This window comes from Aequorivita capsosiphonis DSM 23843, from assembly GCF_000429125.1.
Classification (GTDB): domain Bacteria; phylum Bacteroidota; class Bacteroidia; order Flavobacteriales; family Flavobacteriaceae; genus Aequorivita; species Aequorivita capsosiphonis.
The window spans coordinates 1-57,671 of the sequence record NZ_AUBG01000001.1 but is presented as its reverse complement, the minus strand read 5'-3'; the positions used below and the strand labels follow the sequence as shown (position 1 = coordinate 57,671).

The 57,671-nt window shown below is 34.8% G+C and carries 48 protein-coding genes (1 of these 48 running past the window's edge); 31 read left to right on the top strand and 17 right to left on the bottom strand.

All coding sequences use genetic code 11. The features are described 5' to 3' along the window. Both glf and G440_RS0100330 read right to left on the bottom strand, forming a co-directional pair. Positions 1-824, bottom strand: partial view of a UDP-galactopyranose mutase gene (gene glf, locus G440_RS0100335; protein ID WP_026449480.1) — the 5' portion only. 307 nt of this gene lie to the left of the window's left edge; 824 of the gene's 1,131 nt are visible here — the first part of the coding sequence; its start codon is at positions 822-824; its stop codon lies off the left edge, out of view. A gap of 1 nt (position 825) precedes the next feature. Beyond that, positions 826-1,962 (bottom strand): glycosyltransferase, encoded by a 1,137-nt coding sequence (locus G440_RS0100330; protein WP_084426514.1) that lies wholly within the window; start codon positions 1,960-1,962, stop codon positions 826-828. A 310-nt stretch (positions 1,963-2,272) separates the two neighbouring features. Between G440_RS0100330 and G440_RS0100325 the strand changes: the two genes are divergently transcribed. The 3 genes from G440_RS0100325 to G440_RS0100310 all read left to right on the top strand — a co-directional run bounded on the left by G440_RS0100325 (position 2,273) and on the right by G440_RS0100310 (position 5,850). Then, positions 2,273-2,542 (top strand): hypothetical protein, encoded by a 270-nt coding sequence (locus G440_RS0100325; RefSeq protein WP_026449478.1) that lies wholly within the window; start codon positions 2,273-2,275, stop codon positions 2,540-2,542. Positions 2,543-2,626: 84 nt separating this feature from the next. Continuing rightward, entirely contained in the window at positions 2,627-4,312 is a 1,686-nt protein-coding gene (locus G440_RS0100320; RefSeq protein WP_026449477.1) for a hypothetical protein, read from the top strand. A 368-nt stretch (positions 4,313-4,680) separates the two neighbouring features. After that, on the top strand, positions 4,681-5,850 hold the full coding sequence (locus G440_RS0100310) for a glycosyltransferase family 2 protein (protein WP_026449476.1): 1,170 nt from the start codon (positions 4,681-4,683) through the stop codon (positions 5,848-5,850). Between the two features lie 5 nt (positions 5,851-5,855). Here the strand turns inward: G440_RS0100310 and G440_RS20485 are convergent, their stop codons facing one another. Both G440_RS20485 and G440_RS19105 read right to left on the bottom strand, forming a co-directional pair. Then, a complete protein-coding gene (locus G440_RS20485) occupies positions 5,856-7,199 on the bottom strand; it encodes a PIG-L family deacetylase (RefSeq protein WP_051285036.1) in 1,344 nt (447 codons plus the stop codon). Further along, positions 7,178-8,257, bottom strand: coding sequence for an acyl-CoA dehydrogenase family protein (locus G440_RS19105; RefSeq protein WP_051285035.1), 1,080 nt, complete (start codon positions 8,255-8,257; stop codon positions 7,178-7,180). The genes G440_RS20485 and G440_RS19105 overlap by 22 nt, the downstream gene beginning before the upstream one ends. Before the next feature lie 175 nt (positions 8,258-8,432). Here G440_RS19105 and G440_RS0100295 point away from each other — a divergent pair, with 175 nt between their 5' ends. The 3 genes from G440_RS0100295 to G440_RS0100285 are packed head-to-tail and all read left to right on the top strand — an operon-like array spanning position 8,433 to position 12,569. Further along, a complete protein-coding gene (locus G440_RS0100295; protein ID WP_026449475.1) occupies positions 8,433-10,574 on the top strand; it encodes a catalase in 2,142 nt (713 codons plus the stop codon). 19 nt (positions 10,575-10,593) lie between these two features. After that, positions 10,594-12,021: a DASH family cryptochrome gene (locus G440_RS0100290; RefSeq protein ID WP_026449474.1), complete on the top strand. Its 1,428-nt coding sequence runs from the start codon at positions 10,594-10,596 to the stop codon at positions 12,019-12,021. Then, positions 12,021-12,569 (top strand): hypothetical protein, encoded by a 549-nt coding sequence (locus tag G440_RS0100285; RefSeq protein WP_026449473.1) that lies wholly within the window; start codon positions 12,021-12,023, stop codon positions 12,567-12,569. Before G440_RS0100290 ends, G440_RS0100285 begins: the two co-directional genes overlap by 1 nt. Positions 12,570-12,805: 236 nt before the next feature. Here G440_RS0100285 and G440_RS0100280 read toward each other — a convergent pair whose 3' ends face one another. The 3 genes from G440_RS0100280 to G440_RS0100270 all read right to left on the bottom strand — a co-directional run bounded on the left by G440_RS0100280 (position 12,806) and on the right by G440_RS0100270 (position 14,858). After that, a complete protein-coding gene (locus G440_RS0100280; protein WP_026449472.1) occupies positions 12,806-13,204 on the bottom strand; it encodes a VOC family protein in 399 nt (132 codons plus the stop codon). Positions 13,205-13,312: 108 nt separating this feature from the next. Continuing rightward, entirely contained in the window at positions 13,313-13,768 is a 456-nt protein-coding gene (locus tag G440_RS0100275; RefSeq protein WP_026449471.1) for a ferritin-like domain-containing protein, read from the bottom strand. A gap of 349 nt (positions 13,769-14,117) precedes the next feature. Continuing rightward, the gene (locus G440_RS0100270; protein ID WP_026449470.1) at positions 14,118-14,858 is read right to left on the bottom strand and encodes a DUF3891 family protein; all 741 of its coding nucleotides are present in this window, start codon (positions 14,856-14,858) and stop codon (positions 14,118-14,120) included. Positions 14,859-15,181: 323 nt separating this feature from the next. Between G440_RS0100270 and G440_RS21105 the strand changes: the two genes are divergently transcribed. Both G440_RS21105 and G440_RS0100260 read left to right on the top strand, forming a co-directional pair. Continuing rightward, positions 15,182-15,352: a hypothetical protein gene (locus G440_RS21105; RefSeq protein ID WP_157417760.1), complete on the top strand. Its 171-nt coding sequence runs from the start codon at positions 15,182-15,184 to the stop codon at positions 15,350-15,352. Positions 15,353-15,565: 213 nt separating this feature from the next. Next, entirely contained in the window at positions 15,566-16,183 is a 618-nt protein-coding gene (locus G440_RS0100260) for an SOS response-associated peptidase (RefSeq protein ID WP_026449469.1), read from the top strand. Positions 16,184-16,294: 111 nt separating this feature from the next. On the opposite strand, the gene G440_RS20875 is transcribed toward G440_RS0100260, so the two are convergent. Then, on the bottom strand, positions 16,295-16,462 hold the full coding sequence (locus G440_RS20875; protein ID WP_026449468.1) for a DUF1328 domain-containing protein: 168 nt from the start codon (positions 16,460-16,462) through the stop codon (positions 16,295-16,297). Between the two features lie 213 nt (positions 16,463-16,675). On the opposite strand from G440_RS20875, the gene dinB reads away from it, so the two are divergent. From dinB to G440_RS0100220, 6 genes are all read left to right on the top strand, one after another. Continuing rightward, a complete protein-coding gene (gene dinB, locus G440_RS0100250; protein ID WP_026449467.1) occupies positions 16,676-17,890 on the top strand; it encodes a DNA polymerase IV in 1,215 nt (404 codons plus the stop codon). Continuing rightward, positions 17,891-20,878: a DNA polymerase III subunit alpha gene (locus G440_RS0100245; RefSeq protein ID WP_026449466.1), complete on the top strand. Its 2,988-nt coding sequence runs from the start codon at positions 17,891-17,893 to the stop codon at positions 20,876-20,878. A 181-nt stretch (positions 20,879-21,059) separates the two neighbouring features. Further along, positions 21,060-21,260: a CsbD family protein gene (locus G440_RS0100240; protein WP_026449465.1), complete on the top strand. Its 201-nt coding sequence runs from the start codon at positions 21,060-21,062 to the stop codon at positions 21,258-21,260. Positions 21,261-21,557: 297 nt separating this feature from the next. After that, on the top strand, positions 21,558-22,181 hold the full coding sequence (locus G440_RS19100; RefSeq protein ID WP_034258684.1) for a hypothetical protein: 624 nt from the start codon (positions 21,558-21,560) through the stop codon (positions 22,179-22,181). After that, positions 22,162-22,671 (top strand): PRC-barrel domain-containing protein, encoded by a 510-nt coding sequence (locus tag G440_RS0100225; protein ID WP_026449464.1) that lies wholly within the window; start codon positions 22,162-22,164, stop codon positions 22,669-22,671. Before G440_RS19100 ends, G440_RS0100225 begins: the two co-directional genes overlap by 20 nt. Before the next feature lie 231 nt (positions 22,672-22,902). Then, the gene (locus tag G440_RS0100220; RefSeq protein ID WP_026449463.1) at positions 22,903-24,099 is read left to right on the top strand and encodes an IS256 family transposase; all 1,197 of its coding nucleotides are present in this window, start codon (positions 22,903-22,905) and stop codon (positions 24,097-24,099) included. A 4,100-nt stretch (positions 24,100-28,199) separates the two neighbouring features. Here G440_RS0100220 and G440_RS0100165 read toward each other — a convergent pair. From G440_RS0100165 to G440_RS0100130, 8 genes are all read right to left on the bottom strand, one after another. Next, positions 28,200-30,389, bottom strand: a complete 2,190-nt coding sequence (locus tag G440_RS0100165; RefSeq protein ID WP_026449458.1) for a PepSY domain-containing protein — start codon at positions 30,387-30,389, stop codon at positions 28,200-28,202. An 80-nt stretch (positions 30,390-30,469) separates the two neighbouring features. After that, the gene (locus tag G440_RS0100160; protein ID WP_026449457.1) at positions 30,470-30,955 is read right to left on the bottom strand and encodes a DUF2271 domain-containing protein; all 486 of its coding nucleotides are present in this window, start codon (positions 30,953-30,955) and stop codon (positions 30,470-30,472) included. Position 30,956: 1 nt separating this feature from the next. Continuing rightward, entirely contained in the window at positions 30,957-32,447 is a 1,491-nt protein-coding gene (locus G440_RS0100155; protein WP_026449456.1) for an ankyrin repeat domain-containing protein, read from the bottom strand. Positions 32,448-32,519: 72 nt separating this feature from the next. Then, positions 32,520-33,428 (bottom strand): DUF6607 family protein, encoded by a 909-nt coding sequence (locus G440_RS0100150; RefSeq protein ID WP_026449455.1) that lies wholly within the window; start codon positions 33,426-33,428, stop codon positions 32,520-32,522. Between the two features lie 6 nt (positions 33,429-33,434). Then, a complete protein-coding gene (locus G440_RS0100145; protein WP_026449454.1) occupies positions 33,435-34,676 on the bottom strand; it encodes a T9SS type A sorting domain-containing protein in 1,242 nt (413 codons plus the stop codon). Between the two features lie 36 nt (positions 34,677-34,712). Further along, a complete protein-coding gene (locus G440_RS0100140; protein ID WP_034258680.1) occupies positions 34,713-36,116 on the bottom strand; it encodes an HmuY family protein in 1,404 nt (467 codons plus the stop codon). A 2-nt stretch (positions 36,117-36,118) separates the two neighbouring features. Continuing rightward, a complete protein-coding gene (locus G440_RS0100135) occupies positions 36,119-38,251 on the bottom strand; it encodes a TonB-dependent receptor plug domain-containing protein (protein ID WP_026449452.1) in 2,133 nt (710 codons plus the stop codon). Between the two features lie 532 nt (positions 38,252-38,783). Then, the gene (locus tag G440_RS0100130; protein ID WP_026449451.1) at positions 38,784-39,743 is read right to left on the bottom strand and encodes a helix-turn-helix domain-containing protein; all 960 of its coding nucleotides are present in this window, start codon (positions 39,741-39,743) and stop codon (positions 38,784-38,786) included. A gap of 1,823 nt (positions 39,744-41,566) precedes the next feature. Between G440_RS0100130 and G440_RS0100115 the strand changes: the two genes are divergently transcribed. The 5 genes from G440_RS0100115 (at position 41,567) to G440_RS0100095 (ending at position 45,817) form a co-directional block, all read left to right on the top strand. After that, a complete protein-coding gene (locus tag G440_RS0100115; RefSeq protein ID WP_026449450.1) occupies positions 41,567-41,920 on the top strand; it encodes a single-stranded DNA-binding protein in 354 nt (117 codons plus the stop codon). A 92-nt stretch (positions 41,921-42,012) separates the two neighbouring features. Next, the gene (locus G440_RS0100110; protein ID WP_026449449.1) at positions 42,013-42,393 is read left to right on the top strand and encodes a DUF6876 family protein; all 381 of its coding nucleotides are present in this window, start codon (positions 42,013-42,015) and stop codon (positions 42,391-42,393) included. Between the two features lie 261 nt (positions 42,394-42,654). After that, entirely contained in the window at positions 42,655-43,185 is a 531-nt protein-coding gene (locus tag G440_RS0100105) for a BfmA/BtgA family mobilization protein (RefSeq protein WP_342663945.1), read from the top strand. 12 nt (positions 43,186-43,197) lie between these two features. Then, positions 43,198-44,226 (top strand): MobB family relaxase, encoded by a 1,029-nt coding sequence (gene mobB, locus G440_RS0100100; RefSeq protein WP_026449447.1) that lies wholly within the window; start codon positions 43,198-43,200, stop codon positions 44,224-44,226. Between the two features lie 10 nt (positions 44,227-44,236). Next, entirely contained in the window at positions 44,237-45,817 is a 1,581-nt protein-coding gene (locus G440_RS0100095) for a type IV secretory system conjugative DNA transfer family protein (protein WP_026449446.1), read from the top strand. 38 nt (positions 45,818-45,855) lie between these two features. Here G440_RS0100095 and G440_RS0100090 read toward each other — a convergent pair whose 3' ends face one another. After that, entirely contained in the window at positions 45,856-46,209 is a 354-nt protein-coding gene (locus tag G440_RS0100090) for a hypothetical protein (protein ID WP_026449445.1), read from the bottom strand. Between the two features lie 159 nt (positions 46,210-46,368). On the opposite strand from G440_RS0100090, the gene G440_RS0100085 reads away from it, so the two are divergent. The 12 genes from G440_RS0100085 to G440_RS19080 all read left to right on the top strand — a co-directional run bounded on the left by G440_RS0100085 (position 46,369) and on the right by G440_RS19080 (position 56,118). Then, the gene (locus G440_RS0100085; protein WP_245574802.1) at positions 46,369-47,475 is read left to right on the top strand and encodes a tyrosine-type recombinase/integrase; all 1,107 of its coding nucleotides are present in this window, start codon (positions 46,369-46,371) and stop codon (positions 47,473-47,475) included. A gap of 71 nt (positions 47,476-47,546) precedes the next feature. Continuing rightward, positions 47,547-48,017 (top strand): hypothetical protein, encoded by a 471-nt coding sequence (locus G440_RS0100080; RefSeq protein ID WP_026449443.1) that lies wholly within the window; start codon positions 47,547-47,549, stop codon positions 48,015-48,017. Further along, positions 48,010-48,186 carry a hypothetical protein gene (locus G440_RS21100; RefSeq protein WP_157417756.1) on the top strand — a complete coding sequence of 59 codons (177 nt, stop codon included), beginning with the start codon at positions 48,010-48,012 and terminating at the stop codon, positions 48,184-48,186. Before G440_RS0100080 ends, G440_RS21100 begins: the two co-directional genes overlap by 8 nt. 525 nt (positions 48,187-48,711) lie before the next feature. After that, positions 48,712-49,449 (top strand): hypothetical protein, encoded by a 738-nt coding sequence (locus tag G440_RS0100070; protein WP_157417754.1) that lies wholly within the window; start codon positions 48,712-48,714, stop codon positions 49,447-49,449. Between the two features lie 148 nt (positions 49,450-49,597). Beyond that, positions 49,598-49,969 (top strand): hypothetical protein, encoded by a 372-nt coding sequence (locus G440_RS0100065; protein WP_026449441.1) that lies wholly within the window; start codon positions 49,598-49,600, stop codon positions 49,967-49,969. A 21-nt stretch (positions 49,970-49,990) separates the two neighbouring features. Next, the gene (locus G440_RS0100060) at positions 49,991-50,263 is read left to right on the top strand and encodes a hypothetical protein (RefSeq protein WP_026449440.1); all 273 of its coding nucleotides are present in this window, start codon (positions 49,991-49,993) and stop codon (positions 50,261-50,263) included. Positions 50,264-50,489: 226 nt separating this feature from the next. Then, positions 50,490-51,053, top strand: a complete 564-nt coding sequence (locus G440_RS20480) for a hypothetical protein (RefSeq protein ID WP_051285033.1) — start codon at positions 50,490-50,492, stop codon at positions 51,051-51,053. A gap of 1,132 nt (positions 51,054-52,185) precedes the next feature. Beyond that, on the top strand, positions 52,186-52,404 hold the full coding sequence (locus tag G440_RS20475; RefSeq protein WP_051285031.1) for a cyclic nucleotide-binding domain-containing protein: 219 nt from the start codon (positions 52,186-52,188) through the stop codon (positions 52,402-52,404). 68 nt (positions 52,405-52,472) lie between these two features. Then, positions 52,473-53,099: a DUF998 domain-containing protein gene (locus G440_RS0100035; RefSeq protein WP_026449438.1), complete on the top strand. Its 627-nt coding sequence runs from the start codon at positions 52,473-52,475 to the stop codon at positions 53,097-53,099. A 2-nt stretch (positions 53,100-53,101) separates the two neighbouring features. Then, entirely contained in the window at positions 53,102-53,641 is a 540-nt protein-coding gene (locus G440_RS0100030) for a hypothetical protein (protein ID WP_026449437.1), read from the top strand. A gap of 226 nt (positions 53,642-53,867) precedes the next feature. After that, positions 53,868-54,284, top strand: a complete 417-nt coding sequence (locus tag G440_RS0100025; protein WP_026449436.1) for a VOC family protein — start codon at positions 53,868-53,870, stop codon at positions 54,282-54,284. Between the two features lie 325 nt (positions 54,285-54,609). Beyond that, complete coding sequence (locus G440_RS19080) at positions 54,610-56,118, top strand: serine hydrolase domain-containing protein (protein WP_245574801.1); 1,509 nt, start codon at positions 54,610-54,612, stop codon at positions 56,116-56,118. Positions 56,119-57,671 lie beyond the last annotated feature (1,553 nt).

The following is a 57,671-nucleotide window of genomic DNA, read 5'->3' as shown; positions in this document are numbered from 1 at the left end:
TAATTTACCACTGAATTTTCCTGGTAAAATTCCTTATCAATGGTTTCTGGAACAAAGTTGATGGAACGATATTCCAACTTTTCCGAGGCACTGTATTTAAAATCGAAAAAACGATCAATAGGGCCTGAGTAAAATATCTTTTCAAAATTCCCGAGGCTATCCTTTACATCAAAATAATCTGTGTTTAAATGCACCGTGATATTGGGATGTTTCAATAAATTTTCAAAAAGCTTAGTGTATCCGCCCACGGGTAGCGCCTGATATTTATCTGAAAAATATCTATCATCAAAATCATGGCGAACGGGAATTCTGTTTAAAACTGAAGCTGCCAATTCTTCAGGGTATTTGTTCCACTGCTTTTTTGTGTAATGCTTAAACATTTTTTCATACAGAATTTTTCCAACTTTGTTTAAGACGGCTTCTTCGCCATTTTTCGGATTTTCATAATTTATTCTATTATCCTCCAGCCACTGCTTCATTTCCTCTTCATTTGAAATAGAAAGATTGAATAGTTTATTTACTGTAGCAATATTTATGGGTATAGGAACCAATTGGCCATCTACTTTTGCAATAACCTTGTGCTCCCAAGGATACCAAATAGCAAATCGATTTACATAATCCCAAACCTCTTCATCATTAGTATGAAAAAGATGTGCGCCATATTTTGAAATTAAAATTCCGTTTTCATCTATAAAGTCATAACAATTTCCCCCTATGTGATTCCGTTTTTCCAGGATCAACACTTTTTTGTCCAAATTGGCGTAACGTTCTGCAAGCACTGAACCTGAAATGCCCGCACCTATTATCAATATGTCTGCGTCCATCTTAATTTTGTATTAAATGCAACATTTGCTCCGAGGTATGGTTCCAAGACGTTTTTAAAAGGATATCTTGATATTGCGAGATATAATTATTCACCGGGCTTAAATTGATTTTCTCTAAAGCTTCCGAAAACTCCCGTACTGTGGAAACTATATAAACAGAATCTGAATAGTCGCGCACTACATCTTTAATAGGAGTAGAAATGATGGGTTTTCCTGCTGCCATATACTCCAAAGTTTTAGTTGGACTTATATATTTTGTGGAATCATTTAGCGCAAAAGGCATCATCGTAATATCAATAGCCTTTAAATACTGCGGAAGTGAATCGTAGGATTTCATTCCCAGGTAGTGAATATTCGCTGTGCGCGGCAAATCGTTTTCATCAATCTTTACAACCGGTCCAACCATTACAAAGGAAAACCCGGGCTGCATCTTGGCAATGCCTTCCAAGATTTCAAGATTTATTCGCTCGTCAATTACCCCAATATAACCTACAATGGGTCCTTTTATATTGGCAATATCTTGGGGGATTTCCAAACCATTCTGTGCCTTTTGAAAATGTGATATATCTACGGAACTTGGAAAACAATATACCTTGTCTGAACTGGCGGATTTTGATTCATACAAGGACTTTCCTCCCGTAAAAATAATATCCGCTTTTCGCATCAATTCGCCTTCTTGCATAACAAGGTTGGAATCAGCACCTTTAAATAATGAAAGTTCATCCATACAATCATAAATAATGGTATTTGCCTTTAGTGTTGACAATAGCCCAGAAAAAGCCGCTGAGTAGAACCAAGCTATTTTCACATTGGTAAGATTCAGTTTTATAAGTATGGTGGCAATTTCCGAAATGGAAGAAACCTTTGGACGGAGAACATCTACAGTTGGAAGCACATGCTCTAGATCATATTCATATTTTTCATCTTCTATATAAGGTATAGGTTCTTCAATAAAAAGCGTGCGATATTCTTTAGACATCCTACTTATTATATGTTGGGGCCGCTGGTAAACAAAGTTCCATCGCAAATGAGAAAACACGACCAAATCATACATTGCAATATTTTGAGCTACTACCGTTTTTTTGCGGTGTTGCGGTTCAGGTTTTGAAATTGAGGGATTATTATTTTGGAAGAACATAAGAGTTTTGTTAAATGTTATTTTCAAAACTATCAACAATTAACTTTTCTGGTTAGTAAAATTGTCTTTTCTTTTAACACTATAAATGTGGAATTTTGTTCAATTGAAATTTTGTTTAACTCAATTGAACTCAGCTGTAAGGGCCTCATAAATAGAAAATTAACATTATCGATCAAACCCCTAACACAATCCATTTATAGCGTTAAAGTATTCATAAAACCTCTCAAAAATAACCATAAGCTCAATAATTATTTTAAAAATGTTTTATAGCTTTATGAAAAGAAAAATGTTTAATTAAAAAATTAATGTTATGGAAAATTCAAATCAAAGAAATCCAAATCAGAATCAAAACCGTCCTGAAAGCAATGAACGCAATCAGCAACAAAGTAGTCAATATGGTAAGGATTCTCAAGATTCCAGTAAGCAACAACAGCAAAATCGTGAATGGGAAAAATCGCAACAGCAACAGCAACAAAATGCCCAAGACCCGACACGGGATCGAAATTGGGGTAACAACCCTGGTGAAAACCAAAGAAACCAAGACCCAACAAAAAAGGATCAAATTTGGGAAGAAGAATAGTAGTCTACTATTCAAACCATTCTTTAGAGCCTCCATTTAATCATGGGGGCTTTCATTTAAAAATTAACCATTTAAACTAAAAGTATGAAAACGATTATACTATTATTTGTCACCCTCTTTTCAAATATTGCTAGCTCACAAACATTAGAACCTGTAGAAGGAATTTATGTATTTCCCAAATACGCGATGATAATAATATCTGGAGTGGTACTTGCACTTATTTTTCAGCTTATTTTCGTAATTCTTTCCGTTTCCCTTGGTATAAGCGCAATGGGAGATCTTCGGAAGAAATTTGTTAAAGCCTCCAACCACAGCTATGAGGAATCTGATGAGGAAAGAAGGAAAAAATATCAATTTGAGCAGAACGCTAAACCCGACGCTGGAACCGGTGAAACCATTTCAACAGCATTTGGTATTTGGTGTACCATTACAACCAGTCTCGCTTTACTTGTGGCTACTTGGTTGGCATTGCATTTGGCAACTATATCTACCGTGGGTATAAATATAACCTTGGCATTGGTAATTTGGGCTTTCTTTTTTCTCATTCTATTTTATTTGGAAATTAAATTTGCACAAACTGTTATTGGGGGTCTATTCTCTACGGTCGTTTCTGCCCTAAAAAGTACTACCCAATCTATAACAGGGATATTCAAAACATCCGAAAGCCAAAAAATGGAAGACGTACTTTCCAACAGCATTACCAAACTCCGAAAGGAATTTGCTCCTAGTTTTAATATGAAAAAGATTGGAGCGGTGCTGGATAAGTTTGTAGATAAAGTGGATGCGAAATTACCAGATTATGATACCCTAAAAATGGATATTGTAAAAACGGTTGAGGCGGGCAACACAAAAAACAATCCGGCAAAATGGATGGCCATACAACAAATCCTAACTAGACTGATTACTGAGAATGCTAAGGATGGCAATACTAACGACAACCTAAATGCCCTCCAAAAAATGGTTAAGGAATTTAAGGAGGAATATCAAAAAGAAGATTCTGTAATAGGTGGGGCGGAAAACGTAATTGCAAAGCATTCCAATTATTCAAGGGAAGAAGTTGAAAAAGGTATTGACAGATTCAAAAAATATCTCTCTGGCCTGTTACCCGAAAAATTAAATACTGAAAATATAACAAGTGAACTTCAAAAAATCATAGACAGTGATGAAACAATTGGCCATGCGCTTTCTGAAAATTTTGGAATGAACTACGATACTATTGTACAAGTATTGAGCGATAATACAAACCTCGACAAAGAACAGGTGGATAGCTACGCCACAACTGTATTCAATGCTATAGACAAAACAAAAGAAACCATATCTGCCGAAAATTTAAAAAATCTTGAAACAATCGTTCTAAAAAAGGTAAAATATTTTTTAAATATGGATCCCAATCTTGAATTTGATACCACAAAGTTGAAGGACGGTTTTGTAAAAGTATTCAGCGATCCTTCAGAATCTTGGGAGGATGTTAAAGATTGGATGACGACAATAGATGCTAATTCCATCAAGGAATATTTGGTCACGAACAATTTGGTTTCAGAAGATCGTGTGGACAGTGTAACCCAAACGTATGAAGATGCGGTGAAGGAAATGAAAGATAAAATTACGCTGATTGAAAATAAAGCACACACTACTTGGGAAATGACAAAGCGCAAAGCTGTAATTCAAGCCGAACATACCCGTAAAACAGCAGCACTGGCTGCGTGGTGGTTATTGATTACTATTTTGTTTTCAGGAGGTGTAAGTATTTTAAGCGTTTATATGTTATAGAATAAATTAAAGGGGCTACAAAAAACCATCCGTTTTTGCGGATGGTTTTTATGGCTAATTCATTTTAGATTTTTAAATAATTTTGCTTTAAAAAGCTTTTTTTTAAAATCAATGGACAATAAGCATTTAAGATTTTGCCCTATTTTATTTACCTTTTCATACATACCTCCTTTTTTAAAAATTAATATAACAGTTATCCAATACAAAAATAATAACCTATTCAGTTGGAGGTTAACTTAATACGATTTAATATTAGTTCAAAAAATACAAATATTTATAATTTTTGATCATCATTTCTAGTGTCATTATTTATATAGTGCTTATGAAAATTAATCGTCAAGATATTTTTAAAATTACAATCTCCATTTATGGATCTATCTAGCACAAATCGTATTCAGGAAAAAAATAAGATTGATTACATAGATCAACTCTCCAATGAGATCGCTAAAAATTTATCAGTACCCGGTAAACATTTAACAATGGGTGTTATAATTCCCGCAAAAAATGAAAGTGAGACCATTTTAGAAACTTTGACCTCACTAAAAATACAAGAAGATCACAATTCAGTTTTAATAGACAAGGAATTTTACGAAGTATTGATTTTATGCCATAATTGTAATGATAATACCTTCGAAATTTGCACCAAATTTTCCAAAGAGAATTCAGATATTAATTTACATATTCTGGAATTAAACTCGGAAGTTGCCAATACTGTTGGTGCGGCGAGAAGGGTTTTGATGAATATTGCTTCCAGTAGGCTCAATAGAAATGGTTTGATAATTAGTACGGATGCTGATACGATTCCCGATAAAAAATGGCTCTTTAATCTTTCACATTATATTAATCAAGATATATCACTAATCTGTGGACTAATTAATGTAAATCTACAAAATCTGGCTCCCCAAACACAAAAATATCTTGCCGCAAAAGATGAATATTTGCTTTTGAAGGCTCGTTTTGAAAGTGAGATCCTTCCCAATGAGTTTGATCCATGGCCCAGACATAGTTACAATTGGGGACCAAATTTGGCTATTAGGAACCAAGTCTACAAAGCAGTTGGGGGAATTAATCCCCTTCATTTTTTGGAAGATGTTGATCTCTACAATAGAGTTGTGAGCTCAGGATTTAAAATTCGACATTGCATAAATTCCAAGGTTAAGACTTCAACTAGAATAGACTCGCGATGTACAGAAGGTTTTGGCGCCGAGCTTCGGGTTTGGACAGATTTTGAAGGGGTGGCCTACAATGTAGAAGGGCTGGATAAACTCAAGTCACGATACAAGATCTATAATCAAATTAAGGATTATTTTAACAACCCCTCAGAAGTTTTATTGAAAAATTTATGCGAAACAGCTTTTATTGATAAATCACAATTACTTAAAATGTTTCATGAATCCAGCATTCCCGATTCGATGATTATTAAAATGGAGAAATATCTCAATAATTGTGAAACTTGGAAGACCCATTTTCCAAATATTGGGGTAGTGGAGGCGTGCCGAGAATTGAACGAGTATTTTGAGAATAAGGAAAAGCATTGACTTTTTTAAACTTTTTCCCAAAGTTGCAGTTCGTAGGATTCGTGTGTATAGGTTGAAATACATTTAAAGTGTTTCATATTAGTATTAAACACTGCAAACTGTTCGTGAACCTGTCTGCCGGATAACGGATATTCCCTAACATAGGAAGTCCAATGAACCATCAAAAAAATTCCTTTTTCCATCAAATTTTCTGAAATATTTACAAACAAAGATTTCAGATTTTTTTTGTTGAAATAATATCCCATTTCGCACATACTTATAAAATCGAATAAATCCTTTGGAAATTCCTTTAAAACATCCAATTGCTGAAAGTGGACATTGGTAAGATCTTTATTATTTCCTTTTGCTGAATTAATTGCCTCCGCACTAATATCTACTGCCAATAGGTTTTTACAGCGTCTTGCGAAATATCGGGTTTGCACACCTATGGAACAGCCTAATTCCAATCCGTTCTTGTAGTTTCTATTTTCTAAAAAGGAGTCTGTTTTTTCATATTTCTCTTTTTCATAATCACTTTTTTTAAAATTCCATGGATCTGAATTGCTGGCATAGAGCGCATCAAAATAACTTTTTTTTAGAGAGGACCTATGATGCTGTGAAGGGAAAAAATAAATTTCATAGGGTTGAAGAAAAGGAGTGAGTAATTCATCCGTAAGCACAAAACCTGCTGCATCGTCTGCAATAAGATTTGTAGTTTGTGACTTATGGGCAAATATGGCTTCCTTTTTTTTACTTAAAACATTTCTTATATCCAAACGAAAGGTTTCCACTTCATCCTCAAATGGCCAATCTTCCCGCTCTGAATTATTCCATAACCAGATAGGATATTCAATAATCTGAATCTCCCTATCTGCACCTTCTAATGCTTTTTTTCCAATTTTATAAACCGCCAAATGATCGGTGTGCACATCTCTTCGCCATGGAAGAAAGAGGGAATCAATATTATTTTTTAGGAGTATTTCAACCAAATCTGAAACCATTTGGTTCTTTTTATTTTCATCTATTTTATGTAGAAAGGAATCTGGGCCACGAAAAAAAGCAACATTACTATTGGGAACGCCCAGAATTTTACAGGCTCGCAATGCCTCCTTTTCGCGTAATTGCGACAACTTTGCAGCAGGATATTTTTCTGAATTGGGATGCGACGCACCGCCGCTGGTCATAAAACCCACCCAAATTGGGATATTCTGTGAAGTTAGATAGGAAATTATTCCTCCACATCCCAACGCTTCGTCATCTGGATGCGGCGCGATAATAAAGGCGTTGCCAATTTGCTTCCCCAATTGATTTATGGAAAGTAAGGGCGCCTTTAAAAGTTGTTTGGAGCTTAAACGTTTTCTTTCAAACATGATTTCGCTTTTGTTTTGGCGGTGTAATCTCCAATATTCGCAAGCGCATAATCAGGTCCCGCCTGCTTTAAATATACACGTAGATCCCGAACTTTTTTCTCTAATGGATGTGACTGCATCATCCCCTGAATCCCGATAGATTTTTCGGCCAGCCTTATTGTTTCCTCACAAATATCCACTGTTAACGTACGCATCATATTGGCGAAGTTAATTTTATAATTTTTTGAATGTTCTTTACTATTATCTATTGCGTTGGCGCGTTGCAAGCACAAATTGGCAGTTTCCATTAAAATGCTAAGTTTTCCGAGTCGCATTTTTTGGTAAGGATCTTGCGTGCGTTTCAACTTTTGTAAATGGGCAACTGTAATATCCACAATGGCTTTCGCCCCGCCTAATTGAACTGCGGAAAACCGAACGCCGCCCCACGAAAAATGCGGTTCTTTGTAATAATCGTTTGCAATTCCCAGAAAATTTCCTTCACAGACCTTCAATCCCGTAAAGTCGATACGGCAACTTACCGAAGCACGCATTCCCGTTGGATTCCATAATGACCAATCTTCTTCTAAACCGCTGTTTCTTTCCAGCTCCAAAATAATCATTTGCAAGCCGGTTGCAGTGGTGGCGGTAACGATGGGTCTATCAATGTTTAAGGCACCAGAACAAAATATTTTTGCGCCTTTTAAATGCAAAATTGAATCTGACTTTTTTAGATTGAGTTTTTCAAAGGATCTTTCCGTGTTCCAAATTCCAAACAATTTGCCATCAGCGGCTTCACCGTGAAATTTTTCCTTTTGATTCGATGTGCCAAAAGTGTCAATCAAGAGCAAGGCATTTAAATGTCCTTCAAATATTCTCCCTACTGAAAGATCGCTTTTGCCAACTTCAAATAATAAATCAAATATATTTTGAAAACCTTCAGTTTGAAACAGACCAGAATGAGAATGGGGTAGGGTAAATAATCCAAGATTTTTAAGCAGTTGAAAGGCTTCTTTAGGAAATATTCTTGGATGATCGGAGAGTTCCCTAAAAAGGGAGTCGTAATTATATGCTTTAAACATTTTCCAGAATTTTATGAGACAATTTATCTACATTCGAAATTAAGGATTTTTAGTTCTTATATTTTTTATCGATTGTTTTGAATTATAAAAAATTTGGATAATACTACTTTTTGGTTCAAATAAGTATTTACTTAGTGTAAATTTTTAGAAATCATTTTAAAATCAAATAAATATTATGCCTAAGAAAAAGACGACTTCAGAAAAAGAATCAAAAAAAGTAGATCAGCTTGAAAAAAGCGTCCGTGATGGGCAAGGTAAACCTTTAACAACAAATCAAGGTTTACTTGTAAATGACACCAATAATAGTTTAAAGTCCGGAGAAAGAGGATCCACTTTGCTTGAGGACTTTCTTTTAAGGGAAAAGATAACCAATTTTGACCACGAGCGTATTCCTGAAAGAATTGTACACGCTAGAGGTAGTGGCGCCCATGGTATTTTTGAACTTTACAAACCAATACCAGAATTTACGAAGGCCGGAATCTTTAACGATACGAATCGCAAAACTCCCGTTTTTGTAAGGTTTTCAACAGTCGCCGGTAGTAAAGGCTCTACGGATCTAGCTCGGGATGTTCGTGGCTTTGCAGTTAAGTTCTATACCGAGGAGGGAACGTGGGATTTGGTAGGTAATAATATGCCTATTTTTTTTATACAGGATGCCATGAAATTTCCCGATTTGGTACACGCTGTAAAACCTGAACCTAATAAAGAAATTCCGCAGGCAGCATCTGCTCACGATACCTTTTATGATTTTGTTTCCCTTACACCCGAAACGCTCCACAATCAAATATGGCTAATGAGCGATCGCGCTATTCCACGAAGTCTTAGAATGATGGAAGGTTTTGGAATACATACCTTCAGAATGATCAATAAAAAAGGGGAGGCGCATTTTGTAAAATTCCATTGGAAGCCTAAATTAGGTGCACATTCGGTAACTTGGGATGAAGCCGTAAAAATTAGCGGCGCAGATTCAGATTTTCACCGTCGTGATCTGTGGGACGCCATTGATGCTGGGCATTTTCCGGAATGGGAACTTGGAGTACAGATTATCCCTGAAAAAGACGAACACAAGTTTGAATTTGATCTTCTCGACCCTACCAAACTAGTGCCAGAGGAAATGGTGGAGGTAAAAATTCTCGGTAAAATGACACTTAATAAAAATCCCGAGAACTTTTTTGCCGAAACAGAACAAGTTGCATTTTTGCCCGGACATATCATTCCTGGTATCGATTTTACTAATGATCCACTTCTGCAAGGTCGTTTGTTTTCTTACCGAGATACGCAACTTTCAAGATTGGGAAGCCCTAACTTCCATCAAATTCCCATAAACAGACCTGTCGTGGAAGTTCATAATAATGAAAGGGATGGGCATATGCAGACCAACATTCCTAAAGGACAAACAGCCTACTTTCCAAATACTTTGGGTGGGGGCTGCCCCCATATGACGAAAAAAGCTGATGGTGCTTTTGATCATTATGAAGAACGTATTGATGCCAAAAAAGTAAGAACCCGAAGTAAGAGTTTTACCGATTATTACTCCCAACCTGCGCTATTTTATAGAAGCCTTTCCAAAGTTGAGCAGAATCATGTTGCCGATGCCTATACGTTTGAACTAGGTAAATGTAACCATCAGCATATTCAAGAACGTATGCTTTATTTAGTATCGCAAATAGATGAACCGTTATCTAAAAAAGTGGCGAAGGGATTGGGATTAAAGGTTCCAAAAGAAGTAACAAAACCAATTAATCAGGCAATAGGAGCAGATGCTAAAGATGGTCGTTTTGAACCTTCTCCAAAGAAAAATTATCTTGACAGATCTCCAGCATTAAGTCAAGCGAATACAAAATTTGGTACCGTGGAAACTCGCCAGATAGCGATTTTGGCGGCAGATGGTTTTTCAATGAACGATTATAAAGTGGTGAAAGATGCATTGGAAAAAGATGGAGCGGTTTTAAAAATTATCGCACCACACGGTGGTACAATAACCTGCGATCAGAATATGGAGCATAAGGTTGCCGCAGCTATAATGACAACTGAAAGCGTATTATATGATGCCATATACATTCCTGGAGGAAAAAAATCTATTGATTCTCTAAAGTCTGAGGCTAAATATATCAAGTTTATCAATGAGGCTCTAAAACATTGTAAAGCAATTTCTGTAAATAATGAAGGAGAAGATTTATTAATGCAAACATACGCGAAGCAGTTTAAAGAAGATAAAGCTATATTTATAAATGGAAAGGCTCAAGATTTTAGAAGGGCTATAGCAAACCATAGAAATTGGGATCGGGTTGATAAAATCGAAAAAATTCCTGTTTAAATAATGACGCAAAAAAAATATGAGTGATAAGCTAGTTTCTGAACATGCTTTAGTTTGGTTTAAAAATGATTTAAGACTTCATGATAATGAAGCACTTTTTAAAGCAGTAGCATCCGGTTTACCGCTCATATTTTTATATTGTGTTGATATCCAACTTTATCAAAATATTTCTTTAGGCTTTCCCAAAGCAGATATTAATAGAGTAATCTTCTTAAAGCAAGCTGTCAACAACCTTCAGCAGAATCTGAATGCTAAGAATGCCTTTCTCAGAATTGAAGTTGGCCTTCCAGAAGATATCCTGATATGTTATATTGAAAAATATAACATCACTCAAATATTTGCTGAACAGGAATATGCTTGGGAGGAATTACAACTTATAGATTCTTTGCAAAACAAAGTGGGGGTTAAAGTGGAATTTAAATTCTATTGGGGCAAAACCCTATATCATAAAGATGATATTCCCTTTACAATTAAAGAAATACCATTGACAAGCAAAACATATAGAATCCCTACTGCTAAACAAACAGAAGTAAGGGAACCATTACCGATTCCAAAAAAGTTTAATGCTGCCAATGGTTTTGAATCCAATTTATTTCCTGCTTTCGAGGAATTGGGCTTCTCATATCAAGAGACGCAATTAGTTGATCCATTTGTTAAGGGAGGGGAAGACGAGGCCTTAAAAAGATTAGATTATTATACTTTCGAATCTGAGTTACTTACCAAATATCGTTGGACCAGAAATAATTCCATGGGTTTGGATTATAGTTCAAAATTCTCGCCTTATTTGTCGTTGGGATGTATTAGTGCTAGAACTATTTATAAAATTATTCAAGAATATGAAAAAAGGGTCAAAAAAAATCAAAGTACCTGGTGGCTAATATTTGAAATGGTATGGCGTGATTATTTTACCTTTAAGGGAATGAAGCTGGGAAATGCAATTTTTCAAACTAAGGGTTTTCGTAATAAAAAATTGCAGTTTGAAAACAACCCAGATTTTTTCAAAAAATGGTGTAATGGTATTACTGGTATTCCTTTCGTTGACGCGAACATGCGTCAGTTAAACAAAACAGGTTATATGAGTAATCGTGGACGTGTAAATTGTGCAAGTTTTTTAATTCACGACCTGAAAATAGATTGGACTTGGGGCGCTGCCTATTTTGAGAGCAAATTGATTGATTATGATGTAAGTTCAAACTGGATGAATTGGCATATGCAAGCATACGAAATTTGGTACACCAATCCCATTTACCAAGGCTTTAAATATAAAGAGAAGGAATTTATTCAAAAATGGATACCCGAACTTAAACCTATCTCAGATAACTATATTTATATTCCTTGGTTTGAGTCAAAAGAAAAACCGGAAATTAAGGGTTATCCGAAACCATTTGAAATATTACAAAAATGGAATTGGTCAATAAATAAGATTTTAAAATCAATGGAGAAGTAATGGGGAAAAATAATTTTTTAAAACAGAATAAAAATTCATTATTGGGCGGACTTGCTGCAACTATTTTTACTGGTTTGGGTGCTTTCCTTTTAGGTGATATATCGGGTTATGAGGCAAAGTCCCTTATTTCAACTTCATTAACGGGAATGAACATGCTTTGCAATACCATCGTTTTAGCATCGGCCACAATTTTAGCTTTATTGCTAACATTACTTGGAATAAGTTCTGGAACAGAATCACAAATAAAGAAAGTGCATTATCGACAAGTTTTGACGATAGCAAAAATTGACACCATCCTCTTTGTGGGAGCATTAGTCCTTTTCCAGTTTTTTAATATTCCAATTACGGAATCTGATAATTTGCCAACGCAGTGGTTTGCCTATATATATTGGGCAACATTATTTTTCTCTTCAGTTCTCAGTGGCTTTATGGTTACGGTAATATTGCTATTATATAATACGGTAACAAATATAATTAATATTGTCGGATTGGGGGAAGAGCATTATTTAGTTGATCGAGAGGATGATCTAAAGGATAACGAGAGTTAAACATAATTCTGCAGGTTAATTTTCTAAGCCCTAGGGGATTTTTAAAAAATTATACCTCATTAAAATCTTTAGAGATTTTAATGAGGTATTTTAATTATTGCAAATCGATTCTTACTTCTTTTGCTTTGCGGAATTTTTATCATTTTGGTAATCCTTATACCATTCATAACCCATATAGGCTATTTGCGCTAAAGTAAGAATCCTGAAAAATTTTTTCATAACATTTTTTTAATTAATTATTTCGCATTGATCATCCACATTACATCAAACTGGTCCGTACATCTTCCAAAATAATCGCCCCAACTCGATTCCTGCATCGGTGTATGTATTCGTCCTCCTTGAGATAATGAATTAAAAATTTCATCCGCTTTTTTTCTATCGTCTAAGTCCACACTCAAGCAAACGTTGTTTCCATTCGTTAAAGGAGTGTCTGGTGCTGCATCATATCCCATAAAATGGAATCCGTTTCCTTTAAGCTCCATATGCTGAATTTTATCTCTGTAATTGCCAGGTATATCAACCTCTTTGCCCTCCCAAGTTTCTTTGTTTTTAAATTCGCCACCAAAAATATTTTTGTAGAAATTGAATGCTTCTAGACAGTTGCCTCGATATGATAAATATGCTTGTATTTTCATTTTATGATGTTTTTAATGATTATTATTTAAAAACCCGTAACTAGATTTTTCTACTTTTTCTTTGATTAAAATTCTCCGTAAATTTAAGAAGGTTACAGTCTTTTACGCTTAATGCAAATCTTCCAATCCTTTTACACGATCCAATGTTTTTTGTACATGTAACTGTTGTTTCTTAATCGAATTGTTTATACCTGAATGCACCGTAGAATACTCGTTCTGAAACTCTTGATATTCTTCAAGACTTGCTTCCTCACCTCTTATACATTCTTCTAATATTGCTTCATCATCGTCCATAGATAAAGCAGCTTTAATATCCATCCAAGCTCTATGTATTGTACCTTTCGAGCTACCATCAGTATCAACTTCAAAATCGGGATCATAAGAGTTTAATTCTTTCGATAATTCCGTTGCAAACTCTTTGCGTTGTGTGGCCTCATCCATAAAGAAGTCACGCAGATGCACACTTTCTGCATTCTCTGATGCTTTTTTAAAACCTTTGTAGGCGTCATTGTTTTTTTCAATTAGGCCATTTACTTTTTTTGAAATACTATTTGATGAATCCATAATTATTTTATTAAATATTAATACCTAGTGATATATTCTCAAATATAATAATAGTAGATTTTCCTTTTTATCATTATCCAATTAATTGATAACACAATAACTTTATCCTAAATTGAATCGGGGTTGAAACTATTTGAGAATCAGTAAAAGTTATTTTTAAATTTCTATTCTCAGTTTCCTAAATTTTTTAGACTTAATAGGAAACTTAACCTAGGAGAAATGAGCGATTATAAGTATTTAAAATTGTGAATTGTAGTTTGACACAATATTCGTTAAAACATAATTTTAATTCAATGATAAGAGTCAACCTTGTTTTTCATAGGGTATGATGAGAAATGCTAACTTATTATTATTTTGATTTAATAATCCACTTTTTTAATTCGGGTGAAACTTCCAATAAAGCTTTTTCAAATTGTTTTGATGAATCAAACTGGGTATCTTTTAGAATCCGTTCTTCCACAGACAATTCAAACTGAGGTTGAGTGAAAATCCAGGGAGATATTATCATTTCATCATTTTCAGTTTTTTTAATGAAATATGTTTCTCCGTTAATTGAAGTGTTTATTTCGAGCATTCTTGAGCCGTCTGGTACCTCATCCTTGCAAAGAATCAGAGATAATCGATCACAGAAACGTAAAAATTCATAGAATTCCCTACCTTTCTTATCACTAAGATTATAATGTTTTAAAAGTTGATTTCGTGTTTTTTCTTCCTTATTAAAGAAACTTTTAATTTGTTTGCTGCTATCTTTTAAATGGGAATATATAAATTCCAGATGATAAGAAATTAGAAGTTTTGTCCATAAGGATTTGTGAAATGCAGAATCTAAAATTCGGTTCATTCTTTTAATAACATCGTTAACCGACGATTGTTCTTCCGTGAAATCTAAGGGTACGCCAATATCAGATAAATAGTCTTTCTCTTTAATGTTTAACTGCCTATCATCATGTTCGCAAATAGCGATAAGTGTTTCAAACCAATAAGGAGGCCTTAAATCAGGCGAAATTTCATTGGCTATCTTTCCAGCAAGTAATCCATGAGATTGATGAAAAATAATATGTAAACCGGAAATAGATTTATTAACTATCATTTTTATATTAATTATGAGTTTTAATCGCTGGTAAAAAGTGCTAACTCCTTTAAATTCTTCAACAAATTACTATTTAATAATTAATAAATATCCCAATTTAAAAATTATAGATCCCTATCTTACTACTGAATATTAATACTTAAATTTTCAAAATTAGGGGAATTAGGCAATGACAGGAAACTTAAATTTGTTCTATTTTTTCTCTAATATTTGATAAAAAATTTACGGATATATTAATAAAAAATAGAGTGAATTTCTAATAAAAGAATAGGAATAATAAGTTACTATCATTAAATTTATGGTTAAACTCTAAAAACATTTTTATGGGAAACGGAAAAAGTGCTGCACACAACAAAGGTCAATCTGATAGAGCGAGCGGAAATAAATACAATAATGGCAGTTCATTATTAGACTATTTAGAATCTTCAAGTAGTAGATTGAAAAATACTGATGATAAAGCAAAAGCCTATCGAAAAGGATGGAATAATAAATAAAAATTTAATTTTTTTAGACTACTGTTAGAATCCCTCCATAGAGGGATTTCTTAATTTATGGTATTTGTTTTTGAAATAATAATGAAACTTTATTAATTTTAATTATTTGAGATTCTATAGATTTAAATATTGAAAGTTCTGTTATAAATAAAACAATGTATCAATTATATCGAAGTTTGAAATTACATTTTAATTATAGCTAAAAAATAATTTATGTGTTACAGAACAAAATTAAACTCCTCAAAGAAGGAAATAGAATCAGAATTTGACGTAGCGTTTATAGATCCTGAAAATTATGAATCCCGAGAAGAAATAAATGGATTCAGTTTCTCCAAAACACCTGTAATAACAAATGAAAATCCTGGGGAGATTCAGTTATTTAATTGGGGACTAATTCCATTTTGGGCAAAAGATGATGCCATTAAAAAAATGACATTGAATTCCAGAATCGAAACAGCATCGGAAAAACCAGCATTCAGAAATTCTGTTGATAATAGATGTTTAATAATTGCCGATGGGTATTATGAATGGAAATGGTTGGATCCAAAAGGAAAGGAAAAGCATAAATATTTAATAGAACCAAATGATCAAAACATTTTTGGATTTGCCGGATTTTATAGTGAGTGGAAAGATCCAAAAACTGGGGACCTAATTAATTCATACACTATCGCCACTACAGATGCAAACGAATTGATGCAAGAAATCCACAATAACAAAAAGCGTATGCCCATAATTTTGAAAAACTCTGATAGAATGTCTTGGTTGAGAGGTGATGCATTGAAAAATTTTGAATTTCCTTATGATGTTGAATTAGTTGCAAAAGCTATTTAAGGTTTAATTCAAAACATTAATTATCAATTTTTCATAAAAAAAAACCCAAACTTTTATAAAATTTGGGTTTTTCAATTGAGGAATTTTTCTTTTTTCAGTATAATAAAGTTTTTATTTTTTAAAAATGGTCAGCAAGCCTAAGAAGCCAAGTACAACCAATACAATAAAAATATAGAAGATAATTTTAGCAATATCTGCTGCTCCTTCAGAGATTCCACCGAATCCAAATATGGCAGCCACTATTGCAATTACTAGAAAAATGATTACCCATCGTAACATAATATTTCTTTTTTGAGGTTAGTATTTAGCTAAGCTATAATATTTTATATAAAGTAAAAACTGCTTTTAAATTTCTTTAACAGATTTTTTGGGAAGGTTGTAAGTATCCGTGAAGACCTGTTAATATCTTTTATGTTGGAATATTTCCAAGGAAATGGAAATATTCCATAGTTTTGTATAATTCAATAATTCAATAATAGAAATTAGATATTAATGGAGAAGTCAATTTTACATATGGATTTAGATACATTTTTTGTATCAGTAGAAAGACTTCTAGATGCTCGGCTTCAAAAACGACCAGTTTTAGTTGGTGGTATTGGTGATAGAGGAGTTGTTGCGGCCTGTAGTTATGAAACCAGGGGTTTTGGAATTCATTCGGGTATGTCGATGAAAATGGCGCGAACAATGTGTCCGGAAGCCATTGTAATAAGAGGCAATTCTGGAACTTATATGAAATATTCAGACTTGGTTACAGATATTATAAAATCTCAAGTTCCCGTTTTCGAAAAAACTAGTGTTGATGAATTTTATGCAGACTTAACTGGAATGGATCGTTTCTTCGGAAATTATAAATTTTCAAAGGAGCTCCGACATTCCATTATAAAAGAAACTGGTTTGCCTATCTCTTTTGGGCTTTCAAAGAATAAAATCGTTTCTAAAGTCGCTACTGGTGAGGCCAAACCTAATAACCAAATTAAAATTGATCTTGGTTACGAAAAAGAATTCCTCGCTCCTCTTTCTGTACGGAAGATTCCAATGGTAGGTAAAGTCACTGGCCAACAATTGAGAAATTTAGGAATTCACGAAATTCGAACACTCCAAAAAATGCCTGTTGAAATGCTAATTTCTGTATTGGGTAAAAATGGAAATTTAATCTGGAATAGAGCAAATGGAATTGACACAACTCCAGTAATTCAATATAGCGAACGTAAATCTATTTCAACAGAAAGAACTTTTGATAAGGATACTATCGATATTAAAAAATTGGAAGCAAGCCTAACAGCAATGGGGGAAACCTTGGCTTATCAACTGCGTTTGGGTAATAAACTCACGAGTTGCGTTTCTGTAAAAGTTCGTTATTCAGATTTTAGTACATATAGCAAGCAGCTAAAAATTCCATTTACTAGTGCAGATCATATCTTAATTCCGCTTATTCACAATCTCTTCAGTAAGATATATGAAAGACGAATATTGGTAAGACTTATCGGGGTTAATTTCTCGCATCTTACTGGAGGCCATTATCAAATTAATCTTTTTAATGATGATTTAAAAAATCTAAACCTATACGCTTCCTTAGATAAAATACGAAACCGTTTTGGCAGTGGAGCAGTTATGAGGGCTTCAACTCTTGAAGTAAAATCCATACGCAGCAATCATAATCCATTTAATGGCGAACCACCTTTGCTATTGGCACATAGAAAACAATAAATGTATATTAACTGTCACAGTTACTACTCCTTACGATATGGTACTATTTCTGAAATTGAACTTTTGGAATTAGCACAGAAGAATGACATCAAATCATTTGCTCTAACTGATATTAATTCCACGACCGCTTGTTTAAAAATTCTAAAAAATGCTCCAAAATTCGAGATAAATATTTCTGTAGGTGTAGATTTTAGAAATGGTATTAAACAACAATATATAGTAATAGCAAAAACTAATTTAGGCTATCAAAAATTAAACGAATTTTTAACCAAGCATCTCCATCAAAAAAAAGATTTTCCAGATATATTTCCTATCATTCAAGATTGTGCAATAATTTATCCATTTGAAAAAATCATGGAGCTTGAAAAAACTACTTTCGAGCAAAATGAATTTATTGGCGTTTCAGTAGTTGGTTTGAGAAAGTTGAAATTTTCGAAATATAGAAATTACGAAAATTTAATTATTCAACAAACAGTTACATTTCGCGGTCAAAGTGATTATAATGCACATAGACTTCTTCGCGCAATAGGTTTAAACACTCTTTTAAGCAAATTACCTGATGAAGAACAAGGTTTAAGAACGGACAAGATGTTTTCAAAAACTGAAATTCTCGATCACTTTCAGGAATTTCCATTAGCCATTCAAAATACTGAAAAGTTACTTTCTGAAACTAATGTCAATTTTAAATTCAATTCAGAAAGAGATAATCAAAACCAACAATGTTACTTAAAGGATAAAGGAGAAGATTTTGATTTTCTAAGGAAATTGGTTTTGGACAATGTGGAAAAACGATATCCCAATCCTGAAAAAATTGTTTTTGACAGAATAGAAAAAGAACTTAAAGCAATTAAAGAAATGGATTTTGTTTCCTATTTTTTGATTAACTGGGATTTATTACAATACGCAAAATCAAAAAATTATCCCTACATAGGTCGCGGTAGTGGAGCTAATAGTGTAGTTGCTTATATCATTGAAATCACAAATGTAGATCCTATTGAGCTCGATTTGTATTTTGAAAGATTTATAAATATTTACAGATCCTCACCGCCTGATTTTGATCTAGATTTTTCTTGGCGTGATAGAGATGATATTACACGCTATATTTTCGAAAAATTCCCAAATACTGCTTTAATGGGAACCTATGTAACTTTTAAATTCCGAGCGGTAGTTCGAGAATTGGGTAAAGTTTTCGGAATTCCAAAACACGAAATAGATTCATTTTTAAAGGGAGGAAAAGTAGACGTAAAAACTGATGAGTATTTTCAATTGATTGCAAAATATGGAAAATTAATCAGCGGTTTTCCTAATTATTTAAGTGTACATTCTGGAGGAATCTTAATTACGAATAAACCTATTAATTACTTTGCTGCCACATTTATGCCGCCAAAAGGTTTTCAGACCATTCAAATTGATATGAATATTGCAGAAGATGTTGGCATTTTCAAATTTGACATACTTGCCCAGCGAGGACTTTCCAAAATAAAGGAATGTTTGGAAATTATAAAATACAATCAGCCAGAAGCTGAAGTCGAAGACATCAACAAGGTTTATATATTTAAAAACGACCCTAATATCAACGATATGCTAAAGGTAGGTGATTGCATGGGTGTGTTTTATGTTGAATCGCCAGCAATGCGTGTTTTAATGACGAAGCTTAGAACGCAGGATTATTTAGGATTGGTTGCGGCAAGTTCCATAATTAGACCAGGAGTTACAAATGGCGGAATGAAGAATGAATACATAATAAGACATAAGTTTCCGGAGAAACGAAAAAATGGCCATCCTGTTTTATTGAAAATTCTTCACGAAACCTATGGAGTGATGGTCTATCAAGAAGATGTTTTAAAAGTAGCACATTATTTTGCAGGACTAGATTTGGGCGAAGCAGATGTTTTACGAAGAGGAATGAGTGGTAAATCAAGATCCAAAGAGGAATTTATTAACATTGAGAATAAGTTTAAAAATAACTGCATCCAAAAAGGATATACAAAAGAGCTGACTTTAGAAGTTTGGGAGCAAGTAAGCGCTTTTGCAGGTTATGCATTCGCAAAGGGTCATTCGGCTTCATATGCTGTAGAAAGTTATCAGAGCCTATACTTAAAACGATATTTCCCTTTAGAATTTATGGTGGCAGTTCTTAATAATGGCGGCGGATTTTATTCTATCGAGACATACGTACAAGAAATTATATTACAAGGTGGTATTGTGGAAAAGCCTTGCATCAATAATAGTTTTTCCGAAACGATAATTCGCAATAAAACAGTTTATTTAGGTTTTGTTTTAGTTCGTGATTTAGAAGATAGAGTAATAGAAAGAATTTTGAAATCGAGAGAATTATACGGCGATTTTGAAAATTTCGACGATTTTATAGATCGTGTTCCAATAGGTATTGAGCAATTAATAATCTTAATTAGGATTGATAGTTTCCGATTTACTGGTAAAGACAAACATCAGATTATGTGGGAAGCGCATCTTAAATCTTCCAAGAATAAAATAGATGATTCGGTTCTTCTATTATTTAGACCAAAACAAGTAAATTTTACCCTGCCAGAAATATTTACCAATCATTTAATTGATGCTTACGACGAACTGGAATTGATTGGTTTTCCATTAAAAGGATATTTTAACCTAATCCAAAAAGATAACGTTTCTAATTGTTTAGCAAGAGATATTCCTAATAATATTGGAAAACGAATATCAATTTTCGGGAAATTAATTACAATGAAAGGAACTGGAACAAGTAAGGGCGATATTATGAGTTTCGGAACTTTTATAGATTTTGAAGGAACTATTTTTGATACTGTTCATTTTCCTGAAATAGCCAAAAAATATTCTACACGAACAAATGGAGTTTATTTAATCACTGGAAAAGTCGTAGACGATCTTGATTATTTATCTATTGTTGTAGAATATATTAAATTCCAAAATCTATTGCAGGATCCACGACAAGCGGGGATAGAAAATGGCAGTAAAAATATAATTGATTGATTCCAGAAAATCAAGTTTATATACTTATAAGATTTGCTATTATCAATGAAGCTATTAGAATAGCTTATTGCTACCCAACAATTCTATTAACAATAACTTAACCAGCATTTATAATTTTTTAAGATTTGAGTTTTTTAATTTTATAAACACAAAACAATGTTTAACCTTAAAAATTAAAGCTATGAGCGCATTTTCAGACAAAATAAAAGGTAATTGGAATATTGCCAAAGGAAAAATCAAGCAACAATGGGGCGATCTTACTGACGACGATCTAGATTACCAAGAAGGTAAAGAAGACGAGTTAAAAGGACGTATCCAGAAAAAAACAGGAGAGACAAAAGAAAATGTCAACAAGTTTTTTGACGATATGAAATTTGATTAAAACTTTCCCTAAAATATAATTACAAAATCCCGCCATTTGCGGGATTTTGTAATTTAACTAAAGCTCGTTTTATCGCATTCTTTGATTCATTTTCAATATTTCTTACTTCAATTTTTATTATTATATCCATTGATTTATATTCTAAATTTTCAAGATGATCCTAACTATTTGTTGTTGTTAATCGTATAAAATTTTTCTGTACCTCATTTACCTTAAATCAACATAACTACTTGACTTATAAAGATTCCTTTAGTAATTTAGAGACTCAAACTATTTTAACAACATAAAAAACTCGCTATGGCTGAAATTAAAATTAAAAAGAAAGAACCAATCTGGCCTTGGATTTTAGGCTTGCTCCTAATTGGCGCAATTGTCTATTTCCTTGTATTTGCAGACGATTCAACAGATGATGTTGATGATGTTACTACAACTAAAACAGAACAACCGATGAATCAGGATGAAATGGATAATTCCAATGATCTTAAAAATGTAAGTGAAATTAACGATTATAACATTTATGTTTCTAATCCAGATATGGATGTAGATCACGAATATTCCAGCGAGGCGCTCAAAAGGTTGATTGCCGCAACTAGTGCAACGGCTAATGAATTACAAATAGATATAGATGCAGATATGTCCGCTGCTAATTCATTAGCTAATGAAATTAAAAAAGATCCAGAATCTTTAATGCATGCTAATAAGATTAAGGATGCGGCTCATAAAATTACAAAAGCCCTAAAAACAATACAAACAGAAAAATTTCCCCAATTAACTTCTCAGTACACCGAAGTTGAAACAGCAGTTTCAAATATTAATGTAGACACGCCAACTTTAGATCAAAAGAGTGCTTTAAAAGCCTTTTTTAATAAAGCTGGTAATTTATTAACCTCAATACAAAATAATGATGGACAATCACAATAAAAATTTATATTACCTACACGAATTATCCGATTATACTGTTGATGATGGATACGCTGATGTTCGCGGCTGGGAAGTAAAGGACAAAGATTTAAGAGTAATCGGAAAGGTGGATAATCTTCTGGTTAATAAAAAAACAGAACGTGTTGTATATCTGGACGTGGAGTTAGATACTTCAATAATAGACGCAAATCATCAACCTTATAGTAGTGCATCGAGAAACGATGGAGTACACGAATTTTTAAATGAAGACGGTGAAAATCATCTCATAATCCCCATTGGTTTAGCAATCCTAAATGAAGATGACAAAAAGGTCTACACAAAAAGTATAGATCATAAAACATTTGCCGAAACTAAAAGAGTTAAAAAGAATACTGCTATAAATAGAGAGTACGAAACCCAAGTTCTTGAAAGCTATAATAGAGAGGGTATTAAATATCCAGAAGACGATACACTTTATGAAAGAGGTGAATTTATTCCCCGCAATTCCTAGATTTTAATTATTGGTTAGTTAAGAAACCGAGGTTTTTATCTCGGTTTTTTTCATTAAACTAGGATCTGAAAGCAAATTTCATTTGCAGCTATCAACTGAAAAATACTAAATTCATTAAAAGGTTGAAACTAGCTGTTGATTTAGGGGACTATCTCATAAAGTGTGTAAGTTAAATAAATAGCGGGGGCCGGCCCCCGCTATTTATTTATTAACTTTAAATTTTTACACATTATGAAGAAAGATGATTTAATTTCAGATGATTTTCTGAAGCAGTTCAAAACCCACGAAGAGCTCACTGGCTTTTTGAAGCAGATCCAGAAACGTGGGATCGAAAAGATGCTCGAGGGTGAGCTCGACAGCCACCTTGATTATGAGAAGCACCAGAAGTCCACCGGAGCCAATGTACGCAACGGACACGCCAAGAAGAAAATAAAAACTTCCTTTGGTGAGTCCGATATTGCTGTTCCCAGGGACAGGGAAGCCTCGTTCAATCCAATGATCGTGCCCAAGCGTGGCAACATGGTCGATGGGATTGAAAACGTCATCGTATCGCTCTACGCCAAAGGAATGAGCAATAGCGATATCGAAGAGCAGATACGTGAGGTCTATGACTTTGATGTATCTACCTCGACCATATCAAGGATCACCGAGAAAGTATCCGGCGACATCATCGCTTGGCAGAATCGTCCATTGGAACCGGTCTATTTGATTGTCTGGATGGATGGCATTGTGTTCAAGGTTCGCGAGAACTCCAAGGTCATCAACAAGACTGTCTATATTGCTGTTGGCCTGCGCCGCGATGGTAAAAAGGAAGTACTGGGACTATGGCTCGGCAAAAATGAGTCGGCCGCTTTCTGGATGAGTGTCCTGACCGATATCAGAGCACGTGGAACCGAGGATATACTTATCACGGCAACCGATAACCTAAACGGTTTTACTGACACCATCAAGAACGTGTTCCCAGAGTCCAAGACCCAGATCTGTGTGGTCCACCAGATCCGTAATGCTTGCAGGTACGTTGTATGGAAGGACAAGAAAGCCTTTACCGCGGACATGAAGCATATTTATAATGCCCCCAATCAAGAGGCGGCAAAGGTGGCCTTAGATGATTTTGCCCAAAAATGGAACGATAAATATTCCTATGCAATCAAGAGTTGGCGGGATAACTGGGAAGAACTTACGGTGTTCTATGAGTTCCCGCTGGAGATAAGGAAGATTATCTATACCACAAACCTTATCGAGAACCTAAACGGGAAGATAAGAAAGTACACTAAAAATAAGCTTTCCTTCCCAACGGATGATGCCGTGATGAAATCCGTATATTTGTCGGTACGCGAGGCAACCAAGAAGTGGACAATGCCAATAAGGAACTGGGGCATTATCCTAAATCAGTTCCTGACGATCTATGAAAAAAGGGTCAGACTTTAAAAAAGTCCAACCCCTGTTATTTTAAACTTACACACTTAGCGGGATAGTGTCTGATTTAGATTAGAGATGCAGGTTTATTTCCGTCTTCAATATCTCAGCTCACTAAAGTCATATTAGTCTACTTTCCCTTTCCGTTTGTCTTCCCTATATTCCTCTTCCCTGTTGCCCTTTTCGTTCAGGATTACTGTCTCATGGTTCAGGACGGGTTTTTCTTCTTTATCTAAAATGATTACGTTTTTTGAAAAGGGTTGAAAACATGAAATTTGAAATAATAATTTTTAAAAATGCGCTCATCATGAATGTCTATATAATAAAACTTAATCATAAGTTCGCAATTGACTATCTCAAAATAAAAAATCTAAAACAAATTTTCTGTTTTCCTCAAACAAGATGAATGCCTTATAAATTTATGGATATTTTTAATTAAATTAAAAGACCATTTCAATTCTTAGCAGCCGTCAAACTGAAGGGAAAATCATAAGAGATAAAATAGTGAAGAATAATGCTATTCCAATAATAAGGATAAGAACTTCAAATGATGGATAATCGAAAATTGCGAGTAACCCCTTTTTAACAGACATATTAAGATCATTTTGACTCCGAACATCATAATCCTTCAGAGTCAAATTCTGAGTAAAAATAGTATTGTTTATGCTATTTGCTTAACTCAATAAATCTAATAATTAATTGAATCAGCCTCATATTTTCTCTTTTAAAAATTTAAAGCACTTGAAAAATATCTAATTCAACTGTATTCTCAAAAGCTTTTATTCTTAAAAATGTACTCTGTGAATTAGATAGTTGCGCCCATTTTTGATTTTATCGCTTCAGTTATTAATGGAATTAGCTCGAGAAGAGATTGGGATTATTTTTTTGTTTAGCTTTACTTATTAGGAAAATTTTTAATAGTATTATATGGCATTTGTTTCCGAGATTTTGATTGCAGGAATTTTCGCGACAATTTCTATGACCTGTTTTAGTTACGCGATGTCGTTCATTTTAAGCAGCAATTTTAAAGAGCCTCAAATTTTAAACTTTCTAATCTATAAAGATTCCAGTAATCAGTCATTCGTAAAAAGACACCATATTTATGGTTGGCTGATTCATTTTTTTGTCGGTATAATGTTTGTAGTATTATTTAAAATAATCCAAATTTCTTTTAATCTTGAACTATCCTATTTGAATGGTCTCATTTATGGATTTCTTGGAGGGTTATTGGCTATTCTTGTTTACACTCTTGCATTCGCGATATTCTCAAAGCCTCCCATTACTAACAGGTCGTTGTTTTTTGGTCAATTGGTAATTGCACATATCATTTTCGGTTTTGTCATGTTATTTTTTTTAAGGCATTTATAAATTCCGCTCAGTATCAAAATTTGGTAGGATAGTCAATTGGAAAAAACTAGCTTTATTCAAAAATATCATTGGTTGCGAAACCCATAAGAAAGTTGTTCTCTTCAAATACTTCATTCAATTAAAAGGGTTTAGTGTTTGGCCTATGAATTAAGTATCGGAACCCTAGACATTCTTCTCATCTATTTTTCCTTCTCTGTTATACTTGCGATATTCTTTTTCCTGATTAGCATTATTCTTCTTAGAATCCATAGGTCTTTGTTTGAAGCTGATTTCTTCTTCAAATTCCTCGATCGCAATACTTTTAAGATCAATTGATTTACAAATTGAATTTGGATGTACCTGGATGTTAGGAAAATCACTTTAAGAGATAAAGTAATTAATTTTAGAATGGTGATTTCTCACCTAAATCTTTCTCCGCAACTTTCCATCGCCCATTCTCCTGTATAATTTTAAAAGTCTCTGGCGACGCCTCATAAGAAGAAGTAAATTTCACCCAGGCTATTTCCCCATCCACTTTTTACTGTGAAACCTTATAATTAGATTTTCCAAGTGTTGGCTGTCATTATATCTTGAATGGCCATAAATGATTCATAACTCTCAATAGTAGTGTATTCTTTCATTTTCTGATTATCTTTATGGTAAAAACTTTCCAGAACTATTTTGGCAGTTTCAGTAGGGCATAAGTTCTTGGAAGCCAGCAGCACCAACTACTAGAATGAGTATTAATGCTAAATTTTTAATATCAGGTTCAGTTTGGGGTACTGATATATTTATTTCAGACTTTCAATTTTATATTTCGTTCTCCATATTTTTCATTCAGTTCTAAAATGACCATTTTATCTTTATCTAATGAAAATACGCGCCGAATGCCGCACCTCTTATTTGATATTGCTAAGAATGAAAAAACCCGCCAAACATTGTTAGCAGGTTTTAATGAGATTTGATGATCTCTAGGCGGAGAAAGGAAGTTTTTGGGTAAGAAGAGGTTGCAGTGGACTTTAATTAATTTACAGTAAATCTATTCAATAAAAAGCAATAGAATGAATAATCTTTATTTGGGACTGAAATTTAAACAATCTATTGATAACAAAACTATTTAGCTTATTCCTAATATTAAGGAAGAATCAACATTGGATCATAAAAGTTTTGGATACAACCCCAAAGATTTTGGTATCCATTCCACTTGACTACTTATGGAGAAGGCTGGGAAATGCCGAATGTCATTCCAATCTTCGACTTTGATGTCACGTCTACTTTAATCCTATCTCACATTAATGTTCAGTTTTCATAAGTCGCTCAGCCCATTCCTCTTCATTCCGCAAAAAGCTTCATCCCGGGAAAAGAGCTTCACTAAAATGATCTTGGACACAACTCCAAAGCTTCCAATTTCCATTCTACTTGCCCGCTCATTTCCGAGAAAAAATCGCGAAGCGTGCAAACTCCACTTCGACTCCGCTCCGCACAGGCATTCCATCTCCATCTTTGAAGTTAAGTCCGCTTTAAATACTGCTAGCTATTAAATACAGATGTTAAATCCCGTTCAGCACTTTCCCCTGCATTCCGCGAAAAGCTACATTCCGGAAAAAGAGCTTCACTAAAAAAATCTTGGACACCATCCCCAATTTCTACTTTCCATTCCACTAACCCGATCCGCCCCGAAACCTTGAGACTAGAACGGGACGCTTCATTACAATCCGAAATTGTGAACGAAGTCCGCTTTAAATTCTGCTAAGAATTAAAAACAGTTCTCATAACCCATTCAGCACTTTCCCCTGCATTCCGCGAAAAACTACATTCCGGAAAAAGAGCTTCACTAAAAAATCTTGGACACCATCCCCAATTTCTACTTTCCATTCCACTAACCCGATCCGCCCCGAAACCTCGAGACTAGAACGGGACGCTTCATTACAATCCGAAATTGTGAACGAAGTCCGCTTTAAATTCTGCCAAGAATTAAAAACAGTTCTCATAACCCATTCAGCACTTTCCCCTGTATTTCGCGAAAAGCTACATTTCGAGAAAAGAACTTCTCTATGAAGGTCTTGGACCCCATCCCCAATTTCTGCATTCCATTGCACTAATTCCATCCGCTCCGAAACCTCGTGACTGTAACGGGACGCTTCATTACATTCCGAAATTGTGAACGAAGTCCGCTTTAAATTCTGCTAAATACCAAAAGCAGTTTTTATATCCCGTTCAGCACTTTCCCCTACATTACGCGAAAAGCTTCATTTTGGGAAAAGAGCTTTACTACAAGGTCTTGGACACCATCCCCAATTTCTACTTTCCATTCCACTAACGCGATCCGCTCCGCTGGAACGGAACGCTGCATTACAATCCGAAATTGTGAACGAAGTCCGCCCGTCTTGAATTCACATTTTTGCGTTTGTTTCCACTTCCCTTGATTTAGTATTTCACATACGTCCTCTAGAAACCTCCCGAGCCGCCACCGGCCTTACCTTTTTTTGACAACAAAATACCAACATTTGGAAGTTAAACGGACTGCATAACCGGTCGTGCCTCCCTTTTATAAGTCCTTATTAATTTCAGATATTGAAAATGTATCAGCAACAAAAAAAGGTAACAGCGCCGGCCCTATGGGAAGTAAATCTAAAACGAAAATTATGAAATCTTACGAAATCAATAAAAGGGAAGTGGAAACAAAGTTAAAAAAACAAAAGCAAGAAAACGCTCTTTCATTTTTCGAATCCAAAATTTCATCTATTAAATTGAAAAGTTAAATGCTAATAACAATCCATTTTCAGCTGCCCATTGTTGATTAAAATATCTAAAGTTATTTCGCAACTTATAAAAATTTCTTCTAAAACTTCAAGAACGCCATGTTGCATAGCGAGGGAGCCGCAAATCATAATGATGCCGTCTGCGTCGATGATTTTTAAAATTGCATTCTTTTGTAGCAATACCAAATCCTGCACATATTGTTTGTTAACTTCTTGGGAAAAGCACTTTTGAATAACTATACCGTAGTTTTTCAAATTTTCAATTTCCAAAATACTATCGTATATACTTGATGAGTCCTTTGAACCCCCGCCCCAAAGAAGTTTTATAGACGCATTTTTGTTTTCGTCCATCATTCCTAAAAATGGGGCTATCCCTGTTCCATTTGCAATCAAAAATGCTGAATAGGCTTTCTTCGGAAAGTGGAAATGTGAATTTGTTTCAATAGCCGCCTTAAAAATGGCACCTTTATTTAATTCAAAAAGATAGGAAGAACCGCGGCCAAATTCGTGTTTTTTAATGCTTAATAAAATTTCGTCACCCATTCGCGCGATGGAATATTGACGTGCAATTTCAGTTTCGTTTGGAAAAACTGACAACAAATCGCCAGAAGTAAATTTTACTTTTCGTTTTGGTTTTAGACGAAGTAAAAAAGTGTTATCAATATTCAATTCGGTTCTTTGAATAACTTCAAAAGAGATTTGCCTTAGTTTTTTCTTTCGTTTTGTAGGTTCAATTTGTAGTGAAACTTCTGTTTTTTCACTCCATTTTTTCGCCCATTTTTTAAAGTCGGTAAAATCTGCATTGTCTATTTTATAAATAGGCAAAACAGCTTGAAAATCATTTTTGGTTTTTAATAGCAAATCAATATCGATTGCGAACTGGCAATAATCTGGATATTCCAAAGACCCAAAACCTACTACAGAATAATTGATTTTGTTGGGCTGAATTACAGCCTTAAAAAGATTTTCGAATTTTCGCGCGTTTGTGGGCGGTTCGCCTTCCCCATAAGTTGCGGTGAGGATAATAATGTGTTTTGCTTTGGCGTAGGTGGAATAATTGTTCAGTTCGGTTAAAAAAACATTCTTTCCGACAAGGGTGAGTGCATTGTAAAGTCGGGTTGCAAAATCGAAACTTGTGCCAGTTTCGGAGCCTACTAAAATTACAAATTCACTTACATCTTTATCAGGCATTGCTGAGGTTGTACTTACTTTTTTGCGTCTTTTTAATGTCATCACAAATCCCGAATACATAAAGAATGCGATGGAAGCGCTGGAAATTAACAACACGATTGACCACAATACACTGCCCTCGCCTGTGTGGAGCACCAAACTTAAACGCGAAGCCAGTATAATATATGGATATGAAACACTGCTCATGATCTCACCCGTTTGCTGGTTTATTTTAATTTCTTTGTCGTTTAAGGCAATGTGAACATAATCTTCTGGATCTTCAGAAAAGGGAAATTCTACTTCTCTTATTTCGGAAAGTCTTGTTTCCTTGAAAAAGGGAATTTCTGATAGATTTCTAAAATATGTTGTTTCTTCTGAAATTTCTTTCTTCTTAAATTCAATAGCGGTATCTGGCAATAAATTAAATCGTTCTGCGGAAAGATAAATTCCGGTTAACGCAAGTATTATAATAGGGATAAAAAATATTCTGCTGAAAATTACGTGATAGCGCATTTCAAAATATTCCTTTTGCACTTTTGAAAAGAGCTTTTTGATGCCGCCCTGTCTTTTCGCCAATAAAAACATTCCAGTAAGAGCAATAAGAAACAGCAAAAATGAAACAAAGCCAACGAAAAAGCGGCCTATACTTTTAAGAAATAACGAGCGGTGCAGGTTTGTGGCAAAGCTGTAAATTTCCGGTCTTTTAAGAACTTCGCCAAGTTTTTCCCCAGTTTCTGGATTGATGTAGATATCGAGGGTTTCCAAATCTGCCGTAAGCACCGATGCTTTTACGAAACCAGAAGATTCCACTTCTATTGAAAATACTTCGTCGTAATTATCTTTTAATCCCTCAATCGCCGTCGCCAAAGAAACATCTTTCAGATTTGCTACCGTAAAGCCTTTTGCTTGGTGTGAAATAGGCTCGACTGCCAAAATAACACCTGTAACAGAAGCGACGAGTAGAAATAGAGAAGAGGCGAGGGCAAGTACTAAATGACTGTACCTCCAGATGGAAATGGTCATAGAATTTTAAGATGTAAAATTTTAGATGTGAGATTCGAAACCGATACTAAAACCAAATCTCAATTCTTAAAATCTCTAGATTATTGCGTGAGCATACGGACGTAACGGATAAAGCCTTTGCCTTCTTTTTTGCTTTTTAGATTTTCAGTTGTCAGCGGTAACTGTAGGTCATCTTTATAATATTTTACGTCTTCAACTGAAGTTTCAAAACGTAGGCTGTAGCCTTTGTCAATATTATTTGTGGGAATCTGTAGGACGCTAACATTGCGTTCGCCGCCGCTGATTGTTTCGCCAGAAATGGCATCGATATTTGGGCGGTGTTTTCCGTAGAATTTCCACCACTCGCTTATTTCGCTATACCATTCCGGGTCCTTTCCCAAGACTTGTAGGGTTTCTTCGTACTCACCTTTTGGGTTCATTAAGGAAACTATTACGTAAGCGCCTTCCCCTGTATAGTTAGTCATTTGGATAAGGCATTTCACTGGTTTGGTTTGAGTGGCAGTGAATCCTGCGATTAAGGATCCAACTATAAATAAAGCGGGTAGTATTTTAAAAATATTCTTCATCTTATTTTAAAAAATTCAGTTCTATATTTTGTTTCTGCAATTGCTCATTTTCACTCGCAAGGTCAAAAGCCGTTTCCTCAAAACTGGTGTTTGCATTTTTATCGGCGCCAAGGGAAATCAAATATTTAATCAGTTGGTCGTTTTCGGCTTTCATTGCGGCTTGGTGCAATGCGGTCAAGCCTTCACTGTTTACAGCGTTTACAGGAATGTGGAAAATTGAAAGACGTTTCATCAGTTCTAGATTGTTTTCTTTAGCCGCGAAGTGGAAAAGGGTGTTGCCATTGGCTTGAGGGATGTTAAGTTTCAATCCCTTGGCCTCAAGCATTTTCAATTTGCTTTCAAATTCTCCCACTTTCTTTGCGTTGAACGATTCTGCCAAATAGTATGCGACTGTATTACCGATGGCGTCTTTTGCCAAAGCGTCGTTTCCTTTTTGCAATAAAAAGTCAACCACTTCTGGGCTATTTCCTGCCACCGCAAGCATTAGTGCACTTTGCTCTTTTTTGTTTGCCAGTTTATAATCGCTAACGTTTTTCGAAAGCAATTTTACCATTTCCAAATTATTACGAGAAGCAGCGTTTAAAAATGGGGTGTTTCCTTCCGAATCTTGTTGGTTTACATTTGCTCCGGCATTTAGAAAAAATTCAAAAATTGTTTGATCTTTATTTGTATACCCCAAGCGGTGTAAGGGCGTGTAACCATCTTTTGTAACCACATTAGGATTTAACCCAATACTTTTTAAATACTCATAAATTTTGAAGTTATTTTCAAAACCTCGTGCGCCTTGTGCTGTAAATAGGAAAGCATTTCCGCCCTTTTTATTTAAGGTTTTATAATCAATTCCTTTTTTTACAATCGCTTTTAAGAAATCTATATTTCCTCTTTTGGCGGCGTAATTAAAAATACCGTTGCCTTCATTATCGGCACTGTTCAGTGAAATTCCTTTACTGGTGAAATAATCCGTTTCCTGTAAATCTATGAAATATGGAGCTGCAAGAAGTAATGTATTTGCGCCATCTTCATCTTTCTCTTCGGAAAGGTTTACGCCATTTGCAATAAATAAATCATAGATTTTGGTATCAGTCAATCCCGAACATGCTGCAAAAACAAGTGGGGTAGCTGAATGACTGTCCAAAGCTGAAATTGATGAACCCATTGCCAAAAGCCTTTTAACTATTTGCGTTTTTCCGGCATATGCGGCCCAGTGTGAATAGATGCGGCTGTCGTGGGTGCGTTTATCAACCGGGTTGCCTTCCAGCGACAGTAAATAATTTATAATATTGTTATCTGCATTGGTAATTAGCGCATAAACAGTGGCATCAAAACCATTTTCATTTAAAGCGGTAGCATCGTGGTCTTCAGAAATTTTCTGCTTTACGAATTCCAAATTTGGGTTTTCCGTCCAAAATGCTCGGTCTAAAAGCACATTTTTTTGCTGTGCCACCGAAGTGAAAGCTATGAGAAACAGAAAGGATTTGATTATTAGTTTCATGGTTTTTTTATTTAATCAAAAAAATATTCCCTCCCAACCTCCCCAAAGGGAGGATAGGGGGAATAGAACTATTTATTTTTTTACAAAAGAATCAATAACACCATCAATTGCGGCTTTATCGTTATAGCTTTCTTCTTCAAATAAAAATTTATACAAAGGTTTGTTGTCTACTTTTTCTTCAAGGGAAAGGTCTTTGTTTTGGGCATAAACTTGATCCCATTTGTTGCGTACAAGTGTCCATTTTTCACCATTGTCTTTCCACCATTTTGCGGCGACTGCACAGCGGCTGTCATCTACTTTTACATAGGTATTGAAGCCTTTCTCCTTGGCCAGAATTAAATCTTCCTTGCCAGCTTCGCGAATTATCTTTTCATTGTCCTGGTCGTGAACCCAACCAAAATCGGTTATTTCAACACGATTGCCGCGTAGGGTTAAGTTATAATCACTTCTGGTAGTGTATTCGCGTCTTGGCAAGGGGGCCTCAGTAGTGTTTTCCCAAAAATGTTTGCCGTCAACGTGTACCCAAGTACCAGAACCTTCATAACGCGGACTGTCATCAACTTGAAAAACCTTTTGGGTCCATTGCCCTTTTACTTCTGTTAGTGGTTTTTTTACATATTTCCAGATATTGTCGGCATTGTAAGTATAAAAATCTGTATTCTCAAAAAGCCAATCTTGGCGCCAGTGTTTTACCACCATCGGCTCGGCTGGGTTACCCACTTGCAATAAATGCTGAATCACAATTTTATTATCTTCGTCGGTTATTATTTCTGCCCATTCCAAACCGGAGGAAATTTCATTGTGAGATGGTTTATACAGAGAATCTTTGCTGTAATTAAAAGTTTCGGCGAAGTTGAAAGTAACTTCATAGCAGCCACACATGTCTTTAATTGCCTTTTTATCCAATTCTTTTTTATCCTGTGCCTGCATTGTGATTGCTGAAACAATTACGGCAACCAGTAGCGATATTTGTTTTTTCATTTTAAATTAATTTAGGAGAAGTTTTTTTGAAATACTGTTGTTGCCAGCTTTAAACTGAACTATGTACATTCCGCTCTGCAAAGCAGAAAGGTCAAGGGTTTTGTTGAAAAAACCGTTGTGTGAACCAACTTTGGAAGTATGCACCAATTTGCCTTGCACGTTGTAAACTGAAATAGTATTTTCCTGTGAAACCGAGTTTTTCAAATCGTAAACCACGTTCACCACTTTATCGGTGGAAGGGTTAGGGTACATACCGAAAGCAACGCCTTCAGAAATATCTTCAAGACCCAAAAGATCTGAAACATCTTCAAAATTGAAGCTTAGGTTTCCAGTTGAAGCGCCTTCAAAAGTTTCGAAAACTAGACGATACACCTCGTTTTCATCATACTTTATATAGTAAGCCATATCTGTATTCACTTCGTATCCTGTGCCGTTAAAAGTTTTCCAATCGTAGCCAACGGTGTTTATTTCCTCGGAATAATTTTGCCCGTTTGGATTGCCATTTCCGGTAGGCTCTTCGTTTTTAGCAACAGTTATATTTGGGCTTTGCAAAGTTCCGGTTACAATGTAATTTTCTCCCGGAGGATCTAAAAAGGTGTTGTATTTTCTAAATACGAAATCCCAAGAACCTACGGCTGGTTCTGCAATTACCTCGGCATTGTTTTGAAGCGAGTAGTAATTGTAGCGGTTGTTTGGATTGCTAGTGTTAGCAACCGTTGTAGTAGTCTCACCGACCCAAGATGTTCCATTCCATGTGGCATATTTAAAAGTATATCCCCCAAAATAATCTTCATTTATGAATTTTCTGTAGGTACCATTGGCATATTTTAAAACAAAAACAATGGTTCCTTCCACGTGATGCGAAATAGGATTATACTCGCCCCAACCATAACTGGCGGAACCTTGCACAAAAGCACCATTGTCCCAATTTGTATCGTCGTTATAAAGCGAGGTCCAAGAAGCTTCATTGGCAATATCTATATTATTGAAATCGGCTGCATTATCCGCTGCTTCAAAAACTTGTATGCCAATACCATCATTTACACGAATACCAATACTTTGGGCGTTTTCACGTAAAAAGGCGATGTCCCAACTTGCTGCTGGATACGTATTTGTTTCCTCGGAAGAGAGTTTATAATATACCTCATCAGTATAGTAGGCACCCATTGATAGGGTTACGTTGGTCTGTTGCGCAGTTGCCGCCAGTGTGATGAGGGCGAAGGCTGCAATTTGTAATGATTTTTTCATTTGAAATTGGTGTTATTGGATTTTTGTTTAATTGGATTATTTTAATAGTTCGTATTTAAATTCGGGGTAACCGCGTTGGCCATTGTCGTTAAGAAGGGCGGTAAATTTGAGTTTGTAAACATTGCCGTTAGAATCTTTAATGATGTAGAAAATGTTATTCACCAGCACCTTTTCTTCATTCATAACATCTCTCCAACTAGCACCTATTACTAGCTGATCCATCTTAAAGTTGTTGGCAATTACATTTGATGTATTAAAATTTTCATAAGTATATTGATCTTTGGTCACGCTGTAAGCAGTAACGCCACCTTTACGATTGTGCAATACTCCGTCTGAATAGCCATAAGATCCAGCGCCATCAATAATATTTGTAAAAACAGTGAAATTAATGTCCCAGCGGCCCGCCTCAGGCTCTACATTTACTACAGAATTTGTATTAAAACTGAAAAATGTTGCATTGAAACCAGCAGATTTGTTGATGGTAATTTCTTGGTGGCTGGTGTCGTTTAGGTTTGCATACTGAAGTATGTAAGCGTCGCCAGTACGCAGAATTTTTAATTTTCTCCAACCGCGAGCATCGCCAGCTACAGCAACACTTCCATTAGTTGGAGATTCGGTGCCTACTTCGTAACCTAAATTCACTAAATAGACTTTGTTTTGGTCATCGTCTAAATTTATTTCTTCAATTGCAGTTCGATTTATATCTCCATCTGGGTAGTCAATATAGATTTCATTTGCGGGATCAAAAGTACCTACTGCCACTTGTGGCATTAAATCTTCAACATCGGCCTGCGTAATATTGTCAATATTTGTTTCTTGTAATTCAGCTGCAGCCATATAGATAGCCCCATTTATTCCAACTCGGAATTCATCTTGTGAAAAGAAAGCAAGATCCCAGGCATCGCGTTGGACTTTTGTGAAAGTTTTCCCGCTTAAATCCACATATACTTGAAACTGCTCGTTCGGACCGCCAACTTCAGGTTGAATGCTTCCGCCCAAAGCGGCTTCACTATTAAGTACGTGCGAAGTATTGCCGCGAATTTCAGCGTTTGGATAATCAATATTCGTAACTGTGAAAGTTATCTGCGTAGTTTCATCAAGATTTGGATTCAATTTATTGAAGAGGAAGGCATTGTTGCTACTTCCTTCATTTATTTGAAGTGTAATCTTGCCATCTATAGCGGCTGGTTCTGTAGTAAAATCTATACCATACACTGCGTTTTCTACATTTATTGAAATGGTGAAGGCACCGTTATTTTTTGCGGTTTGGGAATAAATCAAATTTATGTTTTCGTTCGCCTGTATTTCGCCCAAGTTTCCGGAAAGGGTTTCAAAAGCAACCACAAAGGGATCTGAGGTAAGATTATTGTCATCTGAACCACAAGAAGAAAGCCCTACCAGCGTCAAGAAAATGCAAATAATATTTTTAAAAGGTTTCATAATTATAATTTTAGATTGTACATAAGTTTTAAGAAATAGGATCGACCATACCCCAAGGGAATTTGCGCGCCGGGGCCGTTGTGTGTGCCACCATCAAAGGCAGTAGTGTTTACGGAGGTTACGTCAAAAATATTTCGGGAGCCAACGGTAGCAACAAAGCTTCCATTGAAAAATGATTTACTGATAGTAACATCCATCCAATTGTAGCCATCGGTTTTTCCGGTTTCAAATACTTGTTCGCCGGCGTCATTTGTTTTTTCAACAAATTGTTGTTGTTCGCTTATGTATTTAATGAAGGCTGAAAAAGTAGTGTTCCATTTAGGAAGGGTGTACCCAAAATTTGCATTTAGCTGAAGATTGAAAAGATAGTCTTCGTTATTATTTCTCGTTTCCAGAACTTTTGAAATTCCCTGTAAAGAGGCGCCCAATTGTACATTAAAGTTTCCGAAGAAAATTTCCTTCTCGGTAAATGCTCCAATAGCGCGATAGCTATCAATATTACTGTATTGAAATTGTAGCGGATTTTGTTGAACAACAATCAACTCTATGCGGTCGTCAAGTCCCAAATAATTAAAACTCAATTTATTTTTTATGCGAATCTTGCCATCGTTAAAACTGCTGTGTTTTTTTATATGAAGAAAAGCAGAAAGCCCTTTCTCGGGAAGTAATTCCGGATTTCCCTGAACATTGTGGTTTACATCAACAAAATAGGTGTAAAGTTCGTCGTAGTTTGGAGTTCGGTTAGCCGAGCCCAAAATGGCGCGGAGTTCCCACCCATTGTTCAAAATTTGTTTCGCACTCAACGAACCAATAAACTGCGTATCGAAAAGATTGCTGAAAGAAACTCTTGCACCGGGGCAGAATGAAAAACGATCTGATAATGTTATTTCTGAAGAAGCAAAAAAGTCGTAATTTTCCAGATTTTGGGTTATTTTTTCTTCGCCGGGAGTTATTACAACTGCTACCGCAGAGCCGCTTCCGCGTTCGTTGGTGAGTTCAAAACCCGTTTGGAGGCTCACGCTTTTAGAATTGATTAGATTACTAAAAGTACCACGCGAAAAGAAAGCACTGCGCTGTTGATATTCACCTTCTTCTACATTCTCTTTCTTATTTTCCCTTATTATATAAGTATAGCGCTCCAGATCCTTTGTCTGTTCTTGGTAGCTTACGGAAATATTATAGTTCACTTTTTTCAAAAGAGAGCCGGTTGCATTTAAGTGATGGTAAAAACGATTGTTAGTGAAAATCTCGTCCTGTGCAATCGGTCGGGTAGTGCCGGTGGCTGGATTTTCATTTACATCAACCAGTTCATTGTAATGCTCAATAGTTTCGTTTAAATAATCGAAACGATAAAATATTGCGAAATCATTTTTTTGGTAGGAAAGTAACATCTTGGTATTCTGTTGCAACTTTGGAAGCCATTCATATCCACGAAGACCATCATTGCGATCATATTTTTCGCCAAAACGATCATTCCAAAAACCAGCGAAATCGTTTCTTGAAAAAACTGCATTGGCGTAAAGATTCTCTGTGAAATTATGTCCTAGCTTTATTGATTGAATATGCCTGCCCTTATTGAATAATTCATATTCATCGCCCACAGTTTCTTCTTGAATATAAGTGCTGATTTCCCAATCTTTTTTAGAGGACTTTTTGGTGATGACATTGATGATTCCGGAAACAGCATTCGCGCCATATTGCACTCCCATTGCTCCTTCAACTATTTCTATGCGTTCAACGTCGTCCAGATTTATAAGGGTTAGGTCGGTGTTATTGCCCATGCCTTCTTCATTTATAATTGGCACGTTATCAACCAAAACTTTAAAATACTGACTATCCAAACCAAAAAGGCTAACTCCGCTTTTTCCGGTGGAAGTGTTTGGAGTAACATTAAGGTTCAAGGTGTTGCTTAGAACATCTGCAAGATTATTTCCTGCCTGTCTCTCAATATCATTACGAGAAATAACCTTTACTTCAAAAACAGATTTCCCAACAGATTGTGGATTGTGCTGTCCGGTAACAACAACTTGGTCAAGTTTTTCAACTTTTGAGGAATCTTTAAGCACTTCCCTTTGTGCAAAGAGGGACGTAGTTACTATTAATGTTGTGAAATAAATAATATACTTTCTAGTCATACTGTGAGTTAATTCAAAAAATACTGCTAACCACCTATTAAATTTCTATTTCAATTATCAGAGAAAAGCCATCATAGCCATAATAATGGTATAATTATTTTTAATTAATCTAAATAAAGAACAAATGTAAAGAGTGTTTTTCTTGTAGAGGAGATGAAGGGCCTAATTTTATTTAAGCTTTTTGATATCTTTTTTTACATATCTGGAGTTAAAATATGTGATAAACACATGTGCTATAAAGTATATTGTTTTAACATTGAACCCCATCATGAGGATGAATGGATTTGAGAAATTGCAACCAAGATGCAATTATATTTATGTTATTTAAAGTGGACGAGGGCGGGAGGATTGTTTGATTTAGTAAGAAATTGCTTTGTATAGAACCAATATTTTTTTGGAATACTATTTTATTTAGTGTATTTCGCCCACGCTATAAGGTTGTAATTGTATAATTGTAAAAAAATAATTTTGGAATCTAATTATGAACAACCTTCTTCAGGCATTCTATACTATAACATCAATATTGCGACAGTTATATTTGATATTTTTTTGGCGAGCATCCATAAAACTTTTTAAAGGCAACAGAAAATTGAACCAGACCATTATAACCGCACATTTCGGCAATTTCTGTTATGTTGTGTTTTTTCTCGCATAGCAGTCGTAAGGCATAATTCATTTTTAAGCTTATAATATAATTTTTTATGGTAACACTATAATAGCTTTTAAAGTCTTTTCTTAGCTTAGTTTCATTGAGAAACACCTTTTTAGAAAGTGCACAAATAGTAGGCGCATCCGTAAAACTAGAGTCAAGTATAAGCTTTGCTTGACATACTTTTGTAATTTCATCTTCATTAAATCCCACTGTATCTTTATATTTTTGTTGATGAAGATAGAGTTCCAACTGTATCAATAAAAGCTCTTGAACTTTATTTTCTATAAATATTCGTTTAAATAAACCTTCTCTTTTACATTTTTTGATTTCGTTTATAATTCCACCAATTAAAGGGTCAATAGGAAGATCTGAAACAAAAAGTTTGGAAGTAGTTTCATTGATAACGTGAGAAGCAAATTCCTTATGAGATTCGTAGCTATGAGGGATGAGATTAAAATAAAATTCTCTAGATAGAATAATCATAAAAATACTATCGGTTTCTCTATATGTTTTAACAAAACACGTATTTGAATTTGATCCATAGATTATATTGTGCGTAGGTCTTTCTTTATCTGCCTTAATTATAAATCTCATTATAATAGACTCTCCTGAAATTTCTAACCCTTCCGTTATATCTGATGATTGTATCGATTTTACTTCTCGAATCAAAATACCGGAAGCTTTGAGAATCTTGGACTGAAATAAAATAAGTTGACCACATTCCATACAGTAATTAATCTCTTCAAAAACCTGTCCTTTTTGGTAGGCAGAAATTAAACAGGTTTGAATGGACTCTGTATTTATTTCCTGTATTCTACCACATATCTTTAGGGTTTCCATTTTTTTTTAATGATTGGTTGTTAAATCGATTTCAACTTATATACAAGTTGAGCGCGCAAATCTATTTATATTCAGTCTAAATAAAAACAATATTAATGAATTAATCAATAAGAATTAAATATTTGTTTGATTGAAATGGAATGATTTTACAACTTTTCTAAAAATGGATAATAGGAGAAGACGTTCATTATTAACCAGATTAAGAATAATACGTCAATTACGATTTTTGTAGAGGAAATATTTATTACTCAATTGGATTAGTTGTTTAGGAGTTGTTAAAGCTGGATTTGAGACGAGTTGTTGAATTTTTGTAATATGGAATGCTAGTGACAAATTGACCCCATAAACAATTTCAAATTATATAGTTTGCAATGGAATTTCTACTGTTACAGTCATCAAAATATGCGGACTATGAAGAGGGGGATATAAGATATTTTAAATTATTATTAAGAAAGTGAACATACTAAAGAAATGTTAGCCTCATCTGTCTTAATGCTAAAGGATAAACAATGTTTTCTTTTGAGTGAGAACGAAATTTTCTAGAGTTTTGGTCTATTGTTAGAGGCTACAGATAAAACGGAAAGAAAAATTTTGTAATTACTTTGGCTTTTTCATTGCGGGTTTTAATCGCTTAGATAAGTTCGTGATTGTGCTAAGGCTATTTTAATAAGTTAACTAAATAATGTATGAATTCTAATTTGGTATTTTAACACTTTTAATCGTATTTTTAAGTTTGAATCTACTTTTAATTATGCTCAGAATAAGGTACAATTTATTTATTCCGTTCAGCACATTTCCCTACATTCCGTGAAGACTCCATTTCGGGAAAAGAGCTTCTCTACAAAGGTCTGGGACACAACTCCAAAGTTTCCAATTTCATTCCACTTGCCCGCTCTTTCCCTGAAAAGTCGGGAAGCGGTCAAACTCCATTCCATCTCCATCTTTGAAGTTAAGTCCGCTTTAAATCATGCAAAGAATCAAATGCTGTATTTATAACCCGTTCAGCACTTTCCCCTACATTTCCCGAAAAGCTACTTTTCGGGAAAAGAGCTTCTCTACAGAGGTCTTGGACACAACTCCAAAGATTCCAATTTCCATTAAGCTAATCCTGCCTGAAATACGGCAGGAACACTTCATTCCCAATCTTCATCTTTGAAGTTAAGTCCGCTTTAAATTCTGCTAACTATCAAATACAGATATTAAATTCCGTTCAGCACTTTCCCCTGCATTCCGCGAAAAGCTTCATTTCGGGAAAAGAGCTTCTCTACAAAAATCTTGGACACCGTCCCCAATTTCTACTTTCCATTCCGCTTGCCCTTCCCGCGCTGCTGGGAAGCGCACTCCATTCCTATCCGAAATTGTGAACGGAGTTCGCCTGTTCGGAATTCACATTTTTGCGTTTGTTTCCACTTCCATTGATTTAGTATTTCACATACGTCTTTTAGAAACCTCCCGAACCGCCACTGTCCCTACCCTTTTTTGACAGCAAAATACCAACATTTGGAAGTTAAACGGACTGCATAACCGGTCGTACCTCCCTTTTATAAGTCCTTATTAATTCCAAATATTGAAAATGTATCAGCAACAAAAAAAGGTAACAGCGACGGCTCTATGGGAAGTAAATCTAAAACGATAATTATGAAATCTTACGAAATCAATAAAAGGGAAGTGGAAACAAAGTTAAAAAAACAAAAACAGGAAAACGCTCTAGATATAATAAGTAAATCACTTCAAAAAAATAATAAACGCAAACTATCTGAAAGGTTCAGATGGTATTTTAATTAACCTGCCTGCCGGCAGGCAGGTCCTTAAATTTTTAAATCATGAGTACACTAAAAAACAAAGTACAGTTAATCGGGAATGTGGGCAATGCCCCCGAAACCAAGACCCTAGAGAGCGGCAAGAAAGTCGCAAACTTTTCACTTGCAACCAATGAATTTTATAAAAATTCAGACGGCGAAAAAGTGCAGAACACCCAATGGCACAATATTGTAGCTTGGGGCAAGATTGCCGAAATCGTAGAGAAATACGTGGGCAAAGGAAAGGAAGTTGCCATAGAAGGCAAATTGACCTCCCGTTCCTATGAAACCGAAGCAGGAGAGAAACGATATGTTACCGAAGTGGTAGCCGATGAAATCCTGTTACTTGGAACCAAGAACAACGGAAACGCTGAATAATAGCGGTAAAATTTAAGAGGGCGTTTCAGTCGAAAGTAGCGCCCTCTTATTCTCCCGATAGTTATCGGGATAACACTTTAAATAAATGTAAAATGAAAGCACAAGTTAACGAAATAAAACAGGGATTGCAACATTTTAGCGGAACAGATATGTTCTATCAAATCCCATTGACACGCACCCGATTTACCAACGGAATAAAATATTTGGTGGAAGCCGCTGAATGTTTTTGGCTGGTCACGGACACTTCAATAATTGCAAAAAGCCTAATGGAAAAAAGCTATTTTATAACCATTGACTTTAAGAGGTTAACGGAAGAGGAACAGCAAAAATTGGGATGTCAGGCGACCATTACCTATGGAGATGGAAATGGTACTATATTCGAAACACATAAATACAGAGTAACCGATTTTCCTTTGGATGAACTTCGCTTGTATTTTATAGACAATACATTGTTGTTGCCTAGCGAATATTAACAATTTTAGTTTGTAATTGTTATGACCAGAAAGACCCTTAAAAACCTCAAGGGTCTTTTTCCATTTGAAAATATTTCATTGAACAATCCGCAAATGAATTGATAATTCCTTGACTAAAATTTAAGTTGTTCAAATTGAATTTCACAAAAATTAATGATCAATTCTAAATTTCAAATGAGACTCTTAATTTTCTATAAATGGTTCTAAAATTTTGTCCGCGGGCGGACAAATTGGAGAAGCAAGAGGGTAACACGCTGCGCGATGTTAGAACTCCAATTCACTTTACAAATCATTGGTTTTAAGCGCTTTGAGTTTTCGAGATATCTTAGACAAGTCGGGTTTACACTATTTTTTCACGGAAAAAGCATCTCGCACCAACAAAACCAGCAAATATTTCACGAAAAAATGGATAATGGATATGAAAAAGAACAGTTCGAGAGCTTGAGTATAAAGAAATCTGTGGCTAAAAAATTCCGGAGTTATTGCAAGTCGATTTCAAAGTCGCAGTCAATGACATTGTTGCTAATGTTGGAGTTTTTTCGAGATCACGGAATTTCTCCAATGGACTCTCTTGGACCGCATTTAATGGCTTCGGAAGTGCGGATTCTAAAAAGAATAAATGCGGTAATTGCGATTATGAGAGATATGGAAAAAACGCAGACTAAACCAACCGCAGCGATGATACTTTCCCTTTTTGAAGAGTCAGTACCTAATGAAAAACCGCTCATTTTAGAAAAGAAAACGGTGGTGGAAAAACCTCTGAAATATGGCGAACGTCAGGATGAAAATTAAAAAACAACAATAATGTATATCACCATCACACCTCAAAAATTGGGGAGTAACTATACCCAAAGTGTTTCCGATTTTGTGAATTATCTGGAAAAGGAAAACCAAGATCTGGAACTCGAAAATGAAGAATTCTTTTTCAATCAATATGGCGATAGAATATCGGCTAAGGAAGTGGTGCACGAAATTGATGGTAACACCGCCAAACTTAAAAAGATTGAGCCTAAGTTTTATTCTATTACAGTCAGCCCTTCTAAATATGAATTGAAACGTTTACAAAATCACAGTGAGGATCTAAAAAAATGCACCCAGGAAGTGATGAAAGACTATGTGTCTTGTTTCAATCGTGAAATAAACGGTAGGCCCATCACTATTGATGATATTAAATACTATGCGAAAATAGAACATCAACGAACCTTTAAAGGATCGGACATTAAAATTCGCGAGAACCAAGCTTTTGCTACAAAAATACTGGAATTAAAAAAGGAAATAAGAACAATTCAGTTAGGTGATAAGGAGGGAAGTATCAAAACCCTGGAAAAGGAAATAATGAAACTGGAACGGGATGCTCCCCATCAGCAAAATGGTGAGCGTATTGTTCGGGGAATGAAAAAGGAAGGCAACCAGACCCATATCCATATTATTGTTAGTAGGAAGGATGCTTCCAACGCGTTCAGTCTTTCCCCTGGTAGCAAATACAAATCATCTGAGGTAATGATGAACGGTAAGTTAGTAAAGAGAGGATTTGACCGAGACCAATTTTTTACTAAAGCAGAACAAACTTTCGACAGGACTTTTGGTTACCAACGCAATTTTGTGGAAACCTACCGAGCCAGAAAGAAATTTATAAAAAATTCGAATTTCTATTTTTCTGCGTTGCTACAATTACCAACGAATGAAAAGGCCATTGCCTTTAAATTGATGCGGGAATCTGGAATGCCTATTCAAAGCATTCCAACAAACTCAGCACAATTGGCATTGAAAGTATTCAATAGATTGAGGCGGGGAGTGGAGGTGGCAATTAAATCCAGTTCGATTGGGATCTAATTTATAAACTATGGACTTTAATAATCCAATAATAATTATTTCTGTTATTACAACAGCCGGCTTAATTTTTTATGGTCTGTTTCGCTTGATGAAATATGCCTTTTGGATAAACTTATTTTTCATTGCCTGGATGCTTTATTATATATCCTTTTCCATTAGTTTGTCAAGTTCCTTACTTTATTTTGGATGTCCGATACTATTGATAAATACGATACTTTATGTGTTTTTTCAAAAAGATGATAATTCATCTAAAGCTGGTTCCAAATATGAAGTCCATTTTAAATTAAATCGAGGGGAATTCAAAATCCAAAATATTAGGAGGGGCGCTTCGATAATCGGAGCTGCAGGTAGTGGAAAAACGGAAAGTGTCGTGTATGGGTTTCTAAAACATTTCAAAAAACATTCGTTCTGTGGGGTTATTCACGACTACAAGGATTTTGAAATTACGGAAATGGCCTACCCACTTTTTAAAGATTCTGATATTCCCTTTTATATCATCTCTTTCGATAAAATAATTCATCGGGTGAACCCCATCGCCCCGAGATACCTTGAAAATGAGGAAAGCGTAAATGAAGTTTCCAGGGTTCTTATTGAAAACCTTTTGGAACAACGAGAAGCTGGCACTACGGGAAGTACCAAATTCTTTAATGATGCGGCAGAGGGGCTGATCGGTGGACTTATCTGGAAACTCCGAACTTCATATCCACAGTATTGTACATTGCCACATCTTATTGCTATCTACCAGTATCTCGACACTGAAAGTTTGGTTGCTTTTTTAAGTTCAAATACCACTTCCCGAGCAATGGCGGATGCCTTTATAAGTGGAAAGGATTCCGAAAGACAAACGGCAGCGGTAAAGAGCACCTTGGCAAATGCCTTAAAGCGGATTAGCACGCAACGCATATTTATGGCACTTTCCGCAGATGAAGTGCCACTTAATATAAATAATCAGGATAATCCAGCGGTGATTTCGGTAGCGAACAATCCAAAGTTTGAAACAGCCTATTCCCCAATAATTGCTACAATAATCCACACTATTACCAAACAGATGAGTGTGCGAAATTCGCTTCCTTCCTTTTTGATGATGGAAGAAGCTCCAACAATTCGATTGCTAAATATGCACCGTATTCCTGCCACTTTGCGGAGTTATGATATATCAACTATATATGTGATGCAGGACAAGATACAGAACGATATGATGTACGGTGACAAGGCTAGCAAAGCGATTTTGAGCAACCTTTCCTATCAATTCTTTGGAAAAGTCAATGACCCGGACACTGCTAAATATTACGAACGCTTTTTTGAGATTGTTAAAGATCCAACCAAAAGTATAAGTCGGGGTCATAACCTCGATTTTGATACACGAATAACAACAGGGGAGAAGGAGATTCCTAAAATTCGAGCGGGTGTGTTTTTCCGGTTGAAGCAGGGAGAGTTTATTACGTATGCGGATGGGAAGGATAAAAAGGTCCAGTTTCAGTTGCAGAAGATTCAAAGAAGTTTGCCCAAGGGAGTGAAAGAGTATTCTAAAGCAGATTTGGAGGATAATTTTGAACGGGTTTATGTGGAGGTGAGATCTATTTTTAAATAGGTTAATATATATAACATTGGATCAATAATAAAAGGGAACTAAATCTTGCGTACAACTAAGATCTCATCATCAGAGAATTCCATCCAAGCGAGATCATAAACATAATAGAACGTTTTATTTTTTGAATTTATGTGAAAATGGGTGTGGTATTTAAAGCGGAAGTCTTTTTTCTCAAGTAAGTTTCTATAGATTTTTAGCTGCGTTTTATTCTTTCCCAAGGTCTCTAATAAGATTGCGTAGTTGCGTTTTAAGTAGCCGTTTATTTCTATAGCGGCAATTTTGGAGGCATAGCGAATTTTTTTGTGATATTCATTTTTACAGTGGACGGAGCAGAAAATTTTATCTGCCCGTCCTTTGATCGGTTTTTCACATATCTTACACTTCCTATCCATATAACTTTCTATAGTACAGACAAATATACATATTCGTTCTTAACGGATATATACGTTTATAGTCGTTTGCCATAGTATTTAGGTTATTTTATTTCTTTAAGTTTAAATAAAGCATTTGACAAAAGAGTCATGGAACGGAAAAGTAAAACTCATATTATAATGTATATCCCACAGGTCCAGGCGGGGAGAATAAAGTTTTTTATTCCGTATAAAATGGAGCGCGAACGCGCGGCTTTTAAAAAGCTTGACAGCTCCTTTTATCATTACCACCAAAAGCTTTGGAGTATTGTAAACACTGCAGAGAATATTAAAAAAATTCAATTGCTGTTTGGCGATAAGCTAATAAAACAGGCCACCCAAGGTCCTCTGGTGATCCCACAAATAGCAATTTCGGAAAGCATACAGGCTGAGTTGGATTGCAACCATCAAAAAATGATTTTAAAAGGTTTTAGTCAAGCCACCATTCGCAATTACCAAAGCAATCTGACTCAATTTTTTCAATATTTTGAATCTGTTGCCTATCGCGAAATAACCAAGGAGCAGATAGAGGGTTTCGTATATCATTTAATTAGCAAGTATAAAATAAGCGACCAAAAGCAAAACCAATTGATAAATGCAATAAAGTGCTATTACGAGCATACTTTAGGAATGCCGCGGGAATATTATAACGTCACTAGGCCTAAGAAAAGTAAAGACCTTCCAGATGTGCTGAGTAAAGAAGAAGTAGCTGCCATTTTAAATTATCCAAGCAATATAAAGCACAAAGCAATACTCCATGTGCTCTATGCAGCGGGCTTGCGTGTGGGGGAAGTGGTGCGTTTGCGAATAGCTGACGTTCGTAGCGATGATGGGTATCTTTTTATAAAGGATAGTAAAGGCAAAAAAGACAGACATTGTACGCTTAGCCCTTTGCTTTTGGATTTATTGCGAAATTACTATCGAGAATATAAACCAAGCTATTGGTTATTTGAGGGGCAGGAGGGTGGACAATATACTACACAGAGCATACAACGTATGTATCGCCAAGCTGTAAAGGGTACCAACAGCAACCCGTGGAGCACACCGCATACGCTGCGCCATAGTTACGCCACCCATCTTATGGAACACGGAGTAAACATACGTTACATTCAAAGTTCGATGGGCCACGCCAGCACAAAAACTACGGAGGTTTACACGCGTGTATTAGGAATAAATAACAAAACTTTAACAAGTCCTTTGGATACGTTGTATGAATCAACTAAATTTGGAAAGAACAAACCGAAATAGCATGGTGTACAAGTGCGATATATACGTCACTCCATGTTTGTATATACCCATGTTGTACCCAATTTGAAAAAATGACCGAACTAACATTTGAAATAAATTCTAACGAAGAAATTTGGGGACTTTTAGATAAAAAACTGAATTCAATTTTCATCCATAAATTCCTTCCGAATGAAATAATCGAATGGTGGCAAACGGACTTAAAAACACAAAGCGGAATTGAACTCAAGAATTTAAATGTTCGACAGATGGAAATGGATGTCCAAACTGACTTGAACGGTTTGAAAGAAATACTCGAATTGAACACAAACCAATTGCGGATTTACCAATTTGACAAACCTATTTCGGACACTTTAGAAATTCAAAGATTGGCGGAAAATAACCGAGATCTGATCTTAAAACAAAACGGATTAAAACACTTCTTCTTTATAGACTTTGAGTTTATAACGATTGGAAGTTTTGAACCTGAATTTATAAACGGAATTGAATTGAATCCAAAATTTGAAGAACGGATTGCGGAAAGAAAACAAAAATTGAGTGAATAAAAAACTGGGTACAACACAGTATATAAGCTATGGCTTGGTCTGTGCCTACTTGGAAAATCCTGCGGATTTCCCAAAGCCAGTTTTTATTTGGAGAGGTTCGTGCCAACACACGCCACAGCTCATATACATAAACGTTGTGGGCCAGTTAGAAGAACCAAAAGTTAGCTAATAATTCTCAGGCTTATTTGCCAAAATGAAAACACGGTTTTTAGGCTAAGGAATCCCAAAATGCCATCTTAAGTAATTGTTTATTTACGAAGGATGGTTTAATGATTCTCTGGATGAAGATTTTTTTGGCAAATGTTTATTTACAAAATCAGAGCTGGGCATTTTGAGATTCCGACGATCGTAGTTTCTTATTTGGTTAGGATAGTAGATGACTCAAGTGGATGAAGATTTTTTTGGTAGGTATTTATTTGTGAAAATTAAAAACCGTGTTTTCGGCAAGCTCCAAAGGCAAGTTCTAATCAGCAAAAGCCTGTGAAAAAGGGAAACCGGCCCACAACAAAAGGCTATAAGCAATGCTGGGTTCGTGTTTAATCCAAAATCAGGTGTATATTTACGAAGTCGCCAAAACTTCATTTTGGCGTAAAGTGAGAATTTAAGTAAAAAATAAAGTTTTGGCTTCGTGCTTATTCCGAAAATCAGTTCGTTTTTGGCGCACTGCTCATAGCCAGACCGTTAGCACCAATTTATGAAAAACATTCTTACAACAATATTAATCTTGTTCTCAACAAATCTAATATTTGCTTGTATGTGTAATAACCCAAATATTACGCAAAGAATCGCCCAATCTGATTTTGTAGCATCAGCTAAAATATTAAAAGTCACACCAAACGAGATTGATACAATCTATGACAACGTTGAAATAGAAATAATTGAAATCTATAAAGGAAAAACAACTACAAAGATAAAAACAATGTCTTATGGTAGTTGTGGTTTTAATGTTTGGGAAAATTCGATTTGGTTAATATTCGCAAAAAAAGACACTAACGGGAATTTAAGTTTTGGATATTGTTCTGGAGCAAAACAAATTGACAAAAAATTTAATTCCACTAAATATCCAAATGCTAAAGAACGATATGATGAGAGAATAAAATCTGAATTGGAATTGTTGGATTTTTTAAAGGATGAAAAAATAGTTCCACAAAACGAGTTTAATATTTCTGCAATGATTCAACCAGAAGAACATTTTAATTCTAGAAGATTTATATATAGTAATGAAAGTACTGTAACAGCTATACGTCCAATTATTTTCGAATTGACTATTAATAAAGACCTTTCTATTAAAAAAGTAAAAATATTACAGAATTTAAAGGACAAAAGACTTGAAAGCGAACTTATAAATTATATTAAAGAGAATATTATAGTCATTCAAAAAGAAAAATTGTTGGAAATTCCACACAAAACAAAGATTTTATTTGAAATATAAGAAAAACTGGTGCTAACACTGTATATAAAAAATGCGTAGTTTAGTGCTAAACCAATTGAAAGTGCGTACTTGCTTTCATCCGATTTTCGTTCCGAAAATCCTCTGACACAAATACGCACTTTTCATATACTAAACCGTTGCCACACATATGAAAAAACTACTTGCATTGATTTTAATTCTGACTTTAAATTCTTGTTTTTTCTATAAAAAAGACGGAATAGAAGTTCATATCGAAAACAATTCAAGCGAAACTATATCGAATATTGAATTTACAACGAGTGAAAAAGTTAAGACCATAAATATTGATAGCATAGAACCAAATAAGTCTGTTAGAGAATTTTTATCAATGAGCAAGAATAAATCTGATGGTTCATACTCGCTAACTTTTGACAGAAAGAATGGTCAAAATGGAAAAAGTGGTGGCGGATATTATACAAACGGAAGTTCGCTTGACCATTGGGTTGATTTTATTGTGGAAAATGATACAATCATTGTAAAATTTGATGCGCCGATTTACTAAATTGACTGATTAACAATATCTATGAAAGATTTTTTACGAAAGAAAATTTCAGTTTTATTTATTTTTTCAATTCTATCAATTTTGTTGTGTCTTACAATAATCATTTTTGACTTTAAATCTGTAAATGACCCATTTGGTTATGGATTGATTGCAATGACAGTAGGAATTGGTTTAGGCTTATTTGGAATATTGGTTGATTTTATTTTATCGCTGATTATTAAAAATAAAATAGCCTTAAACATAACGGAATTAATTATTGTTACTCTATTTTTATGGTCAGTTTGGCCTGAATAAATACGTGTGGCAACAACGTATATAGCTCATAGCTAATTAGTTGCTTAATCAAAGTTTCGGCATATTTGCGAAGTCCGCCAAATTTTTTAATTTGGCTTATTGAAAAGAAAAGGTAATAAGAAAATTAAAAAATTCGGCTCGTGCTTAACCGAAAATAATCGCTAATTTACACGCTACGAGCCATATACAAATCCGTTGTAGCACATTAAAACCAACCAACATACGAATGAACAAAATCGTAGTTTTTCTATTCTTTTTAGCAATCGGAATTATTTCCTGTAAAAATCCTGAAAAGGAATCTGACAAATTAGAAATTGCTAAAAAATTCTACATTGCGATTGACAATTCAAACCCTTCAAAAACAACTGAATTAATTACCGAAAGATTTACGACCATTGACGACGGATTTGAACAAAAATATAGTGGAAATGAATACGCTGAATGGGTAAAGTGGGATTCTGTATTCCAACCGACTTACGAAATACTCAAAATCGAAAAAGAAAATGGAATTGTAAAAGCTAAAATTTCAAAAACGGACAAGCGAATTTTCTTTCTTCATCACGAACCTATTATTACAGACGAGATTATCCAATTTGAGAATAATAAAATAAAGAATATCAACAGGACATCTGCCTCGTTTAACGTTAAGGAATTTATTCAAAACAGAGATGAACTTGTAAATTGGATTGCGGAAAATTATCCTGAATTGAATGGATTTTTAAACGACCAAACTAAAGGTGGCGGAATTAAATATTTAAAGGCGATTGAACTTTATAAAATTAAAAAATAACGTGCTACAACAATGTGTATAATTCATTGCTAGTTAGAGCCTACTTACGAAAATTCCGCTGGAATTTTCTATCTGTGATTTGTTTGCTAACTTTAGTGCTTAAACACGCAACGAAATCATACACTAGACCGTTAGCACACAGTTGAACAGACCAAGAAAAAGCGGAAAATCCATCGAAATTTTTTGATTTTTAAGAGCTGAAACTGGAAAAACAAATCGAAACTGAAAAACCATTGCGCCGAAATTATCACTCAAACGGATTTGCCAATGGAAATTTCAACCCGAAAGTTCTTTACAAAACTGGAAAAACCTTTGCCTGAACAAAGTTTCGGCTGAAAAGCAATCCCGAAGTTTCGGGAGTCAAAACATTGCGCCGAAATCAACTCTGACGGAAAAAACGGAACTGAATCGGATTTTTTTTTGCTGTTTAAGTGCAAAACCGAAAAGTCCGTGCTTCTCAACCGAACCAAATCTGGCGGAAAAATATTGCGACGGAACTGAATGCAGAAAACCGTAACGGAATTTAAGCGGAAATTATTAAATTGGACTTTTAAAAAACATTGCGTCGGACTTTACTCTGACGTGAAAAAAATAACAACAGCGGAAAGAAAAAAACCGTGTGCTAACACCGTGTATAAGCTATGGCTTGTCCTCGCTCATCTGGAAAATCCTGCGGATTTTCCTCGGGCAAGTACCTGTTTGGATTGTTCCGTGCTTAATTCACGCCACAGCTCATACACATAAACGTTAGCAACAAGGCAAAAAAACAATCGACAAAATCGAAAATTTAATAAATCATATTACGAATTTCATTCCAGTATCAAACGAGCTAAAATGCCGACTCATTTCAATTTGTAAAACAGAAACCTTTCCTAAAGGTCATTTTCTTCATAAACCTCATAGAACTTGTTCGAATACTTATTTTATAAACAAAGGACTTACGAGACTTTACTACAAAAAAGGAGATAAAGAAATTACAGATAGTTTTTCTGCAGAAAATGAATGGATAACATCCATTTATAGCTTTCTTCAAAATATCTCAGATCTTTTCCATATTCAAACTTTAGAAGAAACAGAACTTATTAAAATTTCTATAACCGACCTTGAAAACTGCTTTCAAGATTTTCCTGAAATGGAACGATTTGGAAGAATGTTGATTTCTAAATATTTTTTGGAACAATCGGAACGTATCATTTCACTTCAGTTTAATTCTGCTAGTGAACGTTATCAATTCTTTGAAAAAACCTCAAAAAACAAATTACAAAGAGTCCCTTTAGGAATGCTAGCCTCTCATTTAGGAATGACTCAAGAAACATTGAGTAGAGTTAGGGCAAGAAAAAGCACTTTTTGATTTAAGTCAAAATCAATAGAGAGATAAGTCATTACTTTTGTATGCCAAATACTTAACAACAAAAAAAAATGACGAATCGAAACTATGCAATCCTAGGTCTAATCTCACCTATTTTATTTGGAGCTACCTATTTCATAATGGCAAATCAAAGACCAGAATATAGCTTTTTATATAAACTAGTGAGCGAACTCGGTTCTCTTGACGCACCGAACAAGTGGACTTGGAATATCCTTGGTTATATAATACCAGGTATTCTAATTTCTATGTACTCTATTGGACTGTATAAATCAATGGCGGAAAAAAAATCATCCAAATTACCTTTGATCGGTATTTTTTTGACTGGCTTCTTTCTTATGTTTTCTGGTGTTTTTCCTGCAGATTTAGATAATCGTTCATCAATAACGACTATCTTTCATATGATTGGAAGCTACGGAAGTTATCTATCTTTTCTAATCGGTACTTTTACTTATTCAAAATTGATGAAAGACAATAATTACTGGAAAAGTAGCAATGTTACGTTACTGATTTTCGTATGGTTAACTATTGCCTCGGGAACTTGGTCTTGGTTTTTTCCCAATATCCCATCTGTGGGTCAACGGGTTAATTTTTTCTTTGTCTTTGCTTGGATAGCTTATACAGCAGTTAAGCTTTATAGACTACCGAAAGAAAATCCAATCCCTAATAAATTAAATTAAAAATGAATTTTGGCAAAAAAGATAAGGTTGAAATATTTGAAAATGCCATTAGTTGGCTTGTAGTTTTTGCAATGTTTGTTTACGGAGGCACTAAATTATTGCAATTCGAGAGTGCAATAGAAATTGATAAAACGGTATCAGAAATGACCGGAATGGAGTTAATGTGGGCGTTTTATGGTTACTCAAAATTATTTGCGATAACACTAGGAATTTTTGAGATTATTGGGGGGTTATTTATTCTAATAAAAAAAACACGAATCATTGGGTGCTTATTTACTTCAACTATACTGGTCAACATCATATTTCAAGATATTTATTTTGGTGTCCACCTTGGGGCATTGAGGGCAGCATTATTATATCAAATATTGATTTTAATAATATTATGGTTAAATAAAGAAAAACTCAGAAGAAGTATTAAAATGCTATTAAAGTCGAAAAAAATTGAACAACCGAAATTGAAATTATTTTTAAAACTATTTATTGCTTTTATTTTATTTGTTGGGTTGAGAATAGCAGAATATTACTTTACTGTAAGAGTATAAAGCCCAGTTGCTAACACCGTATAAAATTAATTGCTGGTAATAGCCTATTTACGAAAGTCCTCGCAGACTTTCTATCTGGTTTTTATTTGCTAAATTAGTTGCTCAAAACACGCAACTAATCTTATACAAACACGTTGTGCGCAAGCTGAAAAAAGGATCGTTTCTATCCAAAGGTCGATTATAAAATCAAACTTTTGGCATAAATTACCAAGAAGAAAAATATAAAATGAAACCAAAAAAAATCTGGGCAAATTTAGGAGTAAACAATGTCAAAAAAACTCAAGAATTCTACGAAAATTTAGGATTTAGAATCAATGGAAAACCAACAAGTGAATTAATAAGTTTTTTAGTTGGCGATGGTGATTTCATTATCCATTTTTTTAAGAATGAGGAATTAAAATCAAGTCTTGAAGGCGAAATTTCTGATTTGAATAAAGGAAACGAAATTATGTTTACTCTTTCGGCAGAAAGTAAAACGGAAGTGAACGAATGGATTAACGAAGTTGAAAATGCTGGCGGAAAAATAGTTTTTGATCCTCGAAAAGATAAAAAAGAAATGTATGAGGAAAACGGGTTTTACGTTTTAGTATTTTCTGACCCAGATGGGCACAAATTTAATGTGTTTTATAATACTAATAATTAACAAAAAGAAAATGACAATGGAAAAGCCTGCGCACAACAGCGTGTATAGTTAATTGCTGCTTAAAGCTTTTCCCGGGATCTGTGCTTTTTTGCTGGGTCGCTATTAAAGCCATTTAGGGATATTATTTTTTCATTTCGGTTCGCAAAACCAAAAAGGTTTTGCAAACCCAAACACTTATAAGGTTAAAATCGCTTTAATAGCTTGTTGCCTTAACCGAAAATTATGGCTATTTTTAACGCAACTAACCATACACAATTACGTTGGTGGTAATTCAAAACAGCCATTCGTTTAACATTAAACCCCAATATTCATAAAAAAACTTAAAATGATTATACGATTAATATCTCTTTTAATTCTTCTTCTTTCTTTTACTCTCAGTGCGCAAAAAGGAACAAAAGAAATTGACCAATTTGTAAATAAACTAGACAATCAAATTCCTAAATTATTAAATGATTTTTCTGTTCCTGGAGCAGGAATTGCAATTATAGAAAATGGGGAAATAATATTATTAAAAGGTTATGGCTATTCAGATATTGTTAAAGGAACTAAGGTAACAACTAAGACAGGTTTTAATATTGGGTCTATTTCCAAAACTGTTGCTGCTTGGGGAGTAATGAAACTAGTGCAAGAAGGTAAAATTGAACTTGATGCTCCAGCCGAAAAATATCTTACTAGATGGCATTTGCCAAAATCTGAATTTGATTCAGATAAAGTGACGATTAGAAGACTCTTAAGTCATACAGCTGGATTATCATTACACGGATATCCAGGTTGGTCTCCAAAAGATAATTTACCCACTATTGAAGAATCTTTAGATGGTAAAAATAATGGTCCCGGACGTGTGGAAATCATTATGGAGCCAGGAACAAAATGGAAATATTCAGGAGGTGGGTTTACTATTCTGCAACTAATCATTGAAGAAGTTACCAAGCAAAAATTTGAAGATTATATGCAAGCCGAAATATTAAATCCTCTAGGAATGACCAATAGTAGTTATACCATAGATGAAAACATATTAAAAGCGTCATCACTAGAGCATAACAATTTTGGTGAAGTCATAGACTTTGAACTGTTTACAGCCAAAGCAGCTGCAGGTTTACATACAACTATTGAGGATTTTTCAAAATTTGCACTAGCTAGTCTCTATAAAAACAAAAAATATACTCAAAATATTTTATCAACTCATAGCTTAGAACTGATGATGACACCAGTTCCTGTTTCAAATGATAGTTATGGCTTAGGCTATCAAAAGGAATTAATGTCAACCAATATGACTATATACGGACACGGAGGCGCTAACACAGGCTGGCAAGCTTTATTTATGATTAACCCTGACACAAATGATGGTTTTGTAATGTTAACTAACGGTGGAGCTGGAAGTAATGTTTTTAGCCAAGTAATTTGTGAATGGTCACATTGGTTAACTGATAAAGAATCGTTGGACAGTTGCATCGTCCTACCTTCCATAGCTAATAAAATAAAGCAAATAATAGACACCAAAGGTGTTGGTGATATTAAGAAATTATACTTCGAATTAAAAAATAACCAACAAGATAAATACAATTTTTCTGAGGGACAATTAATCGATTTAGGTTATTATTATCTAAGTAAAAACAAAAATGACTTTGCAATTGCTGTATTTGAAATAAGCGTTGAAGCATTCCCTAATTCCTTTAATGCTTTCGATAGCTATGCTGAAGCTCTTTTAAAACAAGGCGAAAAGAAAAAAGCGATAGAAAATTATAAAAAATCAATAAAACTAAATCCAGAGAATATAAATGGAATAAGAGTTTTGAAAAAGTTAGGAGTAACTTTAGAAAATATAAAACAATAAATAAAAACTACCACCAACAACGTATATAGCTCATAGCTAATTAGTTGCTTAATCGAAGTTAAGGCATATTTACAAGTCCGCCAAATTTTTTAATTTGGCTTATTGATAAAAAAGGTAATAAGAAAATTAAAAAATTCGGCTCGTGCTCAACCGAAAAGTTATTGCTAATTTGCACGCTACGAGCCATATACAGAGACGTTGTACGTAAGCTGACCAGACCAACAAAATTGCAGGTTCATTCAAGATTTTTAATTCTATCAACAAAAAAACAACGCTGAATTGATTACGCAAAAAGATCTTAAAAAAAGGAAAACCAAAAAACGTTTTGTAGATCGAAAATAAAACTTTCGACAAAATTTTGGATTGAATTTAAACGAGAAAAATCATCTAAAAAAGAAAAATCAGAAATGCACCAAAACAAACTCGGAACGGATTTCCCAACTTCGTTGATTTAATCGAAAATTTAGATCACCAATGATTCTTCCAAAAAATATTTAAACTCAAGCTTTTTGGTTTTTAATCTACAAATCAAGCCCAAATGCTCCAAAATCCTGAAATCAGCAACCCCAATACTCGCTCAAAAGAAGATAAAAATCTTCAAAATATCGGTTTCTGCATCTAAAATTCCAACTCAAAAGAGGCTTAAAATGTCAAAATATGAAAACTGGGACTATTTAAAACAACCAACTGAATAGGAAGAGCCTACGTACAACAGCGTGTATACTTAATTGCTGCTAAAGGCTTTTTTCCGAGGTCTGTGATTTTTTGCTGGGTCGCTATTAAAGCCATTTTGAAATGTTATTTTTCCATTCCGGTTTGCAAAACCTTATCGGTTCTGAAAACCGAAAAGGTTTCGCAAACCCGAATATTTATAAGGTTAAAATAGCTTTAATAGCTTATTGCTTCAACCGAAAATTTTAACTATTTTGCACGCAACTAAGCATACACAATTACGTTGTGGGAGAGTTTAATGAGGTAAAAGTTGGGTTAACAATACTCAAAAACAACTCGGAAAAGGTTCAGGAATATCAGCAAAAATGAAAACACGGTTTTTAGGCTGTGGAATCACAAAACACCCACTGTGGTAGTTTTATCTCTAGAATGGACCGTAAACTCTTAGCGGAACGGATATTTTTTTGGCAGGTGCACATTTACTGGATCAAGGCTGGGCGTTTTGCGATTCCGAGAAAGGCAGTCTTGTATCTGCAAAGGCCTGCTGAGCCAATCAGTACGCTCAATTTTAGCCGGTGTTTATTTACTGACAATAAAAACCGTGTTTTCGGCAAGATCAGATGGCCGGTTTCTGTCCGGGATGGCCAAAGCTTGGGGAAACCCTCCCACAACAATGCATAAACACAATAGCGGCCAAGAGAAAAAACCAAAAGTAATTTTATATATTTAAAGTCTGGTATAAATCAAAAAGACAGTGCGTGGATCCCGCTACTGCGTTTATTCGAGACGTTGTGGGCCAGTTAGAAGAACCAAAAGTTAGCTAATAATTCTCAGGCTTATTTGCCAAAATGAAAACACGGTTTTTAGGCTAAGGAATCCCA

Excerpts from the sequence above, each read along its gene's own strand:
- G440_RS0100155 (WP_026449456.1), bottom strand. The coding sequence starts at position 32,447 with ATGAAACTAATAATCAAATCCTTTCTGTTTCTCATAGCTTTCACTTCG.
- G440_RS20485 (WP_051285036.1), bottom strand. The coding sequence starts at position 7,199 with ATGTTTGAAAGAAAACGTTTAAGCTCCAAACAACTTTTAAAGGCGCCC.
- G440_RS0100165 (WP_026449458.1), bottom strand. The coding sequence starts at position 30,389 with ATGACCATTTCCATCTGGAGGTACAGTCATTTAGTACTTGCCCTCGCC.
- G440_RS0100070 (WP_157417754.1), top strand. The coding sequence starts at position 48,712 with ATGAAAAACATTCTTACAACAATATTAATCTTGTTCTCAACAAATCTA.
- G440_RS0100260 (WP_026449469.1), top strand. The coding sequence starts at position 15,566 with ATGTGTTACAGAACAAAATTAAACTCCTCAAAGAAGGAAATAGAATCA.
- G440_RS0100025 (WP_026449436.1), top strand. The coding sequence starts at position 53,868 with ATGAAACCAAAAAAAATCTGGGCAAATTTAGGAGTAAACAATGTCAAA.
- G440_RS20875 (WP_026449468.1), bottom strand. The coding sequence starts at position 16,462 with ATGTTACGATGGGTAATCATTTTTCTAGTAATTGCAATAGTGGCTGCC.
- G440_RS0100145 (WP_026449454.1), bottom strand. The coding sequence starts at position 34,676 with ATGAAAAAATCATTACAAATTGCAGCCTTCGCCCTCATCACACTGGCG.
- G440_RS0100285 (WP_026449473.1), top strand. The coding sequence starts at position 12,021 with ATGGGGAAAAATAATTTTTTAAAACAGAATAAAAATTCATTATTGGGC.
- G440_RS0100160 (WP_026449457.1), bottom strand. The coding sequence starts at position 30,955 with ATGAAGAATATTTTTAAAATACTACCCGCTTTATTTATAGTTGGATCC.
- G440_RS0100080 (WP_026449443.1), top strand. The coding sequence starts at position 47,547 with ATGACCGAACTAACATTTGAAATAAATTCTAACGAAGAAATTTGGGGA.
- G440_RS0100130 (WP_026449451.1), bottom strand. The coding sequence starts at position 39,743 with ATGGAAACCCTAAAGATATGTGGTAGAATACAGGAAATAAATACAGAG.
- G440_RS0100060 (WP_026449440.1), top strand. The coding sequence starts at position 49,991 with ATGAAAGATTTTTTACGAAAGAAAATTTCAGTTTTATTTATTTTTTCA.
- G440_RS0100310 (WP_026449476.1), top strand. The coding sequence starts at position 4,681 with ATGGATCTATCTAGCACAAATCGTATTCAGGAAAAAAATAAGATTGAT.
- G440_RS0100140 (WP_034258680.1), bottom strand. The coding sequence starts at position 36,116 with ATGAAACCTTTTAAAAATATTATTTGCATTTTCTTGACGCTGGTAGGG.
- G440_RS0100035 (WP_026449438.1), top strand. The coding sequence starts at position 52,473 with ATGACGAATCGAAACTATGCAATCCTAGGTCTAATCTCACCTATTTTA.
- G440_RS19105 (WP_051285035.1), bottom strand. The coding sequence starts at position 8,257 with ATGTTTAAAGCATATAATTACGACTCCCTTTTTAGGGAACTCTCCGAT.
- G440_RS0100090 (WP_026449445.1), bottom strand. The coding sequence starts at position 46,209 with ATGGATAGGAAGTGTAAGATATGTGAAAAACCGATCAAAGGACGGGCA.
- G440_RS0100245 (WP_026449466.1), top strand. The coding sequence starts at position 17,891 with ATGTATATTAACTGTCACAGTTACTACTCCTTACGATATGGTACTATT.
- G440_RS20480 (WP_051285033.1), top strand. The coding sequence starts at position 50,490 with ATGAACAAAATCGTAGTTTTTCTATTCTTTTTAGCAATCGGAATTATT.
- G440_RS0100220 (WP_026449463.1), top strand. The coding sequence starts at position 22,903 with ATGAAGAAAGATGATTTAATTTCAGATGATTTTCTGAAGCAGTTCAAA.
- dinB (WP_026449467.1), top strand. The coding sequence starts at position 16,676 with ATGGAGAAGTCAATTTTACATATGGATTTAGATACATTTTTTGTATCA.
- G440_RS0100295 (WP_026449475.1), top strand. The coding sequence starts at position 8,433 with ATGCCTAAGAAAAAGACGACTTCAGAAAAAGAATCAAAAAAAGTAGAT.
- G440_RS0100280 (WP_026449472.1), bottom strand. The coding sequence starts at position 13,204 with ATGAAAATACAAGCATATTTATCATATCGAGGCAACTGTCTAGAAGCA.
- G440_RS20475 (WP_051285031.1), top strand. The coding sequence starts at position 52,186 with ATGGAACGATTTGGAAGAATGTTGATTTCTAAATATTTTTTGGAACAA.
- G440_RS0100115 (WP_026449450.1), top strand. The coding sequence starts at position 41,567 with ATGAGTACACTAAAAAACAAAGTACAGTTAATCGGGAATGTGGGCAAT.
- G440_RS0100110 (WP_026449449.1), top strand. The coding sequence starts at position 42,013 with ATGAAAGCACAAGTTAACGAAATAAAACAGGGATTGCAACATTTTAGC.
- G440_RS0100225 (WP_026449464.1), top strand. The coding sequence starts at position 22,162 with ATGATGGACAATCACAATAAAAATTTATATTACCTACACGAATTATCC.
- G440_RS19100 (WP_034258684.1), top strand. The coding sequence starts at position 21,558 with ATGGCTGAAATTAAAATTAAAAAGAAAGAACCAATCTGGCCTTGGATT.
- G440_RS0100085 (WP_245574802.1), top strand. The coding sequence starts at position 46,369 with ATGTATATCCCACAGGTCCAGGCGGGGAGAATAAAGTTTTTTATTCCG.
- G440_RS0100330 (WP_084426514.1), bottom strand. The coding sequence starts at position 1,962 with ATGTTCTTCCAAAATAATAATCCCTCAATTTCAAAACCTGAACCGCAA.
- G440_RS0100135 (WP_026449452.1), bottom strand. The coding sequence starts at position 38,251 with ATGACTAGAAAGTATATTATTTATTTCACAACATTAATAGTAACTACG.
- G440_RS0100030 (WP_026449437.1), top strand. The coding sequence starts at position 53,102 with ATGAATTTTGGCAAAAAAGATAAGGTTGAAATATTTGAAAATGCCATT.
- G440_RS0100325 (WP_026449478.1), top strand. The coding sequence starts at position 2,273 with ATGGAAAATTCAAATCAAAGAAATCCAAATCAGAATCAAAACCGTCCT.
- G440_RS0100290 (WP_026449474.1), top strand. The coding sequence starts at position 10,594 with ATGAGTGATAAGCTAGTTTCTGAACATGCTTTAGTTTGGTTTAAAAAT.
- mobB (WP_026449447.1), top strand. The coding sequence starts at position 43,198 with ATGTATATCACCATCACACCTCAAAAATTGGGGAGTAACTATACCCAA.
- G440_RS0100320 (WP_026449477.1), top strand. The coding sequence starts at position 2,627 with ATGAAAACGATTATACTATTATTTGTCACCCTCTTTTCAAATATTGCT.
- G440_RS0100065 (WP_026449441.1), top strand. The coding sequence starts at position 49,598 with ATGAAAAAACTACTTGCATTGATTTTAATTCTGACTTTAAATTCTTGT.
- G440_RS19080 (WP_245574801.1), top strand. The coding sequence starts at position 54,610 with ATGATTATACGATTAATATCTCTTTTAATTCTTCTTCTTTCTTTTACT.
- G440_RS0100105 (WP_342663945.1), top strand. The coding sequence starts at position 42,655 with ATGTTAGAACTCCAATTCACTTTACAAATCATTGGTTTTAAGCGCTTT.
- G440_RS21105 (WP_157417760.1), top strand. The coding sequence starts at position 15,182 with ATGGGAAACGGAAAAAGTGCTGCACACAACAAAGGTCAATCTGATAGA.
- G440_RS0100240 (WP_026449465.1), top strand. The coding sequence starts at position 21,060 with ATGAGCGCATTTTCAGACAAAATAAAAGGTAATTGGAATATTGCCAAA.
- G440_RS0100150 (WP_026449455.1), bottom strand. The coding sequence starts at position 33,428 with ATGAAAAAACAAATATCGCTACTGGTTGCCGTAATTGTTTCAGCAATC.
- G440_RS0100270 (WP_026449470.1), bottom strand. The coding sequence starts at position 14,858 with ATGATAGTTAATAAATCTATTTCCGGTTTACATATTATTTTTCATCAA.
- G440_RS0100275 (WP_026449471.1), bottom strand. The coding sequence starts at position 13,768 with ATGGATTCATCAAATAGTATTTCAAAAAAAGTAAATGGCCTAATTGAA.
- G440_RS0100095 (WP_026449446.1), top strand. The coding sequence starts at position 44,237 with ATGGACTTTAATAATCCAATAATAATTATTTCTGTTATTACAACAGCC.